Origin of the sequence: Chryseobacterium sp. T20 (genome assembly GCF_047345655.1) — a bacterium.
In the GTDB taxonomy this organism is placed as follows: domain Bacteria; phylum Bacteroidota; class Bacteroidia; order Flavobacteriales; family Weeksellaceae; genus Chryseobacterium.
Genome location: NZ_JBLFDU010000019.1, coordinates 1 through 57,671, shown reverse-complemented (window position 1 = coordinate 57,671; position 57,671 = coordinate 1). Strand labels below are relative to the sequence as shown.

The window sequence follows — 57,671 nt, the reverse complement described above, 5'->3', positions numbered from 1 at the left end:
TATGGTATAAAAATTAAAGGATGTTATGCTAAATAGTAGTATATACCGATTATAATTTAATTTTGAACTTTATATCATATTTTAGTGATAATAATTTTCGTTTGTAAAAATATTTATATATTAGCACCCTAATTTTATCGGAAAAAAAAGCGTAAGCTGTCAAATTTGGATGAGAGAAACTGCGAACTTCTAAAAAAACCAAAAATATTGACAGACTTACGCCTGTGTCTCAAAATATGGGCATGGGCTAGGTCGTCTATTTTGGTTTTGGGTTCTTCGCAGTACCTTCTCTAGCAATAGCACCTTGTTCCATGCCTTTTGTATTTACCCAAGAATACTTGAGTGCAAAGCCGTAATAATTTAGATTATGATACGACAGGTTTTGACGTTTTGACAGTTTAGTTTCGCTTTTAAATCATTGATAATAAATAGCTGGCCTGAGAATTTAATTCAAATTTCCGTGAAAATACGGAAGCCAGACTATTAAAAATAAAATATATTGCGAAGCCAAAATTAACCTTGAAAAACACACCTGTGAGATGAGACAAATATTATTATTTAGCTTGTTTTTATGCTATCATTACATATATGGACAGATTCCAAATCTGCCGCAAAGACCAGGTGTTTCCAATCTTTACAGTGTACCTGAAAGTCTGAATAATCAACCCAGCCATAGACCAAACTCTCCAAATATTAATGCGACTTCAAATTATTATAAAAAGGTTACACCCCGAGATGATCAGGATGAGATCAATAAAGAGGTAGATCGTCAAATGGCAATGATCAGGGAAGAATCGTATGTGAAAAATTATATGCTTACTTCTTTATCCGATAGAAAAGGAACGGATTTCTATTACAGGGCTTTTGATAACTTAATGAAGTTCGACCCTGAAAGCTACTCCATTACAGACGCTGTTTTTCTGGTTGAAAATGCATACAACAACAATGACCGTAATTTTCAGTCAGCATATCAAACGCAGATTCAGAAAGCTACTAACATGATCAGGCAACAGATGAAAAGGAGTGCAATAGATGATTCTGATAATGTGGCCAAGAATCTTGCAATATTCAAATACTTTGCGCAGGATACAAAGCAGAATGGAAAAGTTATCCATAAGGCAATCAAATATGACTTTGAAGACTATATGGGTGCCAAGGATTACAGTAAGATGTTTGTTTCCAAATTGATGAAAACAAATACTGGGCAGTGTCATTCCATGCCACTTTTGTATTTGATGTTAGCAGAACAGATTGGTGCAGAGGCCTTTCTTGTTGTGTCACCCAATCATTCTTATATACGCTTTAAAGATGGGGACGGCGAAGTTCTTAGTGTTGAGCTTACCAATGGAATGTTTTCTGCAAACTCTTTTGTGTTGAATTCCGGATATATTAAAGCTGAAGCTCTAAAGAACAAGCTTTATATGCAGAACCTATCAAAGAGAGAAGTCCTCTCACAGACTTATGTTGACCTTGCCAGTGGATATATCCATAAGTTTGGCTATGATGAGTTTGTTGCAAAAGTTTTAGGAAAAGCACTGGAGCTCAATCCAAATAATATAAATGCGACATTATGGAAAAGCAACACCGATCAGATGCGTTTTATGCAGGCCTGTAACCGCGTTAATATTGACCCTGAAAATAAGGAACAGTTGCAAAAGATCAGGAATTATCCTCTGCTGGAAAACCAATTTCTGGAAATAAAGACTGGATTTGATTACATAGACCAGTCAGGTTTTGCCCAAATGCCTGCGGAACAATATGAACAATGGCTGGGTTCTCTAAAAACGACGGAGAATAAGCAAAAGAGTGAGGAGATTGCAGAACGTTTGAGGATATTGAATGCACAAAAACAAAGGGAAGCTGCAAAAAATATAAAACCTATCGTCCCTAAGAAGGAAAGTCCAAAAGTATATGCAATTCCAAAGGAATTTTTATAACCAGATAATTCAAAATACAACTACAATAATGAGAAAGATTTTATTTTTTGTTTTACTGTTTTTTATTGGCTTTAGCCAGGGACAGGTAAAACAAAACAAAAAGATAAGCAACAAAAAGGAATGGGTAAATCCTGTCAGACTGACAAAGGAAGAACGTTCTCGTCCCTACATGGATGAGGTTTTAAAGACCAGGGATAGCTTAAGCCCTACGGAAGCTGAGAGGAGGCGAAAAAACATTGAGGCGGGAAACCCATTCAAAAAGTACGGGTACTATCCGAAAGTAGCCACGTTAAGCAAAGGAAAGTATCTGGAATTCCACGATCAGGATAGCATAGTCACAATCGGATCGGTAAGGTTTAATGTGAAAAAAGGTGAAATCGTTAATTTTATTGAAGTAGACCTTGATGATCCGGACGCACAACCGATCGGAGATACACACGGCAGGTGGATCAGTCCAGATCCTTTAAGTGAGGAATTTCCAAGTTGGAGTCCCTATAGCATGTCGTTCAATAACCCTGTAAGATTTAAAGATCCCACAGGTTTAGCACCAGAAGACGCTACCGAATGTTGTTGGTGGTTTCGTCTAATGCCATTATTTGAAGAATCTTCAATAAAACCAAACTTAATTGAAACAGTTACGAAGACTGGTGAAGTCGGAACCAAGCAAAGTGAAGCCGTAACAAAAGCTCAGCAAGAACATTTCAATTTTGGTAGATATGTTGAAGAAAAACAGCTTGCCGAAATGGGAAAAGAGAAAAATACCAAAACCTATGAATACACCGATCCTAAGACTGGAAAGACAGGAAAAACTATTCCAGACGCAATGACAGAAGAAGGAGGAACAGTGGAAATAAAGCACGTTGCCAAACAATCTTTTACCAAACAGCTTAGGGGTCAGCAGGAAATTTCAAAAGCAAGTGGGCAGGAAGCAATTTTGAAAATTAATGAATCTGCAAAATTAAGCGAACCCCTTAAAAATTCCGGCATTAATATTCAACGATATACGCCTCCGGCAAAGCCTAAAATTGATAACCTTAGAGTTACACCTGCTCCGGCCCCAAAACTAATTCCTGTGCCAAAACCTAAAGATCCTTGTGCTGGTGTACCAGGTTGCACATAATTCCAATTTTATTATATTTAAAGATGACAAATGTTCAAATATTGCTTAGCGCTATTAAGGAGCAAGCAGAAAAATTTTTATCAGAAAGCGGAGAATTTGCCCCTTATGCTACCTATGTCAGAGCAAATGGTGACCTAGCTTATATCTCTGCTTATTCGGAATCAACTGATTCAAAAGAAATGTATGATATTTTGTTGGCTGGAGCATATGATGATTTAAAAGATGGGGATGTTCGGGTTTATGCTATTGCTCAGGACGGAAGATATCAAGGTAAGGATGTATTGGTTGTGGATTTAATACTTTCACCTGAAAGCAGATTTCAGCAAATATATCCCTATACTATCGATGGTAAAAAAGTGAAATTTGGGGAAATGATCTAAATTCAGATTTATGACGGACAATCCATATTTAAAATTTAAAAATGATGACCTGAAGGAATCTAAAGCTTTAGCCGAAGCATTAAATATTTCTGAAAGCGATTTTTTAAAAATTCAAGATTGGTTTGACCAATTACTTCTGTATCATCAAGAATTAACTAATGATAGGGAAGACCAATTGAAAGCAGAAAAGGATTTGGAGATTAACTTCCAGGAACTGATCTCATCAGAAATTGAAAAGAATAGCTATAAGTACATCCTGCCAAAACTGTTGCATTATAATAATGAATTTCATGGAGCTTTTTTAAGGTCTTTATACGTCGCCAGATTGGGAGCTTTGCTCGGAAATATTATCCCAAGTTTTGTGAAGGACAAGATGATTACTTATTCACCGGAAGATTATTTTCATATTACGGTTTATCTTAAGCATAACTATTTTGTTTCACCGAATAGCAACTTTTTGGAAGACATTATAAAAATTGAACAATCCCGAAGTATTTTCAGAAAAGCTACTGTGGAAGTTAAGCTATCAACTTCGAAAAATATATTGGATATTCTAAATCAGAAAACTTTTCACCATGATGTAATCTGTTTTAAAAAGATTTTAAAATTAGTAACAGCAAACGACACTGGATTAATGGATTATCTGAAAAATTATAAAGTGGAAAATAACCAATGCTGTTATAAAATTATTAGTGACGTTCTGAATTTTGCAATATCAGCAGATCTATGGAAAGACTTTGAAATTAAAGTTCAGCTAATTCATTTCTTTGATACATCGAGAGGTGCCAAAACTACATCGAGTTGGTTAACAAAGTTAGATGAACTAAGCATGAGAATCGGTAGTTCCAAACTTTTACAACTTGCTAAGACAGTTTTGAAAAATGAAAATTGTATAAATCATAAGTTTGAATATGGGGTACAATGGAGCGATGATACTGCAAAAAGATTTTTGAAATCTGCGCAATGGATAAAAGATAGTTTAAAATAAATAATTCTCAAAAATTGATATTGTTAGGTTTTCAAAATAACATTGACAATACCACTATTATTAATGGCTAAAAGAGTAAAAACAGAGATTGGAGATATATTCTCAGTGACATTGGACAATGGAAATAAAAAATATTTTCAATACGTTGCTAATGACCTTAACCAATTAAACAGCGATGTCATTAGATCATTTAAAAGAGAATATCCAGCTGATGAAATTCCTGTTTTTTCCGAACTGTTAGCGGGTGATATTGACTTTCATGCGCATACTATGATCAACATCGGAGTAAAACAAGATTTATTTAAACAGGGAGGAAAAAGCATTGTTTATCCAGCTTTAAAAGATGTATTATTCCGCGACACAAATGATTATGGTAAAAAAGTTGGAGAAGAACCAATAAAAGTTTCCGTTAATTGGTTTGTATGGAAAATTAATGATGAGAGTTTCACAAAAGTAGGTAAACTGGAAGGCGAAAATCGAAACGCGGAAATAGGAGTTGTCATACCCCCTTTCGCAATAGTTGATAGAATAAAGACTGGCCATTATAATTTTATTTATCCGGGTTTTGAATAAAAAACGGTGTAATATGAATAAAGTTACGAGTGCTCTTATAATTCTTACAATTCTTACCCTGTAATAAGAAAAGTGATAAACCAAATGTTGATTCATCTAAAGTTGTAGATTATAATGTTATTGTAACGGCAAAATCTGATAATGAGGTTGCTATCAAAGAATTATATGCTAAAGCAGTGAATGATCTGTATAAAAATGGGATTGTGAAAGATTCCAAGCACAAATTGGAATTTTACTTTTATTTGAATCTAGTGGACTAAAAATTAAAATGCAGATAGTCATGAAATTAGTTGAAATTATTAAAGCGCTCAGAAGAAATACAATTAATGATTTACTCGGTGAAGAATTCAGCGATATAGATTATGAGAAAATAATCCTATATGGAGAGTTCTCGGTGGGAGTTGATACAATATACAGGTTCTTCAAGTCAAAAAGGGGAATGGGAAATATAGTTAAAGATGGTGAAATGACCTACGAACGCCTTTGTTCACTTAAAGATTTAGGCTTTTTGATAGATTATTACCTTTCTCAGTATGATCGAAAGCCAGATGACATACTTGCAATAGATATCATCGATCATTTAGATGATCCAAATTTTTAAATCTGCTCTTTTTTGGGTATCAAAATTATGAAACACTTTTATATCTTTTTATTTTTCTTGGTTGCCGGTTTTGTCAAGTCACAGGAAAATCGATTTTATAATGAAGCATATCTGACTATTGATAATATGCTGAACGATAAACAGAAATATAGTTTTAAGACTGCTGTACTGAGTGTAGAAAATGCATATTATCAGGGAAAGCTAGATACGGTTGAAGTTGACAGAAAAATTAAATTTATGGGCAACTTTTGTAAGACAATCGTTCGCAATCGTGATCTTACCTATAATGAAAGAGATAAGGAGACCGTTAGTAAATATGCAGCAATCTTTTCAGTTATCTGTGAGGAGACACCTATTTTAATCAACCAAGATACTGTTCGTTATAAACCATTCTCTTATGATTTTCAAGACGTTTTCGGGCACAAAGATCTGACAAGTCTTTTTGTTTCAAAACTGGTTACTACGCAGAAAGGAAACTGTAATTCGTTACCTTACTTATATAAAATTCTTGCAGAGGAATTAGGTGTTGAAGCGAATCTTGCATTGGCTCCGAACCATATTTATATTAAACACAATATAAAATCCATCGGTTGGTATAATACAGAGTTAACAAGTGGCATCTTTCCACAGGATGCCTGGTTGATGGCTTCGGGATTTATCCATTTAAATGCTATTGAAAATGGAGTTTATATGAAAGCACTTGACAATCGCGAGAGCCTTGGGTTATGTCTTGTTGATCTGGCAAATGCCTATAAGCGTTCTTTTCCGGATAATGACGGAACCTTTGCAATCAAGTGTGCTGAAAGGGCTCTGCAGATCAGTCCTAATTTAGTAACAGCGTTAATTTTACGGGCTGAAACCCACAAAGAACAATATCAGAAAGTGGAACGTTCTGATCCGAAATCAAAAGAGCTTCTGGCCTCATTAAATAAAGAATACAATCATATCCATAAGATAGGGTATAGAAATATGCCGGAAGGGATGTATTTGGAGTGGCTCGTTTCTTTGAAAACGGAAAGAAAAAAATACGAGGATATTAGGTTGAAAAATTAAATTTTTGTGTGATTGATGGTTTGTGAAAAAGTTAGCTAAAACATTGTTTTTAGCTAACTTTGTTTTTAAGTTCACGAACTTCCTGCATCAACTTTATGAGCATCGATTTTATGTCCTCATTTGCAAAATCAATTATTTCCAGTTCTTTACTGGAGAAACTGCCAGCATATTGCCAGGCTTCCCAAAGATCACTAAATGGAATATCATAACTATCATAAAATGTATTGTCCGCTCCGACGGTGATAGAATTATCATTTATCTTTTCAATACGTTTGAAAGTAAATCCTGATCTAGTTATTAGTACATGGGTTTTACCAATTTTAATATCCTTAATGTTTTCTATGTATTTTCCTACAACGTATGTTCCATCCTTATAAGGTGGCATCGAATCACCTTCTACGGGAAATGCCCTGTATTTTCCGTTATGGAGAAAGGGTAGGGACATTGTTTGTAAATTCTCTATATATTCAGGATCGGCATAGCCTGATAAGTATCCCATTGATGCTTTATAAGGTATTATTTCTATTTTGTTCTCCCCAACTGAATCCGTTTTTATAGGAAGCAAGATCCTATTATCAGGGAGATTTAACATCTCCTGCAGTTTATATTTTCTTAAATCGACAGTGAGCAATAAATCTGTGCTGATATGGTAATATCTGGAAATCGCCAATAAAACATCTAACGGGGGTGAAGCCTTTGCTGTCTCATATTTTGCATAAGATACCCTTGTCAAAACCAGTCTATCCGCGATCTGCTGTTGCGAAATTTCAGGAATTTGCTGTAGTCTTAAATACCTTATGTTATCCGCTAAAATTGAGAGTGTTGACATTTTGTGAATATTTTTCACAACAAATGTACTGTAATTTGTGAATAATCTTATCAACTTTGCTAAATAATTTAGTAAAAAATGGAACGGTCGATTGTACATTTGGATCTGGATACGTTTTTCGTGTCCTGTGAGAGATTGGTTAATTCCGGTTTAAACGGAATTCCACTGATCATTGGTGGTGGGGACAGGGGTGTAGTTTCTTCATGTAGCTATGAGGCTCGAACTTTTGGTGTAAGATCAGCAATGCCCATGAAAATGGCGCTCCGCCTTTGCCCACAGGCGAAGGTTGTCAAAGGGGATATGGAACTATATTCCAGAATGTCCCATACGGTTACCGAGGTTATAGAGGAAAGTGCGCCTGTGATGGAAAAAGCTTCCATCGATGAATTCTACCTCGATCTGACAGGGATGGATAAATTTTTTGGGGCTTACAAGTGGACAAATGAGCTTGGAGCAAAGATCGAAAAGGAAACAGGTTTACCGATAAGTTATGCGTTATCGACTAACAAAACTGTGAGCAAAATAGGAACTGGCGAATCAAAGCCTCACGGACACCGTGAAATACCATCTTTAGGTGTACAGTCTTTCCTAAATCCGCTCTCAATAAAAAAAATGCCGATGGTGGGCAATGCCACTTTTCAATTGTTTTCGAGGGTCGGAATTAGAACCATAGGCACACTTTCGGAAATGCCTGTGGAAATCCTGCAGCAGATGATTGGCAAAAATGGTACAGACTTATGGAAGAAAGCAAACGGTATTGATGAAACTCCTGTCATTCCATATTCTGAGAGGAAATCCATTTCCAAAGAAAGGACATTTAGCAGCGATACAATGGATACCTATGAGGTAAAAGGTCTGATATCAGGAATGGCGGAGCAGCTTGCCCATCAGCTCAGGCAAGAGAAATGGCTGACCTCAACCGTGGTGATCAAGATCAGATACTCAAACTTTGACACCGAATCCAAGCAATGCAGGGTGAGTTATACATCCTCTGACCACACCTTAGCGAGAGTTGCACTGGAACTATTTGATAAGATTTACACAAGACGTATGCGGCTCCGTTTGGTTGGTTTGCGATTTACGGACCTTGTTCACGGGAGTTATCAGATGAATCTTTTTGAAGATAATGCGGAGCTTATCAGCTTATACCAGGCGATGGATAATATCAAGAACCGTTTTGGTAAAGATGCGGTTGGACGGGCTGTTGGGTTCAATTTTTCACGTTAGCATGTACAAGTATGTTTTTAAATTGTCACTCATATCATAGTCTTCGTTATGGCACGTTATCCATAGACGACCTTATTTCTCAGGCTTTAGCACTGGGGGTAAAGGAACTTGTTCTTACAGATATAAATACGGTGACCGGAGTTTATGAATTTAAAAAGAAATGCGAAGAAAATAATATCCGCCCGATTGTTGGTGTTGAGGTGCGCAACGGAAGTGAATTATACTATATAGCCATTGCAAAAGAGTTTAGTGGGCTTGCAGAAGTAAACAAAATGCTGACTTCGTACAATTGCGATAAGATTGAGTTACCATTGCAACCGGAATTAGCCTACAACTTTATCCTATATCCACTGAGTAATATTCCGGACAACCTCCAAGAAAATGAATATATAGGAATCTACGAGGATAAACTCAATCTTTTGATAAGACCGGAATATAACAAACTGTTATATAAAATGGTTATTCTTTGTCCCATTACTTTCAGCACAAAAAAAGAATATAACCTACATCGGATTTTACGCGCCATTGATAACAATACCTTGCTTTCCAAGCTTGCAGAAAAAGAAGTGTGCAGGAAATCAGAATATTTTCGTTCTGTGGATTCAATACGTAGAATTTACAGTCACTATCCCGAAATTATTGAGAATACGCAAAAAGTACTTTCAAAATGCAGCTTTGAATTTGCGTTTTCCACACCCAGAAATAGAAAACATTATACAGGTACAAAGGCCGATGACCTTAAACTTCTGACCCGTTTAGCTTATGCAGGATTGGAAAGACGGTACGGTAGAAATCACGAGGGAGCAACTAAGCGAATCGAAAAGGAACTAAAGGTAATTGATGAACTAAACTTTAGTGGGTACTTTCTTATCACTTGGGATATCATCCGATATAGCAACAGTATGGGCTTTATGCATGTTGGGCGTGGGAGCGGAGCGAACTCTATTGTTGCGTACTGCTTGGGAATTACCGATATATGCCCGATAGAGCTGGATCTGTATTTTGAACGATTTCTGAATCTTAACCGGAAAAGTCCGCCTGACTTTGACATTGACTGGAGCTGGCAGGAGCGTGATATCATCCTTGATTATATTTTTAACCGTTATGGTAAGGAGTACGTTGCTTTTTGCGGAACCAATGTCGAATTCAAATACCGTTCGATCATCCGTGAAGTTGGTAAAGCATTTGGGCTTCCAAAAGAAGAGCTTGACGAACTGAGTAAAAATCCCGAAAGAGTTTTTCGGGATGATATTGTGAAGCAGGTACAGAAGTATGGTAAGCTGCTGGAGAAATTCCCAAACCAGCGGAGTATGCATTCCTGCGGGATTATTATTTCCGAGGAACCACTCACAAACTTTACGGCTCTTGAAATGCCCCCAAAGGGCTTTCCTATCGTACAGTGGGATATGCATGTTGCCGAGGAGATCGGATTTGAAAAATTTGACATTTTATCGCAAAGGGGGCTAGGTACTATCAACGATACAGTCAGGCTTTTAGAGGAAAAGAGGGGAATTAAGGTAAATATTAAGGATACCACTATTTCCAAAGATGAAGTAAAATGTAATGAATATCTAAGCCATGGGCGGACAATAGGTTGTTTCTATATCGAATCGCCTGCTATGCGTGGATTGCTCAGAAGGTTAAAGTGTGATAACTATAAAGTATTGGTAGCCGCCTCTTCCATTATTCGTCCTGGTGTTGCCCAATCGGGAATGATGCACGAGTATATTTTTAGACATAACAATCCTGACAAGTTTGAGTATTTCCATCCTGTCTTTGAGAAGCAGCTAGGAGATACTTACGGCATCATGGTATACCAGGAAGACGTGATCAAGATTGCGCTTCATTATGGCGGGGTGTCTGCTGCCGATGGCGATATACTGAGAAGAGCTATGAGCGGAAAAGGTAGGTCTTTAAGTGCACTTCAAAAAGTTAAGGACGATTTTTTTGCATCTTGCAGAAAACAAGGGCATCCAGAGGAACTGAGCCGGGAAATTTATAGACAGATAGAATCTTTTGCAGGGTATTCATTCTGTAAGGCTCACTCAGCTTCTTATGCAGTAGAGAGTTATCAATCGCTGTACCTGAAAGTTTATTATCCATTGGAGTTTATGGTTTCGGCGATAAATAATATGGGCGGTTTCTATAGGACAGAGGTCTATGTACACGAGGCAAGGATGTCAGGGGGTGTTATATTGAATCCATGTGTCAATAAAAGCGAGTACGAAACAACGATTTATGGAGAGGAAATATATCTGGGACTGATGCTGCTTGAAAAAGTTGAATCGAAACTTGCTCAGCTGATACCAAAGGAAAGAAAGGCAAATGGGGAGTATAGGTCAATGGAAGATTTTATCAAGAGAGTTCCAATTGGTATTGAGACTTTGCAGACGTTGATCTTTATTGGAGCATTCCGTTTTTCAGGTGTTCCAAAGAATGAACTATTGCTCAAAGCGCGCATTCTACTGGGGGATTTTAAACCAGAGAAAAGATTTCAGACTCTTTTTGAAGAACCGATCAAGGAATACAAATTTCCGGAGTTAAAAAGAAATGTGTTTGAGGATGCTTTCGATGAAATCGAGATTTTAAGTTTTCCGGTATCCTGTACACCTTTCGATCTACTTCAGACGAAGTACAGGGGAACTGTTATGGCCAAAGATCTTACAGAACATCACAAAAAGCAGGTGAAGATGCTTGCCTACTTGATTTCAAGGAAACATGTTCCTACAAAAAAGGGAACAATGTACTTTGGTACCTGGATAGATGTTCAGGGAAACTATTTTGATACAGCTCATTTTGCTGACTGCCTTGAAAAATATCCATTTCAGGGTGGGGGATGCTATCTTCTATTGGGGATTGTTAAAGTTGATTTCCATTTTCCGACAATTACGATCACCAAAATGGCCAAGATGCCATTTATACCTGACCCCCGGTATTCCCATGATGAAGAGAAGAAATATGAAGCGCAACAGCGGATTCGGGAAGATGTAAGTATGACTTTCAGGGCCCCTTATCCGCAGGAGCATGAAATAGGACTTCCCCGAAAACGTTTTTAGATTCTTTTGAAGAAATTTTAAACAAATTGTTCCGGGGATCGGTTATTTAGAAAAACAGATAGGAAATGGAAAATCACAAAATTGTAGAAGTCTTAAATGATTTAATAGAGATCAACAACGATAGAGCTGAAGGCTTTGAAAAAGCTATCAGGGATATTAATGCCGAAAACATAGATCTTAAAGCTGCCTTTGAAAAATTCGCCTCACAAAGCCGAAGCAATATTACAGAGCTTGCCGGACTTGTGGGAAGCAAGGGTGAAGTTCCAGAAGACGGGAATACGGTCCTTGGAACATTACATCGCGCTTGGATCGATATAAAGGCAACTTTTGGCGGTAGTGACCGTCACAGTATTCTGGAAGAATGTGAACGTGGGGAAGATGCGATTAAAAAGGCATACAAAGACGCACTGCAGGAAAATGAGCTCGGAGAAGATGTCCGTGAAGTTTTATTAAAACAACAGGATGGTATCCAAGCGAGCCATGATGCGGTCAAAGCTCTCAGAGATTTGAGCAAATAAAAATAAGGATTAGATTGTATAGAAAATGGTTGAAAAGCTGTGTTGATTTATTAACACAGCTTTTTTTTTTTAGGAGATTATACAGAAAATAATTGTATGTATTAGAGATTCAGGCCCAAATGATGATGTAAGCGGATTAAAAGGACTTTTTAGGGATATGTAAGTACTATCTGCATTATATTTCTTACTTTTATTATTTAGAATAATTCTTAATAACTTAATTTAAGGAAGTGATATGCCCAAAGTAACCCCAGAACTTTTTGAAGTTCTACACGATAGCAGAGCTGAAAATACATTGGCTAGGCTGTATAAAGAAGCTCTCAAGCAGGGCTGGTCTATGGTTTTTCATTTCATGCCCAAAGCATTTAAGTTCTTTGGCAGGGGTATAGACTGGAAGACGGAAAATGAAAGCTTTTATGAGGATAAATATATACCGATATTACCGTATCAAGGTACCTTTATCTATATGCAGGCGAGGGCACTAAATGCGCAAAATATCCTGGAATTTGGAACATCTTTTGGAATTTCTACGATTTATCTTGCAAAAGCCGCGAAGGACAACGGAGGTAGAGTTATTTCAACGGAGTACTTACCCCATAAGGTTAAAATTGCCCGGCAAAACCTCATTGAAGCAGGTGTCCATGAGCATGTAGAGATTTTGGAAGGGGATGCGATGCAGACTTTAAAGGATCTGTATGTGGAATGGGATTTTGTTCTTCTTGATGGATGGCCGGACATGGTATATGCGGTATTCAAGCTGATCGAGCCGAAATTGAAAAAGGGCGCCGTGATCCTTGTGGATGATGTTCAGGGATTTCAACCTTCCATGAAAGACTATTTTGAGTATGTACGTAATCCTGCAAATGGATATCTTTCTACAACCGTATATCCAAAAAAAGCGATGGAATTTACGATTAAGCTTTAAATTTCGTATATTGGTTAAGAGTTAACTAACCATCTTAATAGTATATTGTAGACTAGTCGTGAGATTAGTCTATTTTTTTCACTTTGTCTGTCAGTCCGAGACATAATGAGACTGGATGCAAGGCACTCTATCTTTCAGGAAATGGTTTGTGGAAAAGGAAGATGTTAGCATGACCTTTCGGGTATCTTAAACGTAGGAGATTGAGGTTGGTCTTCCCGGAAAAAGGATGTTAAGGTATTGATAAAGAAAAATGATTTTAATGCCATTACGGAAACCCGTAGGCTGATCTAAAATTAATGCTTAAATTTGCACCTGAAAATTGAGAACCTTCGCTCAGGTCGTTCAATGGTCAATAATTATTTGTCAACATACAAAATATAGTATATTTCAAATACACGTATGAGGCCACTTATGGTTTTAATACGTTTCATGGTTATTAGTTTTTAAACGCATCTTTTAAAGGTGCGTTTTTTTATGGAGCTAATCACATAAAAAACTCCCATTTCTTGGGAGTTTTTAAGATTATGACCTAGCTAATATTTGAAGATGCCCGATGACACATTACTTTCGCGTTGTCTGTTTTTTTTCAATATTCTTTTCAATGACACTGGGGTCCATATAATCTAAATGGATACTATGCCTAAGATAATAGCTCCATCGCCAAAAACACAATGGATTAATCTTGTACAATCTGTAAAGCCTCTGGTTTTCTTTGGCTGGAGATGTCTCTTTAATCCAATATTCAAAACCAAAAGTTGAGAATCCGGGGCTTTTAAAACCAAAATCTGTGGTTATCCTGTATGAGCCATCAAGATTGGAGTATCTGAAATACCCCTCATCTAACCAGCGATGAATATCCTTTCCAATAAAAGGCACATTGGGAAGTAGGATCATAATGCCTAGCACTATAATAATTGTTTTCCTCATCATTCTAATTGTTTTCCTCTTCATAGCTTTTAGTTCAGTTGCGGGCGATTTGCATTATCTGAGTTTTAGAAGTCCATTGAGCTCATTTATTGCATGATATTACTTTTACTGGTTTTTATTAGAAAAAGTCAGAAGTCCTGCCATTTATTCGATGGTTTAAAGGGAACTCTGTTCGGCTTTATTTTTTCCCAGTCGCGGTATTCAAAATTTTTGCTTACGGTTAAATAATAACGCCAACGCCAAAAACAAAACGGGTTAATTCTATACAACCTAAAAATTTCCATATTGGCCATTTGCGGTCTCGTAGCCTCGATGAATCCAAATGTTACCCACTTGCTCATCCAAGGGTGAAAAACCTCCATGTACTCTATACCGGTAAAAGAAGCGTTTGCATTAGCATACCGAAAATGGTCACCGTCAATGGCCTTCAGTATCTCCGTACCTATAACCGGTGTATTGGGTATCACCAGAACAGATAGTACAATTCCTATAGTAAATTTTCTTTTCATATCCTTTATTGACAATTCGTGCTAGTTGGAGGATCAATCCGACCTAATGTGACATTTGGATTGCCCGCCTGTTTTAAATTTGCTAAATATGTGTATACGCCATCTGGTGTTAAAAATCCATTATTGTTTAACTGTCCATTACTTGGTAGGAGTAAATTAAAAACATCGGTAGCATAATGTGTACAGTTGTTATCATTGAGGTCATAGGGGACTTTTGATAGGGCAATAGACTGGCTTATGATTGCGTCGAATTGCGCCTTGGTGACAGACAAACTATATCTTGCATCACTTTTTCGCTTATAATCACTCGATTCTTCCCCCATTGCACTGGTAACTGGCAGCATGGTAGCCGCCGATGGACCAGATTGCGGGTAGAATCCATAAGAAAGCCTTTGAAGCTGAGTACCGTTTGATTTTTCAATTGTTAGAAAAGCGTGACCAGGTTTATCAGAATTAAGGTCTATTCTATGTGCATTTAAAGTCACCTTGTATTTTGTATTAGCATCATTTACCACATTGTTGAAACATTTCAATCGCTCCTGAATGTCAATAGTGGTTATAGGTGCAGCTACCACGAAAGATGTACTTGAAGTGCCTCCACTACCACCTCCATGATTACCACCGCCGCCTCCGCCGCCACCTCCGGTTGCTGTACCGCTGCACGTTGTATATAGATAAGTCCAATATTCGGTACCATCATCGTAGTACTGTACCAGATACCACTCGCTGCATACAACAGGTATATTTTTACTGGTGTCAGGTTTGCTGTTTTCTTTGTTTACGTTGGTATCGGCAACCTTAGTCTTCAATTGAAGGTTTACCATTTTCAGCCCACTTGAGTCAAGTGATTGGCTGTACAACAAGGTATCATTAAGATCATATACCATATAATATACTTTCCCAAGCTCGTCACCTCGATACACTTGTTTTTTAACGAAATTAGAAATAGCCTGTTCGGAAAATTCCGCCACGGTTCTTGTATCTGCGAAAAGGCTCACCTTATTGGCGCTGGCTACTTTATTTCCTTCAATGGTAAAAATCAGGTTTTGCTGCATGGAATATCCCCAACCTAGGATTGTGCCGTCCTGCACGGGAACCACGAGCATGGTACTTTTATTTCCGTTTATGAGCTGTGCTTTTTTCCAATCTAAGGGAAAAGGTTTCCCGTTATCCTCGTACCATTTTTTTGCTATCGAGGTTTGATCGTTCTGAGGATAATTTTCCATATCCCTTTCGCATGACTGTAGCAGCATAATTGCAAATACTGCACAAATTAGTTTTCTGAAAATTTTTGTTAACATGTTATCTGGTTTAAAGGTTAGTGTCGCTGTATTTCTTTGTCCAATGAATTATCGAAACTAAATTAAGCCTATAAAAACTTAAAACTTTTGACAAAAGGCAAAAAATCGATACAGATAGTAACGGGATCTTTATTAATTAGCAAGCTTTGAAAAAGCTATATCGCAGGAATATCTGTAAATAAAGATTTCTGAATAAAATTAAAATTCTCTAACTTTACTCAAGAGTTACCAATTGCCCTGTTATGACATCCCGAAATTTGATCGACGAAAGGGCACTGCTTTCCCAGTTTCAAAGCGGTGATAAACTGGCTTTTGATCGGATTTTCACAATGTTTCACTCTTCATTGGTATTTTTCGCAGATAGGTTACTTCTGAATATCGGAATGGAAATTTCCAAGGATATTGTACTAGATATATTTCTGAAGCTATATGACAGAAGGGAAGGATTTGAAACCATGTCAAATATCAAAGCTTTCCTTTATATTTCAGTACGAAACAGCTGTATCAAAACTATTGAAAAGCAGAAAGTAAATCAGAAGCGGTTTGATTTGTATACGAAGAATTTGGATGAGTTTGACAAAAATGTACTGGATAACATTGTTCAGACCGAAGTATATGAAGAGCTCTATCGAGCGATTGATCTGTTGCCTGAACCATATCGGCTTATCATGGGCAGGCTTGTCAGCGGCGATACGCCAAAAGAGATATCCGAAGAGCTCGGTATCCCTGTCAGTACAATAAATACCCAAAAATCAAGAGCGCTTACAATTTTAAAAAAATCCCTCTCAGGTGCTGGAATTGCACTTTTAATAATTTATTCATAATTTTTTAACTTTTTTGAGACAACAAATAGGCATTTCCGGTTTCTATTTAAAATGAAACCAATGGAAGAGCACAGAATCCTTGAGGAGTTAAAGATTGTTCCGCTTCTAACGAAGTTTGTCAGAGGGGAGGATCTGACCATCCTTGAAGAGAAAACGATTGAGATCTGGCTCAACGCGAGCAGTGCGAACCGTACTTTCTTTGAGCAATTACAAGATAAGGAGCACGTTGCTCGGGAACTTCTAAAAAGGGATGCTGCAGGTGCTACGACTTCCTCAGAACTTCTAAAATTACATGGTCGCTTAAAACAACGTCAATCCCGTTACAGACGGATCACTATCTGGACTGCGGCTGCTTCGATATTGTTGTTTTTTTCGCTTACCATACTTCTTTACAGATATTATCAGTCCAGAAATGTTAGTGATGAAAAAGTTGATGTGGCAATGGCTGACATTGATCCAGGAAAGGATCAGGCGACACTGACTTTTGACGATGGGAGAGTTATCGACCTTGATGGTAAAACAGTAAAAATTGATGCAGATGGTACTACCTACGTTGATGGGAAAACTGTTTCACAGGCTTCTGTGCAATATGCGACGCTCACGACACCCCGAAAAGGACAGTACAAAACGGTATTAGCGGATGGTACACAGGTCTGGTTGAATGCCGAATCAAAGTTAAAATATCCTACAAAGTTTACGGGAAAAGAAAGGTCAGTAGAGCTTCAGGGAGAGGGGTACTTTGAAGTAACGCACAAGCCAGATAAACCTTTCATTGTTATATCAGGAGATCAGAAATTGAAAGTCCTAGGGACAAAATTCAACATAAATTCTTATGACAATGAACCTGCAATCATTACTACTTTGGTAAGTGGAAGTGTTGTACTCACGAGTAAACAGGATGATAAACCAGTCCTATTGCAACCAGGGCAGCAAGGGAAGTTAACAGCACAATCATCCGTATTTACCATCAATAATGTGGATACCGAAGCGTTCACGGCCTGGACTGTGAGTGATTTTCAATTTGACGGTACTTCGTTGAAAGAGGTTTTTAGGCAGCTTGAACGCTGGTATGATATTGATGTGGACTTTAGCACTATTCCAGATACCAAAGTTGTCGGAACCATCAACAGGGAGAAAAAACTGTCAAGCGTGCTACATACACTTGAAAAAATTACAGATTTACAATTTAAAGTTACGGGAAGGAGGGTCCAGATCAAAAATTAAAGAATTATAGTTTCATATGTTGGCCCAAAAAAAGATGCCGGAGTGTTAGCGCACTCCGGCGATTGGGTCTATATCGAAGTTTTGAGCAACTAAAATACTATTTAACCCTATACAAATCTATGAAAAAACATGATTTTTCCAAGAAGGAAAATATCCCTCCGTCGATGGAGATGTTTTCCAATCGGAGAAAACTTCTGCGCACTGGCATAAAGAGTACGTTATTCTTTATGCTACTTGCCAGCAGTACTGCGATAAAGGCGCAACAGATCAATCTCTCATTGCAGAGAGCGCCGCTATCTACTGCAATGTCCGAAATTCGGAAATCGACAAAATATGATTTTGCGTACAATAAAGATCTGCTCAAAAAGGTCAAGCCGATCACTGTTAATTTAAGAGGAGCCTCAATAGAGGAAACTTTAAAAGCTCTTTTTGCCGATCAACCCGTGACATACGAGATTGCGGACGGCATTATCATTTTAAAGGAAAAAAAGGTTTCAGATTCAAAAAAAAAGGAAACAATAAAAGGCAGGATCGTCGATGAACATGGTAATCCGCTTGCAGGTGCTACGGTACAGGTAAAGGGAACCAACTTTGTCACAACTTCTGATGGTTCAGGTTTTTTTGAGATACCAGATGAATTTTCAGGATCGGAACTACTGATATCCTATTTGGGATATGGACGTATTGAGGTAGCTACTAAAAATGCAGGCAGCATTGTGCTGACAACAAATGACAACCGGATCGAAGAGGTGAGTGTTGTCGCCAGTGGGTATCAGTCCATTCCAAAGGAAAGAGCAACAGGTTCTTTTTCCAAAGTCGATAATGCGACCTTTAACCGTCAGGTTTCAACAGATGTTATCAGTAGACTAAAGGGTATAGCACCATCAATATTATTTGACGAGCGTTCAGGTTCTCCGAAGCTTACTATCAGGGGACAGGCTACTATATTTGGAAACGATCAACCGCTGATTGTTGTCGATAATTTTCCGTATGAAGGGGACATCAACAATATCAATCCGAACGATATTGAGGATATTGACATTTTGAAAGATGCTGCCGCAGCTTCCATTTGGGGCGTAAGGGCTGGTAATTGTGTGATCGTGATTAAAACTAAAAAAGGACGAGCAGACCAACCGATGAATATTGGTTTTACCTCAAATGTTACCATAGGACAGAAACCGGACCTTAATTATATTCCACAGATCAAACCGACGGACTTCATTGATATTGAAAAGATGCTTTTTGACAAGGGTTTTTACAATACCATTATCAGTAATACTGCTGACAATCGTCCATATTCACCAGTTGTAAGTATTTTGAATTATCAGAAAAACGGGCTAATAACGGAACAGCAGGCAAACACACAGATTGATGCCCTACGCAGTGGCGATCTGAGAAGAGACATGAGTAAATACCTGTACCAGCAGAGTGTTAAACAGCAGTATGCCTTAAATTTAAACGGCGGTACAAATAAATATACCTACTATTTTTCAGCAGGATTTGATAAAAATCAAAATTCAGAAAAGGGTAACGACTTTAGCCGTGTTAGCCTTAACAGTAATCAGGTTTTCCGACCAATTGAAAAATTGGAGCTTTCGGCAGGGCTTTCCTATAACCAAAATAATCAATCTACATCCAATGTGATTTCCATGCTTAGTAATATGGGACAGGAGCAGATGTACCCATACGCGAGGTTAGTGGATGATCAAGGAAATTCCGCAATTATTACAAAAGATTATAGTAATGTATTAAAGCAGAAGGCTCTTTCAGATGGCTTACTTAATTGGGATTTTATTCCTCTTGAAGAACTAAATTATCAAGACAATAAGTTCAAACAATCTGAAATGCGCCTAAATACTGCAATCAAGTACAATTTTCTTCCAATTTTATCTGCAGAAGTAAGATTCCAATATGAAAATCAACAAGGTAGAATAAGAAATTATTATGATCAGGATAGCTATTTTATGCGAGATCAGATTAATCAATATACAACATTTTCCAATGGTGTAATAAAACGTAATATACCTCTAGGGGGTAAGCTTGATAATACTAACAGTGAATTAAATTCTCTTAATGGTCGTTTCCAGCTGAATTTTGACCAAAGGTGGAATAAACATCAGGTAAATGCAATAGCGGGATTTGAGGTTAGGGAAACAAAAACCAATGGCCTCTCGAATAGTCTTTATGGTTTTGATCCAACGGTAGGTTCAAGCATCGCAGTGGATTATGTGAATGAATTTCCATTATATGGAACGAGCTTTACCAACCTTATTCCGCAAGGTAATGATTATTCAGAAACGCTAAATCGATTGCGATCTTATTATATCAATGCAGGTTATAATTATGACCTACGCTATGTTTTATCTGCAAGTGCAAGGATTGATCAATCTAATCTTTTTGGAGTAAGAACAAATCAAAAATCTGTACCGCTTTGGTCCGTTGGTGGAAAATGGAATATTAGCAAAGAAAAATTTTATGATGTAAAATGGCTTCCAAATTTAAGTTTAAGATCAACATTTGGTTATAGTGGTAACGTGGATAGATCTATAACAGCCTATACAACCGCAATGATTACATACAGTAGTTTTAATCGTCTTCCTGCGGCAACATTACTAAATCCTCCTAACAAAAATTTAAGATGGGAAAAAAACAGAATGTGGAATATTGGAATAGATTTCGGAACAAAAAATAATCGTTTTACTGGAAGTATCGAGTACTATAACCGAAAAGGTGACGATTTGATTGGCAACGGAGCAATCGATCCAACTACTGGTTTTTCATCTTATAGAGGAAATGTTGCAGATATGTCAGGAAATGGAATAGACGTCGAGCTTAATTCCAATAATATCAATGGGAAGCTTAAATGGAATACGACAGCTCTGTTTTCAATTGCCAAAAATAAAATCACAGCATATCAACGCCCAACCTCGTTAAGTAATTTTCTAAGCGATAACAGTGTTTATAGAAATCCCTCAACGTATTCACCTGTTGTTGGTAGACCTTTGTTCGGTATTTACTCATATCCTTGGGCAGGGCTAGATCCACAAACCGGACAAGGGCGGGGTTACATTGATGGTCTTGCATCTACTGATTATTCAAAAATTATACAACAATTAGCATTAGATCCAGAACAAAATTTGATATACAATGGTAATGCACTACCACCATATTTTGGAGCACTTAGAAACACTTTCAATTATAATGGTATTGAGTTATCATTTAATATTACTTATCGTTTTGGTTATTACTTTAAAAGGAATAGTATAATGTATTCTGCATTATATAGCTACTATGGTTCACATGGAGATTTTTATAATAGATGGCAAAAACCAGGAGACGAACTCCAGACAAATGTTCCTGCAATGATTTATCCAGCGAATGTCCTTGCAGATACATACTATAAAGATTCTGAGATTCTAGTTGAAAAAGGTGATCATATTAGATTACAAGATATTGTCATTTCATACACTTTAAATAACAATATTTTGCAAAAAATGCATTTGAAATCCCTACGATTAACTTTCATTGCTAATAATTTAGGGATAATTTGGAAAGCAAATACTATTGATTTAGATCCTGATTTTCCTTTTACAAAATTACCCAAAAATTTTACTATTGGCTTGAATGCAAATTTTTAAAAGACAAATGATGAAAAAAATATTTATTATTCTACCAATTATTACTTGTTTATTGGGAATCAGCTGTTCTGAGAAATGGTTAGAAGATAAGCAAGATATTAAATTGATTGTTCCTGCTACCCTCACTGATTTAGACCTGCTTCTAAATGCTGATTTATTTCAATATGATGGTAGAGGTGGGATAGAAACCTCCTGTGACGATTATGAATTTACAACTGAACAGTATAATCAAATTTCTTTTGGTTTTGATAGGGATTTTATCATATGGAAAAAAGAAAGAGATTATGAGAACTTGGATCTTGTTCAACAAAATGAGTGGAAATGTGCATACGGCCAAATTCAGGTTTGTAACGTGGTTCTGAAGCAATTAATTCCTATTAACAGAAATAGTTCTAATAAAATGGAGTATGATCGTATAAAGGGTACGGCTTTATATCATCGAGCGAAGCAATTTCTAAATATGGCTATGACTTTTAGTAAAAATTATGAACAAAGTACAGCTAATACTGACTTAGGAATACCAATTAAGCTCGATGATGATATTGATGAAAATGTCAAACGGGCAACAGTGGAGCAGACTTATCAACAGATTATTCAAGACTTACGACAATCTGCACAGAGTCTTCCTATGACACAACCTGATTACACAAAGGTCGCCAAATCAGGTGCTTTCGCACTTTTAGCAAGAGCGTACCTTTTTATGAACAATTTTAATGACGCTAAAAGTGCAGCTGATTCGTCGTTGAAATATAATTCCTTTGTTCAAGATTTCAATCAGATTACTAATACTTCTGCTAATCGACCTTTAAATATTCAGTCAAAAGAAATTCATGTTAGAGGTGTGATGGTTAAATCGTCAAGTAATCCTACCACCGGCCGTATTAATACGATGCTTTATAATCAATACACCAATGATGATTTACGGAAGGTACTTTTTTTCAGAAATGAAGCGGACGGAAAAGTCACATTCAAAGGTAGTTTTTTAAGTAGTCTTTTCACAGGAACGACTACTGGTGAGGTGCTTTTAATTCTTGCAGAGGCGAAGGCTAGACTAAATGACACCAAAGGATCGTTGGAAGCCCTCAATAAATTAGCAATTAACCGATATAAAAAAGATAACTTTGTTCCTTTTTCTGCTTCAAGTAATACAAATGCTTTAGATATTATTCTTAAAGAAAGAAGAAAAGAGCTGTTAGCAAGAGGGTTGAGATGGCAAGATTTGAAAAGGCTAAATATAGATCCAAAATACGCGGTAAACTTGACTAGAACTATTGGAACGGCAATATACACATTGCCTGCCAATGATCCCCGATATGTTTTGCCAATACCTCAATTCGTGATCAATTTTAATCATATCGAACAAAACCAATATTGAAAATGAAAAAACAAATTCTTCTAATAATATTGTCCTGTTTTTGTTTAAGTATACACTGTCAAAATAGGACAAAAATAACTGGTTTTCTCACTGACTATACTGGACAAAAAGCAGATGTTGAGTTAAACGTATTTTATCCGCGAGTAATTGGGCAAGGGCATAGAGTTGTTTACAATACTTCAAGTTCAAAAGGATATTTTGAATATGATTTGGATCTTGTTGAGCCCGTAGCAATAAGTGTTTCTCTGAATGGAAAAACTATGTTTTTTCCTGGAAGTTATTCTATTATTATCAATCCTGGAGATAGTATTCATATTGAAATTCCAGATGCGAAAAAATTAGGTATTATGGACCTTAAATTTTCAGGGAGAGGAAGTGAAAAAGTTATTTTTCAGAAAGCAATCGTTGCTGCAAAACTTGCACTGTACAAAAAAGATCCTGATTATAAAAACCAAACATTAGAGTATAAATTTAAAAGTACCGATCAAAAATTGAGTGCAATTGATTCTGTCTGGAAACATTATAAAGGAAATATTCAAAAAAGTGATAGAGACCTAATTAGAGCAGCAGAGTATGATCCAATATTAGACATGCTTATTTATTCATCAATGAATAGTAGTAGCGATTCTTTGAAACTTTTATTCAGTAGGTATGTGGTAAAAAGAAATAGGGTAAAACCGTTTTTAATTGATAATGTCATCCACTATAGCGGTCTAACCGTTCTGAGAGATTTTATTTTGCTTTGTGAATTTAATAATCCTATAAAACATGGTGGTGTTGGTATTAGAAAAGAAAACCCTGTGGAATATTGTAAATTAGTTATTAAACATTTAAGTAAATATCCGGCAGCAAAAGAATACTTACTTTCGGATCTTGCATTAAATGTTTTTAGCAATGAGCAGGATAGTGAAAATACAAGATCGATTTATCAATTGTATTCTGATAATGTAAATCAATCATCTCCTTTTTACGGTACTGTTATGGATAGCTACCAAATCGTTATGTCTCGATTAAAAAAGGGAATGCCTTTCTATCCTTTTGTTTTGGTGGATTCTACTGGGAGAAAAAATCAATTAAAAGATTTTAAAGGGAAAGTTGTTATTCTTGATTTCTGGTTTAACGGTTGTGGTGGTTGTAGGCAAATTGCTCCGATTATGGAAGAACTGGAAAAGGAATACAAGGATAAGAATATTAAATTTATTTCTGTCAGTATAGATAGTGATAAAGACATATGGTTGAAGGGGATAGGAAAATATTCCAGTAAAAGTTCTTTACAACTTTTTACGGAAGGTCTGGAGACAAAGCATCCGCTAGTTAAATTTCTAAATCCTAGAGGTTATCCGTTTTTGATAGCTATCGATCCGGAAGGGAAACTTATTGGTCCTCCACCAGATCCGCGTAGGGATGTTGCCACATTTAAAAGATTCATCAACGCAAACCTTTAAAATAAAAACTACCTTAGAAAAAGGTAGTTTTTATTTTGAGATCTTGTGCCAACAAGTATTTTCAATAAATTTCCTGATAGTTCCCCTGTTATTTTATTATACTCCTGACAACATATTTGACTACCTTCATCTATACAATAATGTTCTCCTGTAATTGGTCCACCTCCAGTGCTATCTGGATTTACATAAAATTCACCGTATTGGTGGATGACGTTTAGGCCAACCGTAGAAAATGATAAAACTGTCGCAATGGAATTTAAGATTTTTTATGTATTGTATAATTATAAACCTGTAAAGAACTATAGTTCTGTATAAAAATGATGAAACTGCCTGTTATGGCAGTTTCATTATTTTTCTAATTACGCGGACCTTTATGCATTTTGCTTGCATTTCCTGTAGGTAATCCGGTTGATGTGTCATACTCCTGTGAACATAAGATTTGTGTCTCATCCTGGCATGTATTTTCACCACTAACTTGTGGTCCTCGTGAACCGTCAGGATTCACGTAAAATTCTTGTAAAGCTAATTTTGCACTGCTACTTGCCGGCGCAAAAGAGAAAGCTGCGAAACTTCCGATTGCAATTGCTGCAACTCCTAATGTAATTCTTAGTGATTTCATGATGTTTGGTGCTTTTATAAATCAAAAAGCTAAACTTTGGTTAGTTTTTTGCCTACTCTTTGTTCAGGTTTTCGGCGTCTCCTGTTTGGTTATTAGTTTAGTTATAAGTGGTCTGAACACTATTGTGTGGGGCTCGCTTTAGCGAAAAAAAAGTGATCAGACCAATAATGTTAATTGCCACGGCAATGAAATTAAAATACAGTTGGTCGTTCCAATTCATTCCTTTGAACACTGCAATACATGAGCATGGGATGGTCGGTGCAAATTTTAAAATGTAAATTAAATAAGCAGTATAAAGGATCAGGACAGAAAGGGAAGTTAATAATCCCAATCTTCTCCAGTTCTTGTTTAATAGTAGTATGACAATCCCGAGGTGTACAGCCTGTAAAATATAAGGTAGGATAGCCCCTCCTGCAGATAGGAGGTAAGCACCTCTTATCTGTCTATTGAATGTGTCGAAATCAAAGATTTTACTGGCGAACGTGTACGCCCATACAAGAATGAGGATAAATATGATCAGTTCTGAAATGATGTTCTTAATTCTCATGATGTGGTTATTTGATGGTTGTCATAAATGCCATAACTGGTCGTATGCATTTTCGAGGATTTAAATCTATTTTCAAAATTTCTATTTCATCAAATTTAGAATGCATTTTGTCTGAAATGCAAGAACTTGTTGTCTCAGAATGCAAATGCACACTGTATTAGAAAAAATTCACACTTAATGTTTCCATTGATCTTTATCTTTTGGTGGTGGATCTTTGATCTCATTTCCGTCGGCGTCAAAACTTAAGTTTGACGTCGTTTGCAAAGTGTCATTCTCTGTTTTTAAATAGAGCTTTTGCTGATTTTCTTTTTCTGCCAGACTGTTTTCTTCTGGCACTATTTCCATTTCATCCTGTCTGCAAGATTGTAATGTGCAAAGGCTGAAAAGGATTATCGATATTGAGATAACCGTTGTTTTTTTCATTGTAAAATTTTTTAGATTATCTCGGCCGAGACGTGGTTGAATTCTGTGGTCCAAATTATCAGTCTTTGGGATAGGTTAAAACAACTTGTGGTCTCAGTTATCAAATGCACACCAATGAATTACCCACTGCAGCAGATGTAAATAATTGAAAAAAAGTCACCTAATATTTTTGAAAAAAAATGTGGTATTGGGGGCATTTTTGAAGTGTATTAGAAACCATTCACATGTATTAGAACGCAAATTCACACTTGCAATTTTGATGTTTAATTTCGTAATGCGTTGATATATAGTTTGCTAATTTGTAAAACGCTTTTTCACGTAGCGATGAATTTGACGTGTGTGGTATATGAGAAATTTTCTTAATTTTATAGTAATACTTAGCCATGAACCGCCCACAAATTCATTTTTTATCAATCATATTACTTTTTCTGTGCGAATTGCTGTTTGCCCAGCAAGAAAAGCTGAGCGATTTTTATCTCATCCAACGTCAATACGAGAACCTTCCGGAAAATGATGCAGCAGCACTTCCGCTGGTAGGAAAGCTTATCCAAAAGGCAAAATCGGAGAATGATCATACGCAGCTGTTTCTTGGTTATAAGGACGCCCGCTATTACTCGGCTGATCCGCAGATTAAACTGAAATATGCAGACAGTGCCATATATGTTGCAAAGGCAATTAGGAACGATAGTTTATTGAGCAGTGCGTACATGAGTAAAGGAGTGGTTTATTACTTTTATCTCAAAAAATATAAGCTCGCCCTAAATGAATATTTGAAAGCTTTTGAGAAGAATAAAAGCAATAAAGATCCATATTACAGAAACAAACTTAATTACCACATAGGAGTTGTTAAAAGCTATATAGGTTATTATAAGGAGGCTCTTAATAATTTTGAGGAGGGCAGAGCTTTTTTTGAGGGTGAGATCGAGAAGTATCAGCACCCAAATTTGATGTATGGGAATCAAAGAGGGTATTTGAATACGATCCATCAAATGATCGTATGTTACCGCAAACTGGATGATAATAAAAAGGCTGATTCGCTGATAGCGGTAGGGCTTGCAGGATCATCGAAAAATGCGGATTACAAGCAGGAACACAGTTATTTCCTCAAAGAAGAGGGCATTCGTGAATTCCGAAACAAGCATTATGGCAATGCGGTCAAAATGTTGAACAATTCTTTAGCAGCGCTTATCCAGGTCAATGACTTCGCGTGGTTGACAGTATCATACTCGTACCTTGGCAGAGCCAAGTGGGAGCAGGGAAATATCAGAGAAGCGATCAGGGATTTTGAAAAGATAGATTCAATTTTCGTAAAGCATAATTTTGTTCTGCCGGAAGTAAGACATATATATGTCGATCTGATAAATTATTATGCAGATAATAAAGACAGTGCAAAATCATTATACTATACCAGACAGCTTCTTAAAGTCGATAAAATTCTTGAAGAGGATTTCGTTTATCTGTCTTCAAAAATCCATCATGAGTATGATGCTGATAAACTTTTACAGGAGAAGGACAAATTACAGCGTATATCCTGGATTAGAGGAACTGTTTATGTGATTCTATTATTTATTTTTTCCTTTGGAGCGTTTTATCTGCTTTTAAGGCTGAGATCAAGAAAGACGGTTATTGGTCGGAATAGCATTTTAGGGATTAACCTCGCAGGTGGTACCTTAAATATGGAAGAGGAAGGAGCATTCAGGATGCGAACGTACAGGAAAACCGATATAGGAAATGGTATTGTTGAGGATGTTCTTCGGAAGCTGAGTGAATTTGAAGCAAATCACGAATATCTTAATGAGCATATCAAGCTCAAATCAATTGCCAAAAGTTTTGGTGTAAACCACAATTATCTATCCGAAATTATTCAGGCACATCGGGGCGCAAATTTTCATCTATATCTCTGCGAGTTGCGGATTTCCTACATTACTAAGAAACTTGACACCGATAAAGAATACCATAAGTATACCAGTGACACACTCTCAAAAATGTGTGGAATTTCATCAAGGACTAATTTTTCAAAAGTATTCCAGCAGATAAATGGTATGAGTTTTACACAATATCTACACAAAGTCAAATCTGAACTGGGTAGCGCTCCTATATCCGTAAATGAATAAAATTCGCAATTTACCTTACGGATTTCCGTAATTATCCTTATATTATATATAATATATTTAGCCTCTTATGAAAGATCAATGCACTATCACATGGACTGGTCGTGTTGTGAAGGAACCAATACCCCGTCATTTTGAACTTTTTGAATATGTAGGAACGGACGAATTAGGACAGCCGATCAAAGTTTACGTATATAGGGTTGAAAAAATTGAAAAGGATAAGGAGCAGCTTCAAAATAGACCTATATAAATAGCCTATTGCTGTCAATTAACTCCAATATTTTGGATTGAAATCATTGATAGATAGGGGATAGTAAAATTACGACACTTTTCAAAAAAGTGGGTAAATCATTTTGCCGTGATTTTTCAATATACTATATTGCAAAACCAAAATCACATTGATTTATGAAAAAGAATATATATTTATTTAGTATAGACGTGCAACCCTGCACATAGAATGGAGTTTCAATCCTATTGAAATTTGTACGAATTCATCTCAGTACAGTCACTTAATTCCTTTATCCCAAATAAGGAAAAAAATAGATCGGACGACGTAGCTGAACAAAAAGTCTCACCGCGCTCAGGGAGAATATCACCGTAATTATATAAATGAAAAAATAGATATGTATGTTTCAGAAAGACATGGATCATATAGATTCGCCAATAGGAGGAGGAGAAAGTAGCAGTTCAACTACTGTTTTTTCTTCACAGCCTGAGAATGCAGGGGCAAAGACTTTTTTTGATAAGCCAATGCAGGATAACGAAAGGTCACTTACTAAAGGGAAGCTATGGAAGAACCAGCCTACTTCAAAAATTTATAATGCTGGAGCGATTTCGGAAAATGAAGTAAATGGGTTGAACAGGCTGGTGAAGCTTGAAATCGTGGTTGAAGGCGCCACCATTCGATTCTTCAAGCATTTCAAGCTTGCACAGAGTGCAGTAAAGCACCATACCTTTGAATTGACCTTAGCACACGACACATTGGGCGATGCTGAAAACCATAATCTGGAAGAGGCTCAAAATTTCCTTGGAAAACGGATTACCGTTGTTTTCAGATATAAAGATGTAGAAGAAAGCCCTGAAAGAAATTTTGTAGGGGTTGTGACTGAGGTCGGTTTCAGTCAGGATCAGGGAAGTTTGGGTAATATAGTCCTTATTGGTGAAAGCCCGACAATTTTGTTGGACGCTGCACCGCATACCCAAAGTTTTGGGGGAAGTCAGGAAATTAGTCTCAATAGTATCGCACAGCAAGTTATAAACGAAGGACTTGATCCAAATAAGTTTGATTTCAGGGTTGATGCGAACTACGGGAACATAAGTTACAGTTCGCAATATGAGGAAACGCACTATAACTATTTGGGGCGGATGGCGGAGGCTTATGGAGAACAGTTCTTCTATGATGGAGAGGTATTGCATTTCGGAAAGCTTCCGCCAGCTGAAAACCCTGTAAAGTTAGTATACGGCAGGAATCTCAGTGATGTGAAAATAAGGATGAAAGCCCAGCATGTCAAGCCTTCTTTCTACGGTTACAATAGCCGTAAGAATGAGAAATTGACCGGAGGAGATCCAGCTATTAAACATACTTCAGATATCGCTCAGCGAGCCTATGAAATCTCTGCTAACACTTTTAAAACTCCTTCATTGCGTATAGCACCGATAAAGGCAAATTCATTTTTGGATGTTGAAGCTTCACAGAAGGGTACTGCTGGCAGCAAGGCTGCGGAGGTATTTGTTACTACCGGAATATCCACTGTACCGTTCCTCTATCCGGGTTGTATAGCGGACATTGAAATGCGAAAAGCAGAAACCAGCGAGACGTCATATTTTACCCGATTGTTATTAACGGAGGTCTTACATGAAGTTGATGCAAGGGGATACTATAGCGGGCGTTTTGAGGCTATAGCCGCGGATTCGGGTTATATCCCCCGACCAGAATTTATTGCCCCAAAAGCTGAACCGCAATTTGGAAAGGTGGTATCCAATACAGATCCATTAAACCAGGGAAGAGTTCAGGTTCAATTCGACTGGCAACAGGGGACGGATTGCTCCGAGTTTATCCGGGTCATGTCACCTGATGCAGGAAGCAGTGATGATGTGAAAACGAATAGGGGCTTTATGTCAGTTCCGGAGGTAGGAGATCAGGTGATGGTAAATTTCGTCTACCAGCATCCTGACCGACCTTTTGTGATGGGTGGTCTTTTTCACGGTGGCATTGGAGCTGGTGGAGGAACAGGAAACAATATTATGTCTTTTAGTGGAAGGAGTGGAACAGAACTAAAATATGATAATGGTGCAGGTTCAATAAATCTTAAAGACAAAGGTGGCGCAAATATGTATTTTGACGGGACGGGCAACGCGACTACTGATGCTAATTTAAATCATGTTGTCAATGCTGGCAGTACAAGTTCCATCAATGTAGGTGCAAAAGAAAACAGTCCTGCGACTTCGGTTTTTGAAATGGATGATGAGGGTAATATCAATTTTAAGGGAAAAAAGAGCCTAACAATTACTATCGGAAACAGTTCTCTGAAAATGAAAGAAGACGGTACAATCAGCTTGACCGGAAAGGACATCACTGTTACAGGAAGCAACAATCTGGCGATAAATGCTACGCCCTCTGAAAAGGGAGGTGGTTCAGGTACGATCGACATCACGGCCAAAGGAGGTGATATTACGATCAGCAATGACAAAAATATAAATGTGAAAGGTGGAATTGAAGTTAAATTGACCTAAAATGGAATATCTAAAAGACCAGGCGATTCTGGATTGTGACAAGGGCTTACTGACATCAACGTTGATTGTTACTTCCAATCCGAAGATCAAGCTCCGGGAGGGAAAGTTTGCAACTGATAAAGACAATGTTGCAGGATTGAATATCCCTCATTTTGGATTGTGCGCACTGAAAGGAATCTGCCGTTTAAATCTTGAACTTTCAGGTGTTCCATTGACTTGGATCAAGGCTGTACCAAAGATCAAAATATTGGATAAAAAACCATTATCAGACGTATCAAAATGTATATGTCCCTATGGTGGTATTATAAGCTGTAAGAACTCAGGACAACTATAAAAAAAAAATTATGGAGTTAGCAATAGCAGGTGGAGCAAGTGGTTTTTTTGCAAGCGCAACCACCGCAGGTACTTCGATGTCGTGGAATCCTATCGGATGGATAATTCTGGCAGTTGTTGCGATTGCTGCAATCTGGTATTTCTGGGACGATATATGTGATTTTTTCTCTGCTGTAGGCAATGCAGTAGCGGAAACAGCAAAAGTGATCTGGGAATTTGTTTCCAGTCCAGCTATACCTGCTCCGCCTCCAGCAATAGATGAGGATCTGCCAAAACCAGTACCTCCTCCAATAGACATACCCCTGGATAAACCCGTTACAGTTCCGATAGCACCGCCGATTGCAGTTCCACAGGTAAAGCCTCGAACAAGAAGGCGTGAGAAAGATATTTATAATGTTTATGACCTTCATGTGGGAACAGCCGGACTAATGCGTAATTACACGTTTGGAGCTGGGTTCGTAAATCAATTCATGATGAGTGGAGCAATCTGGAAATATGGATTAACTTCTTTTAAGTCGGTTTATGCAAGATATTTAGTAATTTTCCAATTATATCATGGTGATAAAGATGAATATATTTTAAATAATCTATCTTCAGGAAAATTATTACCTTATGAGTGGTATTTGCAGAATGTGAACTATGCTACAGCCAACGCTGAGGAAGTTTCTTTGATCGATGCATATACGGCAACGCATGGTAAGCTACCTCCTGGTAATACTTTTAGGGGTTAGTTTTTTACACAATTATAAAATTTGAATAATGAATGAGCAAGAAATAGAGAAGTTATTGCAGAAAATTAGCAATCAAAAAATGTTTGGTGAAACAGAAAAAGCAATCGCCAACTTACATATTTTAAATAATGAGTTCCCGAAAGAAAAGAAGTACTTAGCACTTTTAGCAAGTTCTTACCTTGATGCCGATTCCGTGGAAGTGGCGGAGGAATATTGCGCAAAGGCACTGGAAATAGATCCTAGTTATCCGGAGATATTTGAGCTCAAAGGTCTTATTGCAGAGAAGAGGGGCGATGATGAACTGGCCGAAAAATACTATAAGGAATCCATTTCAACGGGCAGTCCCTTTAAAATGGGGCATCTTAGGCTTGTATTATTATATTACAAACTGGAAAAATATGAAGATGCAATAAAGGAAGCTGAATATCTGCTTGCCAATTTTGATATAGGGAGGAATGAGTATTCGGCCGATGAGCAACGTCAAATTTTTGCCCAATGGCTATCGTTTGCGTATAATAGGCTCTATTCGTCCCTTATACGAATTGGTCAATATGAAAAGGCAGCTAATAAAATCAAAGAATTTATTGCTTTCAGAGCTAACTATGTAAATGATCCATATCAGTTCCTTACCGAAGATGAGATCCTGTTTAAACTGTACCATGCCTTAAACGATGAAGAAAAAATGAAGGAGATGGAAGAAAAGATGCTTAACCACTATATGCTTCCTGAAAGTATGATAGATTCGATGAAGAAAGATGCACAGCAGGGGTATTTGGAAAGTGCAAACCCCGAAAATTATGCCGTATAAACAGTAAATTATAGGATGGCCATCATCCGCCGTTAAATCATGTCCGATCTATTGAACGCAGTGGAATATAGATTTTCATTTCACAAAAAGAGTTCTTATAAAGGTAAATCGTTATTCAATATAGAATCCTCCGGTACATTCACATTAGAAAAAGTGGATGGTGATAAAGCAGAATCGAATTTTACCTTTACCAATCTTAGTTATAAAAGCAGCAACACGAACGATCCTTTATTGTTCAGTCCTGTCGAATGGAAGTATTCCCGCGATTTAGGGATTGCTGCAATTATCAATAAAAAGAATTTTAAACCCAAGTGGAACCGTTTTAGGGATAAACATCGTAATCCATCAAACAGAGTTCTATTGATGGTCATTGAAAAATTATATTTCAATTCACCATTAGGGATGGAACATGATACCTTTTCAAATGGTGTCTATTTACCTTTCTTTATAGATTCCAATGGCACTTATACTGAGGGCGAAAATTACAGGGGGCTGCAATATTTGTCAATGCCACTGGATATACCCTTGGATACTGTATTTGTCTGCAAAAAAGCGGATGAAAGGGAAATATTGCTCGAAGGCTGGGTTACGTTAAACGAACAGTTTCTTGATAACCTACTTCTTGATCAGGGGTTTAGGAGTAAAGTGAAGGATTACCATGTATCCAGAGACTTTTCCATAGATTCCAAAATAATTGTTATTAAAGATACCGTTGCTGACGTAGTTAAACAGATAAGTTTCAGTTTAACTGTTAAAGGTGAGCAGGATCTTTTGGAGGAAATTACTTATGAGGTCCACACAGATTTTGATAGCTATGAAGGAAATGTACACAAGATCTTCGAAGGGAAAAAATATACACTTGAAGAGTGGGAGGAATTTGAGCGTGACCGGAAAAGACCAGGAAGGAACTTTTCTTTATTAGACGGGGATTGATTTCACGAAAAATGATATGACATAATTTCTCTGTTTAATTATAAAATTCGATTTCTGAATTATTTAACTTATAAAGAATATAAAACGATAAAAAACATATCTGCGAAGCTAACTGGGATACTATGTATCCCACAAATAACCCGCAACGGCTGTCGAAGCGGGGATAGCGTAGAAGGTTACAGCCGTTGCAGCCGATTTTCGCGCCAAAAGCCGAAGGCTTTTGGCCGCCGGCAGTTTTTTCAACTGCCGACGGTAATGGGTTGTGATTTAAAATTTTTCAGATTGAGAAAAAATCCACGGTTTTCTGTCATACCGTCCTTTAGCAGGTTCCATAAAAGCGATGCCCCCAAGTGCGCAATGGTACTATTGATGAAAAGATCCTGTTTTTCAAGTGATTCCGCCAGTGAACAGCTCGGGGTATCATCTTGCTCTTCCGAGGTTTGCATAGCTGTACCATACTCCTCAATAATAGATGGTAGGTTTTCAAATGTTTTGAACTTCTTTGAGGTCGGCTGATCTATGTTTCCGATAGTTGAAAGTATGCCCTGTCCTGAAAATTTGGTGTTTCCGAGGTCTAGCCAATACTTTGCTTTGTCCCTGTGGTAACCATAATCTTTGGCTAACTTCTGCAATATCTTGTTTATTTCAGTTCTTGATGCAACCGTATCTGTACAGGATACGTAAATTGATGCGCTTGAATAGTCGGGTATTTGTCCATCGGCATTACGCTCGAATTTTCTTGTTTCCGCTTTCCAGTTTGTTCCAGCCCACCTATTAAGCCTATTGATGATAGCTTGCGATTTATAAAGATTCCGTTCCGATTCAGCAAACCGTTGCCGTCCTATATTGGAAGCTGTAATAATATCATCGTCCCACAGGTGTACGTCCAATCCTGGGTGGTCAAGTTCCATTAAGCTATGATTGATTTCCATGAGTGCGGTCATAAACTTGGAGCCTGTTCCGCCTGCACCGATAACATTTACACGGATGGGGTTTGTTGGACTTAACAGATAATTGTCCAAGAAGTGGATATTTTTCTTTGGCGTTCTCATAATAAAATGTCTTTAAGTTTTTGCGATGTTTTTACAAGCATTTCAGTAGGGAATAGTTTACCGTTATCAATCAGATTTTCCCACAGCATCACACAGTTTCCCTTAACAGGATTATGGTCAGACATAAGGTGTGAAAAGTAGCTATTGAAAAAGTAGTTTTCCCATAATTTCATCAGCTGGTCAATGGAACCAGTTTCAGCAGTTGAAATATCCACAGTCCCCATGCATACGGAGCCATCCGCATAGACGTTAAAATATGGTGCGTTGTAAAGCGGTGTATTGATTGTGGGCTTTCTCGATGTTGAAAGTGCAAAAACTTTCAGCGTTTCCCTGTCTGCAACCCATACCATTGGAGGAGTATGTGCTTTTCCCGACTTTATTCCAAGATGGCTACTAAAGTGCAGATCCCGAAACTGTGCTTTTGTGTACCAGACAATGGTAGCGGATTTAGCATCGAAAGATAGCAGGTTGCTGTTAAGGATGCCACTGGATTTTAAAAGGTTAAGATTTTCTTCATCCACCTGTAAAGCTGTCGCAAGTCTTTTGCCCTCGTTCACAGATAGGGGATGCGGATTGATGGGTATACCATTTTCCATGTCAAAATATTCGACATACGTTTCATTAAAGCCTGTCTTACACTGATAAAACACCAATGCGCAGGTAGGGTCAAAATAATTTGCGAAGCTGTTGGTTATATCTTCCATGAGTTCTATTTTTTAAAAGTTATGTTCCTGCCATAGCTGAATGAGCCTGTCAATATTGTCAAATACCTTTGTTTCAAAATCGAAATCATTATTTTCTATTTTTCTGTTATCAAAGGGAATAAACCGTGTCGGTTCGTCTATCTCCGAAAATTCCTGCAGGTCGCCATTTACAAAATCGCAAAGCGTGTGAAAAAGGCTTCCTTCGATTGAAGCGCAGAATGAAACGTAGTTGTCAAGGGTGACAGGGCGTTCGGATTCTTCGGTCATTTCCCTGTACCGTAATGGAAAATATTTCCGATCAATGCGGACATTTGGATAGGTGGTAAAGAGTTCATAAAATGAACTGGCTATCGAATGAACATCTTTTTCAAATTCAATTTTTGGTTTAAATCTTTGTAATAGCTTTTTAAAAGACTGTAGATTCGTAGGTTCTGTGATTAGTTCTTTTATATGATCTCCTATCAATTCTGCATCCTTGAACTCAGTTAAATATTCATCTGTATTTGAATCTTCCTCCTCATCGTCCAAATAGGAGTTTTCGAGCATATCGTACATGGAGTTCAGGTAGCAATCGTCATTTCTGTAATAGGGAACAGCGAGTACCTGATAGATATATGCGTAAACACAGACCAAAAGTTTACTTGCTTTTACGGTTTTTCTATTGTGCAGGATTGTGTAAAGTGGAATCACAGGGATATAATATAGCGTACAACCTGTGTTGTATCTGTCCTCTTTGGCAAAAAATGTACACTTTCCATCATTGACCAATCTAATTTCCCGCCAGTCCTCGGTGCTAAGTTTAAGCTGTGTTTTCAGGTGTTCCAGTGATTCCGAAATATTGTACGGGTAGGGCAGACCTGCACAGTCCAGTTTAGTTACATTCAGTTTTTTTGAGATATTGGAGAGAGATTTAAAAAACTCCCTCTCCAATTTTGAACTGTCGTAATTTTCGCCAATTTCAGGTTCCTGCAATCTTGCATGGAATTGCATTCCTAAAAAGGCATTGGTAACATCGTGTGCGGAGCGGACTGCCGTCTGTCCTTGCGAATTTCTCCTGCATCCTTCGGACGTTTCATCCAGTTCCCGAACCCGCACAACTGGCGGTGAAGTTGTGACTGGCTTACTGCTGTGGGCAGTTTTACCGTTTGCGGATATTTCTTTTGCATGATTCATGGGTTTTGAATTTTAATTAACCTTTAGTTCCGATAACTGTCTCAAAGCGGTATTCCACAATGTCGTCCACAATTGTAGGACGTGAAATTTTTGCTGTTGTCAGGGCAGGGTAGTTGTTTGAATAAAAATTCAGTACCGCCTGAAGATTCCATTTTGGCTCGGGATCATCGAGCCTGATTTCATGTTCTTTTTCTTTGAGGATAAAAACTCGCTGAAGTGTTGTTGCTACTAACATAATATTGCATTTTAGGGGTTATATTCTTCTTGGTCGATCTTTTCCTGCTCATTTACCTGCTCTGCTTTCTGCTCGGAAGCTGACCAGAGATCGGGAACAAATTGCTTTTCGTACTCATCCTGTTTCTTTCGGATGTCTTCTTTATGCTCGGGATAATCACCGACTTTCGGTAGTGCCGTCCATGCATCCTTGTACTTCCCAACTTTGGAAAGGGCATCAGCTTTCAGTAGTGCTTCGCTATACTTTCTGCCCTTAGCTTTTTCCTTATCTGATTTCTGTTTTTCCATCGCAGAGTTAGCCTGAGCCGTTTCCAGTCCCTTTAGAAAATTTTGCATATTAGAAATCAGTCCGTCTGCCATCTGAACGGGTTTTTTGATATGTTCAAAGAATCCAAAATCCAGTTCTTCGGGACTTCCTTTCAGATTAAAAGGAGGAATGACATTTTTTGCCTTATCTGCGCAACCATCATTCTCGATCAAGATAGATACGAGTATCCTGTTTTCTGTTGCTTTTGTAATAGATAGCGTCAATTTGCTGTTGATGTCCATCTGTGCAATCTGTCTGAAAAAATTAGCTGTTTCCATAGTAGTTCATTGCTTTGTCGCTTACGCACTCAGTGATATATGATTCTGAAAAGCCCTGTTCCCGTAGGTAGTCTTCGTAGGCTTTCATTTCCCTTTTAAATTCCGCTGTACCTTCCTCTCCTGTGAGAAAAAGTTTATTTGCGGTTCCATTTTTCAGAGCCTTGGTAATGTCCCTGTATAGTTCCTTGATGTGTCTTCGCTGATCTGAAAGTTTACGGACTTCCATTGCGAACATTTGGTATCGTGAAAGAATATCTAAGAAAATGAACGCTTCCACTACATTCTGATTTTTATAGTTCTCTACAAACCTGTTATAGAGCCAGTCTGCGAACTTATATTTTGCCAGTATATCCATTTTTAAATATTTATGAGTTTGTTACTTAATTTTAGTTCTGTTTCAATTTGGTTCTTCACTATCTTGGTTATTTAGGGTTTCTGCGTAGCTTGTATAACGCTCGGTCAGATCTTCACCCTTATAAAATCGGTCAGCACGATAGTTGTAATTTTCCTCGTACATTCTGATGTCTTTTGTTATAAGATTTATGTAATATCTATACATGGCATTGACTCTTCTTTCATCCATTGTACAGTGCTTTTTGAGAAAGTCCATTTCCTCGCTGTGGTTATTGAAATTTAGAAGCGGGGTGAATACTTCCTCCACGATATTGCCCTGTTCGGGTGCGCTCGTACTATCGGCAACACAGATAATCTGCTGTCCGTTGGATAAGGTGATATGTAAGTTTGAACGAGTCATTTTTTTAATTTTTAGCGGTTAAAATTTCCTGTATCAATGTGATGTCAAAATCGACTGTTCTGAATTTGATATCTTCAAATGCTTCATAATTTGCCATTCCAGAGGGATGAACTATCAGCGAATCGCTTTTAATGCAGTCAAAGTGCCTGCATAATTGCTCGATTTCCTCCGCTTTGGCATCTAAAAAAGCCAGTTCTTTTTCACCGAGCCACTGCTCGTAGAATGGTACTTTTGCTGTCCTGCACAGCAGGAAGGAAATACCGTGTTCTTTTCGTGTGATATAACCCGAATAGTATTCTACATTTAGGATTTCGAGCAGGTCTGTTGTTTCAAGCGACTTTTTTAGCCAGTCCCCCCAAAGGGGGATAATGGCAACTTCATAGTTGTTTCTACCTTCTTCGCTAAATGCCTTGATGAGCATGACATCAGTCATTTTATCTGATTTTTTCATGACTAAGGATTTAAGTTTATGTCTACGATTTTTCTGTTACCGAACAGCATATAAATGGCATATTTAAATTCTAGGCTACATTCTTTCTGCTCGGTATAATTTATGGTTGCGTGCATGGAGAAAAGGGCATCGTAGCCGTCAAACAATTGATCTCTGAACGTCTTCTTATTTCTGTACAGCCTTGTACCGTTTTTAAGGTATCTGCGCTCAAAATTGGCGATGTAGTCAAACCATATACTGACATCAATATCTTTTTCAGTCCAATTTTCTTCAATCTCGGTTCTATGGTTGTGCCACAGTTCCGCTTCCTTCTTGATAAATTCGGTCAGTGGTTTGAGTTCTTCGGGAAACAGTCTTGCGAGCAGATAGGCTCTGTCAAGGTTGTTCATGTGATGTAAGGTTTTCATATAGTTTTAATTTGAGGTTTCGTTCTTTCTAAAATCAATGGTTACTACCTTGTCGTCACCGAAATAGAGTTCTATTGCCAGTCTCAGCATTGTGGGTGTCACTTGGGAACCTGCAAATCTTATCATACAGTGAATCCCGAAAACGCTGTTATCCTGATAGAAAAAATGGTCGGCAAAAATCCTCGGATTGCGGTATAGCAGTACACCGAATTTTTCTATTGTCTGTTCAGCATTCTGCACAAGGCTATACCAATAATCGGCAGTTACAATGCAGTTTGGTGGCCATGCTTTTCTAATATCCTGCTCTTTCTCACGTAAGTGCGCTATTTCGGTTTTAATAAAGTCGGTCAACGTTCCGAGCTGATCGGGAAAGAGCCTTGCAACGGCAAATGCCCTTTCGGTATTGTTCATTTCTTGTAATGATTTCATGATATTTTGATTTTAAAAAGGTGGCAGTTCTATACAAGCCTGCCACCTTTTGGCTGTGCTTAATTCAGTTGGAAAATGTCTGTTCCGATTTTCTCGAAAGATGTGCATAGGTCGAATGCTTTCTGTGATTTCAGTTGTGCAGTACCTCCGAGAACGATGCTCTGTAACTTCGATTCATTGTCCTTGTAGTTCCGTACATTCTGAAAGTAGCCTGTTACGGCATTGTAAGCCCCGAACAGTGTGCCTTTCGTTGTTTCCAGTTGCTGTGTATCGTTCATCATAGCGTATGCAAAGGCATCATCAACGGTATTTTTGAACATGGTCGATAGTTCGTCCTCAGCTCCTTTTTTAAGTAGGTTATAGGCTTCTGTATTGGGGCATAAAGCAAGCTGTATCAGTTTTTTAACTTCGCTGTCCTTGATTTTGATGGTTGCCCAATGGTTAAAAATGCCGTCCATCTGCGTGGTCATGGTGTTTGCCAGTCCCATGACTTTATGTGCATCACTCAGACGTTGTTTTGCCCCTGCGGTATGTTTTATGCGTACCACGTTGCTCATATTGCGGAGTGATGCGTTCAGGGTGTTTTGGCAAACGATTCTGATAGGTGTAAAGGCTGCTGTAATGCTTCCGCTTCCGTCATGGCTTGTGGTCAGGAAGATGTATTTTTCAATCACATCATCCGATTGGCCTATACGGATATAATTTGGAAGTTTGGCGGTAATGAATATGCGTTCGCCCTGTCCGAGTGCCCCTGCAGTCTCGTACAGAATACCGCTTCCACCACCTACGATAGAATCAAAAAACGTAAAGGCGTCTTTATTTTGCACAATGTGGTAATCTCTACCCACAACGCCGAGAACGGTATTGTTATCTGTGCGGATATTGGCAAAATAGTTAGGTACTTCGATTTCAGTGTCCTGAATGACGATACCGTCCGAAATCTGTACGATTCCTGATCCTTTGGTGAACAAAAGGCTTTTTTCTACTTCGTAGTCCAATCCTGCGTGCCTGATTGCTTCGGCACTTGTCGGGTAATCCTGTACGATCTGCCCCAGACCGTGCCAAGCCTTTTCTTTTACACTGAAAAATGAATATCTACCTGTTCTATTGTTGAAATTTAAATTATGTGCCATGATTTCTATTTTTTAAATGGGTTTAATGTTTTGGGTTTTGTACTGTCCTACCTAGAATGGGAGGTCGTCTTTCTCGTCCTCTTTTGCAGTGTTGGCAGGTTCCTCTTTTTTACTAGCTTGTACGGAATCTTTTTCCGATGCTGTTCCCCAAGCGGGTTTTATATTGGAGGTTGTGAAGTTCAGCCCCGCTTTCGGGTTGCCGTCCTTACCATTCCACGCCCTTGCGCTGATCTGTCCCGTCAGTTCGACATATAGCCCCTGTTTGAGCCATGAGACAGGCTTTACACTTCGCCAGTAGGCACATTCAATAAATGCGGTGTTGCCCACCCATTCCCCCTGTTTGTTTTTGTAGCCGTCATTTACCGCTACCCTGAAGTTTACCACTTCCTTACCTGATGTTGTTTTGCTGACGGTTGCATCTTGTGTCAGCCTTCCTGAAATGTTCATAACTTTTGTTTTTAAGTTGTTGTACAATCTTGTTACGTTTGCTCCCTTTCCAGTCCTGCTGAGGCTCGGCCCCAAATCATTTTTTCAAAAGAAAAAACAGGAAAAAAAAGAAAGTCAATCCGTACATAGGGGAATTACGGTAAGGCAAAAGGAAACGGAATAAAGGATGGGTGAGTGCGACGGCATGTGTTTATGCCGTAGTCTTTTGCGGGCTGAGGGTTGGCTGCCCGATGTACTTTTGAATATCTTTTTCGACTGTTCTTTTGATAAAACTGATTCCCCCAATCTTAACTCTTTAAAAGATTTATGGGGTTAAAGGCATTGTTATTTCATAGGGAATTGCGAGATGATTGTGGAGGTATGGTGTAGGCAGCTTGCGATTTGCTATGCGAGGGGAGCAAAAAGCTCTTTTACGGAGTGGTGAAGCGGCTGAGTAAATGTGCTTTGCTTTTGAATTGGAAAGAATAGAACTATTAAAAAAATAGGGATATAAAAGAAACATAATCTTGCGTGAGTGATAGAAGCGACATCCTTTTGCCTGGGCAAAAGATATAGCGGATAGCGCGGTCCTCCGGTCATTTTTGAAAATGAGTGAAGGGCACGCCCAATTTTAGTTGTATCGATTTATAGTTTATTTTAAAACTTTGCTGATAACTTCATTATGGTATGCATGATTTTAAGTATACTGAATAATCCGGACGTCTTTTGTGCAATTTTTTACTTGCCGTAATATTTAATATATTAACATGCCAAACTTTAATTATGATGTTTTATAATACTGCCAATTCAATTGTTGCCCCTACACAGATACAGTACACAGTTTTCAGTGGAGGAGGTGCAAATGAGTACAATGATTTCCTTAGCGTTGCACTGAAAATTTTAAGGGAATTTCCTAAAGATCTTTTGCAATTAGCAGATCCAGCAGGATTCTATAACTGGTGTTTTCAGACAGGGCGTAATCAGGGAATAAATTTATACCTGCTTGAACCGGGATTGTTTACTGCTGAACGGGTAGTGAACAGTACTTTTTTCAATGAGTATTCAGGATTTTTTAATATAGATCCGGTGAAGGTATTTTTAATCGATAGCAATATCCCCAACCATAAGGAGATTGCGCAGCTTGTTAGTGATATGACCTTTGGTTATTATATGATGATCAATGATCCAGGAGAAGAAAATGCTGCCTTTTATGATGAAAATAATTTCTTTGCGGATGCGCATGGTCTAATAAAGCTTATCGAAAGGGATTTAGAACAGATTAATATCGTACTGCAGAAAGATTACAGTTTTCAAATCGACAGTTTTAATTTTCAGACCAACCCAAAGGCCGATGAGCTGAATCCTTTCCATCCGACCATGTACAGCCATTCCAATTATTTTCTTCTTAATCAGATCTTAGCAAACGATTGGGCAAAGAAACATCAATGGCCTAAAAAGGAAGAGATGCCAATGTTCAATAAAAAGAGGGCGACCATTCAGTTGGGACAGGCGGCTGTTATTGATGGATTGTCTCAAGTTGTGCGTATCTTGGAACCTGCGGCACTTATAGAACCCCTTTACCCGCCGATTGTTATTATTGCACCATTTCATTTTCCGCGATTCAAAAAGTTTCGAGCAAAACCATTTGAAACCAGGAGGCAAAAGGCTTTATTTAAGGTTTCACAGACCGAACAGAATCTTGATTATACATTTGAAGTTGAGGAAGAAACGCAAAAGATCTTGGGACATGAGCTGATCGGGCAGGCGTTCAGTTTTCTGACAAATAGATTAAATATGCTCGATTACGCAGGTTACCTTCACGGGCAGCTAACGTATTCACCAATTTTCAGAATGCCTATTGTGGGAAAATCGCTCAATATGGATCTATCGCATTTTGAAAATGCTTTTACAACCAGAAAACATGCCATAAAAAAAATTGAAACAATAGGGGAATTGATGCGGAAAAAGATGGTCGTTCCAGAATTAAAACAATATTTGGAAGAAAGAAATGGACAGATTGTTTTTATATCCGATCTACCAATGGAGTGGTTACGTTTGGATAGATATCCCATTTGCCTGACCCATGATGTTTGTCGGATACCGGAATTTAATTTTAGTAGCCTTGTCAATAACTATGTACACAACCAGCGATTGACATTTGCGATAGGATCAGATATTTTGGAACATACATTAATTATTCATTGTGCCAGTGAAGAAGATGAGGATATGCACCACTACTTTGGCCGAATTGCAGCTATGCAAAAGGACCTAGGGTTTAAAAGCGTTTTCTGCAAAACCGTTGATGAAATCGAAAATGCGGTGAAGACATTAAAACCTCATTTTTTAATATTTGATTGCCACGGTGATTTTGATGATAAAGATCTGTCAAGCTTCCTTATAGTCGATGACAAAAACAACGTAAGGCTAACGGGAGAAGAGATTATCGCGCGGGGTATTAGCGCTCCTTTGGTATTTATTTCTGCCTGCAGTACAATGCCAAATTATGGCTACGTGAAATTCTTATCAGATGCTTTTATGCAGGCTGGCGCATTTGCTGTTACAGCTACCTTTATGCCAATTATGATGCATGACGCTGCAGTACTTATTTTACGAATTTTAAGCAACCTCAAACAACAGGAAAATAAGGTGATTTTTTCCAATTGGCTGGCTTTTATATCCCATACCCTGCGAAGCACACTTATTTTTGAAACAGTAAGGAAAACCAGGGCAAAATATAATCTTGATAAGGAAATAGCTGATGATAAAGTTGCTGATATACTTTTAAGGCTGATGGTTTTTGATACGCGCGAATCTGCACTGGATGAACTGAGTGAATATTTGCAGGGAATTATTCCTGAAGCTGATGTAGCTTTTGAAAATTTAAATCATGAATGGCTATCATATACAACCCTAGGCCGAGCAGATCTCATTAAATTTAAGCTTTGGCATGATAAGCATGTACAGATTAACGAAGCTGTTGAGCAGTAATATTTCCGCACATAATAAGTTTTATAAAAAGAAGTAAATTGTGATAAAATAATTATCATGGAAGTATTTTATAATATCAGTATTAATGTCAGCATCAGCAACGTTGAAGCTGGGTTATTATATAAATATTTAAAAATGCATCCAGTGGAAAAAAAGTATGTGGGCGAGGGACATTTCGCATTTTTCTTTGATGAGTTTGAACAAAACAAGGAATTTGAGTTCATGCTGAACACGGCAGTTATTGATTCCTGCGTAACAGTTCTGGAGGACCAGGATCTGGGTGATCCGTTGGAAAATTTACTAAGGAGGGACCTTCTGGAAAAAATTTATAAGTGGTCAGATATAATTGATAATGAACAAAAAGCTATTGATGAGCTGGAAAATGATTTTTATCTGAATTGCACTGAAGAATTTTATAAGGCGGATATCGGTTTTAGTTTTGAAAATTATTTAAAACTCCAAAAGCAGGCTAGTCATGTTCAAATTTTAATTAAACAAAAGGCATCTCTGTTAGAGAAGGTTATGCGCTTCTTTAAGCTGTAAATATTTGCAGGGTTTCAGCCTAGAACCAAATTCTTAAAAGGCACCCACATTATAGGTTATCTGACTGAATTTCTTAAGGCAGTTCAAAAATAATTACGGTTTTGAATAGGGTTATCCTATTCAAAGAAATATTAAGTAAAGTCGGAAACTTTTACATATTCGAAGAGAATTACAAACAGTTCAATGTGTAATTTTCTCATACTATACAATCCGTAAAAACCCCATAAATAAATAGTGGAATCACTTATTTGTTGACTTTTGATATTTTATACCTTTCCGCCACAAAACCTAATAACCAAAATGCAAAATTTCCAAAATGTAGCAAGGTGGCGATATAGCCTTTTATCACTGAATTTTCCGTCATATTTTCCGTCATATTTACTGTTTATCAAGGGATTTATTAAAATTAAATTTCCCTTAAAATTCACTTTTAGACTTTGTAAAGTGAGATTTTAAAGATTTATCACACGCATACCAGGCCCCTTTATGTCAGTTCCACAAAAATAGGAACGCGCCCTCCCGGGCGTCTATATAAATTACACTACTAACTAATAATATTTTGAATCTATGAAAAGAAAATTTTTACCCTTATTATCATTATCGATAGGGTTTTTCGGATTTTCTCAGACATCCGAAGTTTACTTTAAGTATGATGAGGCTGGTAACCAGCGTTACCGCGGTCCAGACCTAAATGCTAAGCAGTCATCCCCCGACTCTAGCGAGACAGAAGCCAAAACAGCTTCTCTAACTCAAACAGCAATTTTGGATGAAAAGGAATTCTGGAAGCAGATACGCATTTATCCTGTGCCAGTAAAAGATTTTTTAAGTATTGACTGGTCTGAAAAGGTTGACGGTTTAATTGAATCAGTCTCCCTGTATCAACATAGCACAGTTCATTGGAAATTTCAACAACAGAATATTCCCTCGCTAAACAGGCAACTCAAAATTAATATGACCGGCTATGACTGGGGTGTATATGTTTTGCGCTTTACTTTAAAGGACGGAAGAATATTCAGCCGAAACATTACTAAAAGATAATCGATATGAGAAAATATTATCAAAAAAAAATAGAATTATTTTCATCGGTTCTGTTATCTTTTATTTCCACGCTGTGCTTTTCACAGACGCCACCTAAATTTCATGATACAAAAGGAAATATTGAAGTTAACAAATCCGGTCAGCTCCAATATACTCTAAATATTGATCTGCCACCTGGCGTAAAAGAGGTTGCACCCAATATCAGTCTGGTTTATTCCAGTGGAGGACAAAATGGGTTAGCAGGATATAACTGGAATATTTTGGGGCTAAGTTCAATTTCAAGAACAGGCAAAAACCTTGAAAAAGACGGTATTACCAAAGGAGTTCAACTGGATTATACTGACTATTACAGCTTTAATGGCCAGCGATTGATCCTGAAGTCTGGTGAATATGGTAAAGATGGAGCTCAGTATGTTTCAGAAAAGTATTCCAATGTTAAGATTAAGTCTATCGGATCTGTTTCTGGCGTTAGCTGGCAAGGACCTGAGTTCTGGGAAGTCACATTTGATGATGGCTCCCAGGCGTGGTACGGAGCAATAGCGACGGGTAACAGTTCTGGCAGAAGTCCAATTGATTATAATATTGTAAAATCTAAGGATACCAACGGAAATATCATCTCATATAATTATGTTTTGGACGGGAATGTTTCTCTTATCAGCAGTATTTTATGGGGCGGAAACGAGAATGCGGGTACGCAGCCGAAGAATAAAATAGATTTTGTTTTTGGAGCCCGGGTGAAACCTGAAACGGCATTCATACGAGGTGTTGCTTTTACGCAGACGAAGCTGCTTCAATCCATTGTTGTCTCTACCAATAACAAGCAATATAAAAAATATAATGTTTCCTATAAAAAAGACGCTCAGGGGACAAACTACTCGTATTTGGACAAAATAACTGTATTAAACAGTAAAGATGAAGAGGCAAATCCAGTAATATTTGAATATGATTCATCTCCAAATTGGACTAATGAAAGTTGGCTATCACTTAATGCCACCACTACCACATCCTTAAGACCGAACAAAGATACCGATGTTGTCGGAGACTTTGACGGTGACGGTAAACTTGATATGTTAAGATATTTTTCCGTTACAAACGGGAGAATACCACAACCTGGAGTGTATCTATTCAGGGACTTTTATTCGAAAACTTACGAAAGTGAAAGTCCACAGTTTATAAACAGTTCTTTACAGAGTTTGAAAGATTTCATCCCCTCGAATTTTAAAAAGTCGAATATTATCAAAAACCGTCAGGGAATAATCGGGTTCAAAAAAGTGAACAATCCATCAACTTCAAAAAAAGATCTTCAACTTTCTTTTTACAGCTTGTCGGACACCGGAAACACTTTGGTACTTGATTTTAGTAAGACTGTTCCAAACATTGATACTTTTAGTGACGATCCCAACGAATTTGAACCGCCCGGTAATTTAATACATACAATATTGGGATTGGATAATTTTGATTTTAATGGAGATGGATTGAATGAGCTAGTTCTACAGATGAATTTTAATTATTGTACAGCTGGCACGATTGATCCGAACCCCACATTTCCTAATGACGGTACTCTTAAGCCACCGGGTACAATTTGTGAAAACCTTAAAAAATATGTGTTAATAGATCCGGACGAATCCATACAAAATGATGACTGGCATTACACAATCGACCTATATCCGGATACAAATGAGGATGTGTTCAAAACCTATAGATCGGGAGATTTTAATGGAGATGGTATTTTTGATTTTTTAAAGTTAGATCAGAATAAGAAGCCGCTATTGATCACTTTTCAGAAAAATCAAGATGGAAAGTACGAGTCCAGTATAAATTATTTTAATCCGACAGGTAACGAAATTATAGAAGGTGCCTGGGATTATAGTACCATTGGTGATTTTAACGGAGATGGTTTAAGTGATATTATGCTTCCACAGTCAGGTACTTCAAATCAGTGGAACAAGTATACATCGAAGGGAATAGGTTTTGAGAAAGAAGTTGTCACCTTCTTGGAGCCCCGTGGTAGAAATCTATGGAGCAACGGTCAAAATTTTGAAATTAAGAATCCAAGAACTTTTGTTTCCTATGATATAAATAATGATGGTAAAGCTGAGGTGTTGGCGCTTGAGTCCATCAGGGGATATTATTATGCAAGTGTTCAGGATAACAATCAAAATGCGAAGTATGGCACAATGACTGAAATCAGAACTACTTTTTGGTCGCCAACTGGTGGAGAGTATACAACAGATGGCTATTATGAGCATTTTACACAATACAGGGTTGATTCATATAGCTTGTACCTTAACAGTGGTAATATTGATGCTGAATTTGCAGTAAACTACCGAGATATGATCGGCTTACCTGTAAACCAGTGGGCAGGTGCTATGTTAAGAAAAATGGTTATGGTGTCTGCCGTAACTTCTGGCAGTGCTATCGGTGATCAGCAACGTCTTGTTTCACATCCATATTATGACATTGCAAGAGCGGGTCGAATTAAAAATATTACACAGGGTGGAATTACCACAAATGTTACTTATAAGCAATTAGACAAAGAAGTAAATCCCGGACTGTACGATGCTGTTCAAACAGAAAGTTATCCTTATGTTGAAATTAATCAGTCTACGGGAATGTTTGTGGTGTCACAGCTCCGTCAAAGTACCACAACGGACAAAGTTTTAAAACAGGATTTCAGATATAGAGGGTTAACGTCCAATATCCTTGGTAGAGGCATGATCGGTTTCAGGAGGACTGCAAGTTCATCCTGGTATGCAGACGGGTTAGAAAACACAAAGATCTGGTCAGGATTAGAAATAGATCCGGTAAACGAAGGGGTGCCTGTAAAAGAATGGTCTATAAGAACCAACATTGAGACGAATATTTTCCCGGCAGATATTTCAGAAAATAACAGCCAGTTATTAAGTTTTAAGTCCACTACATATCAAACGGATAAAATTCTGAACGGGCAGGTGATATCAAGTGTCGCAGATGCTGATAAGGCAAAGGTTGTTACAGCAATTCTTCCAAAAACAATAAAAGCCAAAGATTTTCTTACAAATACTCTTGCAGAAAATTCCAATACATATGGAACTTATTACCTTCCTGCACAGACAATTTCTAAGATCAATACTTCTTTTGCAATAAAAACCACACAATACGAATATGACCATAATCCAGCCGGAATTGGAAATGCTTACTACATCGGACGTCTAAAGTCAAAAACAGAATCTGTTCAGGCATATTCAGACACGAAAAATGACAAAGAGGAGTATACCTATGAAAATAACCGTATAAAAACATTAAAAAAGTGGAACTGGGATAATACTGCTTATACACTGGACACTTTCACATATGATGACTTTGGTAATATAAAACAGAAAGTTTCAACTAACAGTATAGATTCACAAACCATAACATCAGGTTATGTATATGATGCAACAGGTCGATTTTTAGAAAAACAGATAGATAATTTAGGTTTAGAAACCATTAGTACGTTTGGGGATTGGGGGCAACAGTTAACAAATAAAGATCCTTTTAATAATCTCATTACAAATAGTTATGACGATTGGGGCAAACTGTTAACATCCACAAAATCTCTTGGCGGCACGACAAGTTATCTTTATGAAAAAGATGGTAATTCCAATGTCACTGTTACTCAGAATGATGCCGACGGCAACATAGTTAAAAAGCTTACGAATAAGTTGGGCCAATTATACAAGAGAACAACCAAGTCTTATGGGCAGGGACAATATGTATCGCAAGAAATACAGTATGATGCCCTTGGACGTAAAATAAAGGAATCAGAGCCTTATTTTGAGGGTCAGAGTGCCGATAAGTGGAATACAATTGTTTATGATGATTCAGTTTATCCTGCCAAGGCAACCTCCACGGCCTTTACTGGTAAGCAGTTAGAAACTATCGTCTCTGGCCTTACAACTACGGTTAAAGAAACAAACCTATCGGATAACGGTAGGATAACCATTAAAACCGCTGATGCGTTAGGTAATATAATTTCTTCCACTGATAAGGGCGGTACGATTCAATATTTGTACAATGCTGCGGGGCAACAGATACAGGCGAAATTTGGAGAAAATGTTGTTTTAACCAAATATGATACGTGGGGCAGAAAGTCAGAATTTAATGACCCTTCAAATGGCGTATACAAATACGAGTATGACGGATTTGGCAGAATCAGAAAAACAATCAGTCCTAAAGGAGAAAAAGAAAACATATATAACAATCTGGGGCAGGTTATTACTCAGAAAGAATTTTCCACAATTGACTCGGGCCAAACTACCAACAAGACCATAACGCTCTCTTATGGCACAAAAGGTTTATTATCCTCGAAATCAGGTGTTGTCAAAGGACAGAGTTTTAGCACGACTATAACTTATGACACATATGGTAGGATGATTTCGACGGTCGAGAACAGCTTTGGAAAAACCTATTCTCAAAAAGGTCTGATTTATGACGATAAGGGAAGAATAAGTTCATATGAAAAGGAGGTTCAATCATCTGGACTTACCACAAAAGTAACCATTGAAAATATTTATAGCCCCTGGAACGGAGCACTATCCCAAATAAAGGATAAAATTTCCGGAAAGATTTTATGGGAACTAAAAGAGGTCAATGCGAAGGGGCAGGCAAAAAAATCAAGTTTAGGAGCTACTGAAATAAACAATGATTATGATGCTAATGGTTACCTATCAAATATAAATCATTCTTCTGCGGCTAAACCTGGCATCCTGCAGATATCTTATTCATTTGATGCTATAAAAAATGAATTAAAAACAAGAACAACCGGAGGAGATTTTAGCATTACGGAATTTTTTGATTACGATGACAATAATCGATTAGTGAACTGGACAGATCCCGTAACGGGAATCAAGCCAATGGCAAATCGTAATGTATTTGACGTGAAGGGAAGAATACTACAAAATGATCAGATCGGAACCGTGAAGTTCGAAAATCCGTCAAAGATTTATCAACCATCGGGTATGACTTTAAATTCAAATGGAGTGCAGAATTATAATGGTGATTTGATTCAGACGGTTATATATAATGAAAACAATGACCCAGTTCAGATCAACGGAGAGAAAGACAGAGTATCGTTTGATTATGGATTGGGAAATATGAGGCAGCGTGTAGACATCATTAAACTTAAAAATCCTGTAGGTGGAGGAGATCCGCCGATTAGCGAATTTAAAACTTCCGATTATGTTGCGCCAGTATGGCAAAATATAGAAGCAAAGTTCTATAGTGAGGACAACAGCTTCGAGGTTATCAGAAATCAGAATACCGATCAGGAAAAACATATAATATACATCGAAGGAACTCCTTACGAATCAAATGTTATTTATTTAAAGGATTTTGGACAAACTGCTGGTGGATATAAATTCCTGCACAAGGACTATTTAGGAAGCATCCTGGCGATCAGTGATGAAGCGGGTAATAAATTGGAACAACGGCATTTTGACGCCTGGGGCAATTTTACGCACCTTAAGATCGGAAGTAGTCCCATAGTTACGGATAAAAACAGTATCATAGCAGCAGTGTTGCTGATTGATCGGGGTTATACAGGCCATGAGCATTTCATGAATGTTGGTATAGTCCATATGAATGGAAGGTTATACGATCCATTGTTAAGAAGATTTCTGAATGCTGACGAGAATATCCAAGATCCATCAAATACGCAGAATTATAATAAATATGGTTATGTGTTAAATAACCCAATGATGTACAGCGATCCCAATGGAGAGATATGGTTCTTCATTGCTGGCGCCTTGATCGGTGGATATTTAAATGGCGTTGCAGCTAACCACGGTAACTGGAATCCGATAAAATGGGACTGGCAGAACACATGGGGAGCAGTAGTAGGCGGAGCTGTTGGCGGCGCGGCTATTTCAGGCGCATTTGGAAATATTGCCATAAATCCAGGAGCTATTAAAACTGTACTTCCCGGCATTGTTTCCGGAGGGTTAAGTTCTGCCTTTACGGGATCTAATTTCTTAAGTGGAATTGCCAGTGGTATTTCATACTCGGCAAACCTCTTCAACAATAAGATTACTTCTACTGATGCTGTTAGCATTGGATATAAGTATATTGTTTCTCCTGAAGAAAACAGTTCTGGTGGAGGTTGGGAAGATTTAACAAAAAGTATATTGCTAAATTATGTTAAAACTAATTTTTGCGTATCTTGCTCATACGGAAAATTGCAACAAAAAGCAGGTAAAATGTTTGAAAGTGCTTTTAATTCAATTATGGGTCTAGATCTAGCTTCATTTAACTATACTGGAAATGACGTTAAAATAGCGGGGTTATACAAAGGTAGACCTAGAAATACTGTGCCGGATGGAGTATTTGATCTGGTAAGGGATGAGATAAAATATAGAACAAACGATCTGAGGGTCGGCCCTTTCAATATCAGGATTCCAATTCCAAATGGGCTTAATACGTTGCGATTTTATGGTGTACAATATGCAGAAGTTAAGGCGATGGATGGTACTTTATACACCAGTTCAAATCAGGGTCAATTAGAAGCTATGATCACATCTATGCATATGAATCGTGGGGTGAGCACATACGGAGGTCAGTTTATGATCGGAACGACCTCAGATACCGTTATATCGCCGAACATTTATACTCTGGGGGCAAGCTTTGGGAAAAGTGCCATTACTATCCTACATATGACCAGTCAATATAGAATGATTTCCGGGGAGATGCAGGTAAGGTTTATCCAAGGATGGATGAGTAGTCCGACCAGTTCTACTTACCTAAAATAATTTAACCATGAAAAATTTAATATTTACTATCTTAATCTTAAAATGTACTACCATGATAGGACAAAACAAAGTAACTCTATTAACTCGAGAGGAGGAAGCTAAGTATGATCTTAGCAAATTGAAGTTTTATAAAATGTCATCATATAATGAAAGTATCGCATATTTTATTGATCAAGATAATTTACTAGTACAACCCAACGTTCCTGCTGCGGAGCATTCCATTATTCTTAGTACCTCTGATTTTGATGGAAATAATTTTCCATTGCTTTCGGAAAATGACACACCATACTATAGATTAAAAGACGTCATGAATGAGGAAGGTTTTACCAAGGAAAATATGATGAAAGTTCTGCAAGAATTAGATTTCAGTTATAAAAAAGATTCGTTTTATGACGACGCAGAGCGGTTTGTCAAGGGGCTTTCTAAAGATGATAAAATGAAGTTTTTTGGGCCGGCACTATATTTTATCGGCGAAGATTTACATAGGCTTTGTCCTAATGCAGAGTGGCAATTTAATACGATATATTATTTTAAGCCCTTTGCTGAAGCAGGTCTTCATTATGAAAAACGTAATTTTTCATTTTATGATCTAAACCTGTTATTGGAGGACAAACTAATCAGGAGTAAGAAGGTATCCTTTAAGCAGATCTATCAGAAGGTTGAAAAAAAGTTTATGAAGGAGAAAGAACTGTGGTGGGATTTTGGAAATGTCAAAGGTGATTGAGAGTTTAAACTTGATCAGCAAAGAATTCTAAAGGAAGTGCAAGAGATAAAGATTTATAACGATGACAGAACAGCATTTTAAAATCGTCGAAGCAAATTATGATCTGACTGATTTTGAGGCAATTAGGAGAGAATTGCAGAATTTTGAATTTTTTAAGCAAAACCTAAAAACGCATAAGACCTGCACAAAGCATAAGGAGAAAAACGAATTTAGAGTTATGGCTGATGATAATAAGAAATTCTTGATACAGTTTGACAACGAAGATAATGCTTTGGAATTTTTGGATTCTACGGAACGATATGATTATGGAATATTGGAAACTGACTCGCAGGAGGAGCTGGAAAAAATCACTGCTAAAAATATCAATGAAAAATCTGCCGAATTTCTGGCACGTTTTAACAAAACATTTGAATTGCAGGTGGATTATGATCCAGATGAATCTGACTTTTCCACAATTAATGAAAAGGTGAGAAAAACGGTCTGGAACAAGGAAAGTCGTTTTCTGCTCAATTTTTATATGATGGAGGTTACAAAACGTAAATTTAACTTTCCTAATTGGAGTTTTGAGAAGGTTAATACTTTCAATCCCTTTTACGTTCCTCTGTATGTCGGAAGAGACGGCAAACCGCAAAGTTATTATCGTCTTTTAGAACCAAAGACAAGAAAGCATTTTGATTTCAAAATGTATTTGGGACTAAATATTTAATGACAAAAGCAGGATTTCCTGCTTTTGTTTTTTTGGATATAATTAGGAAGCAAAAGAGTGTTGTAGAACATTTTGCTTCCTTTTTTATTATTTATACTTCGTAAGTTAGTTCAGGCACACCTTCATACACAAAAGCTTTTGTTGGCGTTCCGGTGGTCTTAAATTCCTTCTCGATCGTATAGGCTTCCATCTCGTTTGAATTGATCTGATAAGTTGCGAGTTCAGTGATCTGTTCTTCGGTTAGATCTGACATCATCCATTCCCAGGCAAGTTCATCAGGAAGCATCGTAGGCATACGGTTTTTTGAGTTGTGGATCTGCTTCATCAGCGAGTTCGCTTCCGTAGTTACAAGCGCAACTGTGTCAACTGTTTCACCTGTATCCTTATCAGTCCAGTTCTGCCAGATCGCAGCGATAAAAAAATATTCTTTATTTATTAATCCGATATGATATGGATATTTATCCGCTGTTTTTAGGGGCTGGTTTGTTTTCTTATTTAGACGGTAAATATGTCGCCATTCATAAAATTCGCTGGATAAAATTAAACATCGTCTTTCAAGCGCTGCCTTGCGGAACATTTTCTCACGCCCTGTATTTTCATCTTTCAAAAGAAGCTCCTCACCTTTGGCATTTAAGGTGGTGTAAGCTTGATGCCATTTTCCTGCGCCGTCCTTATAGCCAAAACGCATTTTTTTTACATCGTCTCTATTTTTGATATAAGATGGTATAAAACCCCATTCCATCTGTACGATATCAAAATTGCATTTGTCCTCCGTGGGTCTAAGTACCGCAATATTTCCGTAATTAAAACCTTCATGTATTTCCTGATCCAGGAAGTCATAATTGATAACGGCTTTTTCAAGATCCATTAACCTGATGAATTCCTCCCGTGATACGCGTTGTCCATTATAATAACACATAGCTCTATTCTTTTAAGTGTTTACTAATTTCTTGGCCGTAAAACTCAGCTTCCTTTTGTCGTCCCTGTGGAATGCTCGTCCATATTTCGCCATTCCAGGTCTTTGCCCTTGAAATAACCAACGGGCTACGGCTGTCATTAAAGACCAGCCGAAAAACTTGCTGATCATGAACCGTATGCTCAATTACAGCAATTTTCACGCCCTGGACTTCAATTTCAAATTTATTATTTTCAAATAGGCTTCCCATTTGAGTATTTATTTGTGCTGTAATAAATTTAACGATTCTAATTCATATGTAACGATTATCATTTTTGATGAGGATAAGTATTTAGTTTTTTCGAGGGGAGGGGATGATTCCATTTATGAATTTTTAGAAAATTTTATTATTTGTGAATGAGCTTGATAGGAATGCATAGGTCGATTAAGGAACGTCAGAACCATGTATGTAATGAGGATCTCAAGGCATAAATAATTTGCAGCTGAACATAAACTCATGTGCAGTTGAAAAATGATATGCCAAATGAAAAAGAAGACTTCAAATAAAAAAATGAAAACAATGAATAGCGAAATGCTAAAAATTTCAACGTTCATTGAATTGGAAGAAACCCCAATTGAGGATTTTATGGCAACTTTACGGAAGTCCGGTATAGAAGCAACAGAATCGGAGGCTATCGAAATGCTTGAATTTTTGGAACTTCTTGTCAGAATTACCATTAAAGAATTTTTCCTCCCCCAATAATTTTTTGTAATTTTGTTATATCGTTACTTGATGTAATTTATTATTAATCAGATTGTTGTAGCGATGATTGTAATCAATTGTATAATACTAAATTAAATTCCTAATGAATGAAAATGTAGCTATAAAGGTTGCTGACCTTTATATAAGGATACCTGAAATGGATGATTCCAATAGCGAGCTTTCGTATCAGAATCAGTTGGACCGACTAAAGAATTATTGTGTGGAAAAAGTATTGCAGATTGACAGAATTTTAGTTGATCGCGGATCAGCACGTAATTTTGAAAGATCCCAATGGAGCAATTATCTGACTTGGATTGAAAGTGAACGCAGTTCTAAAAGTGAATCGCGATTTCTTCTTTTTACGAGTTGGGATCGTTTTAGCCGAAATAGTGCGCAGGCTTATAAGATGGTCGATCATCTTGAAAATTTTAGGGTTTTTCCCAAATCATTAGCAGACCAGGAACCAATTAATATGTATCGTGCCATGGTTCTGGGTTGTTTCGCTGAGCCGTCGATACAGTCTGAAAATTAGTGAGGTGATTAAACATTGTTGGATTAAAAAATACTTTATATGTATAATAAAAATAGTTTGATAAGGGTAGCGGACCTGTACATAAGAGTTTCAACTGACGAACAGGCTGAACGAGGGTACTCTCAACGTGATCAGGCCGAGAGGTTGAGGGAATACTGTGGGCGTTTGGGGCTCACGATTGGCCAGACGATCTTTGAGGATCACTCCGCAAAAAATTTTGAACGACCAGAGTGGTCTAAATATTTTGAAAGTCTTAGGAAAACAAAAAAAGAAGCTAGAGAACAAAGATTGTTATTGTTTACAAAATGGGATCGTTTTAGCAGGAATACCGGGGATGCTTATCAAATGATCAAAGAGCTTGGTAGACTATCAGTAGAACCGCAAGCTATTGAACAGCCCTTAGATTTACGTGTTCCAGAGAATAGGATAGTTTTGGGTGTATATTTATCTACACCTGAGGTCGAAAATCTCCGACGGGCAATTAATGTGTTTAATGGAATGCGAAGGGCAAGAAAGGAGGGCAGAATAATGGGTTTGCCGCCTTATGGATATATTAATCGATGTACCGAAGATGGTACAAAATACATTGGTGTAAAGCATCCAGAGGCTGAAAATATGATATGGGCCTTTAATGAAATTGTAAAGGGGAAATTACCTTCTGAACATGTTCGGTTACTAATGAATAAGCGCGAAGGGAAGAATCTTACCCGAAATGCATTTATGGTGGCTGTAAGAAATCCTGTGTATGTTGGAAAGGTATTTATTCCCGAACATGAAAATGAGCAAGCACACTTTGTTAAAGGTAAGCATGTGCCTTTAATTGATGAGGAACTATTTTACCGTGTGCAGGAAATATTGGATGGAAAGAGCCGAAGATCTAATGCAGAGGTTTCCAAAAATAAGGTACTCAATAATGAAAGTTTCCCGCTTCGAGGAGTGCTGATCTGTCCAAGATGTGGAAGTCATCTAACAGCAAGTAGATCGAAAGGAAATACAAAATATTATAGCTATTATCATTGTAATTCTAAATGTGGATTTCGGCACAATTCTGAAATTATCAATAATAGTTTTATTGATGAATTGAAACAATTTGACATAAAAATAGGTATCAAGGACGAATTGTGTAGGATGTTGTTGAAAAACTATAAAAGATATTGTGGATCAATTGATGATGAGCGCAAAGAAATTGTAGATGAGATAGAAAAGTTAAATCTAAAGCAGGCCAAGGCGCGTGATTTGTTTTTGACGGACAGACTTGATGAGGAAGACTATTCTGAGGTAAAAGTTGAATGTCGTAAAAAGCTGGAAGAGCTTGAAGAAACTCTTAAATCCTTAACTAGGGCATCCAAGGATAATGATATCCCAGGTAAGTTAAAAAAGGCACTGGATGCTATTTCAGGGATCTCCGAAAGATATGTGAATAGTGATATTGAAGATAAGCGAAAAATAGCGAGTTCGATTTATCATGGTAAATTAGAGTTTGATGGCAGGAATTTTCGAACTCCAATCTCAAATTCATTTTTACAGCTTATAAGCCTTACTAAGAGCGGTTTAGAGAATAAAAAAAAAGGTCTTCAAGATTTGAAAAATCTTAAAGACCAAGAGGTGAGCGCGAAAGGATTCGAACCTTTGACCGTCTGCTTAGAAGGCAGATGCTCTATCCAGCTGAGCTACGCACCCTA

At 37.6% G+C, this 57,671-nt stretch carries 50 protein-coding genes, 1 tRNA gene and 1 pseudogene; 31 read left to right on the top strand and 21 right to left on the bottom strand.

Features of this window, described 5'->3' with window-relative positions:
• The first annotated feature begins 539 nt into the window (after positions 1-539).
• From ACMA47_RS24510 to ACMA47_RS24480, 7 genes are all read left to right on the top strand, one after another.
• The gene (locus ACMA47_RS24510) at positions 540-1,937 is read left to right on the top strand and encodes a hypothetical protein (RefSeq protein WP_413931902.1); all 1,398 of its coding nucleotides are present in this window, start codon (positions 540-542) and stop codon (positions 1,935-1,937) included.
• 28 nt (positions 1,938-1,965) lie between these two features.
• The gene (locus ACMA47_RS24505) at positions 1,966-3,057 is read left to right on the top strand and encodes a putative toxin (RefSeq protein WP_413931901.1); all 1,092 of its coding nucleotides are present in this window, start codon (positions 1,966-1,968) and stop codon (positions 3,055-3,057) included.
• A gap of 23 nt (positions 3,058-3,080) precedes the next feature.
• Positions 3,081-3,437, top strand: coding sequence for a hypothetical protein (locus ACMA47_RS24500; RefSeq protein ID WP_413931900.1), 357 nt, complete (start codon positions 3,081-3,083; stop codon positions 3,435-3,437).
• A 10-nt stretch (positions 3,438-3,447) separates the two neighbouring features.
• Positions 3,448-4,425: a hypothetical protein gene (locus ACMA47_RS24495; protein ID WP_413931899.1), complete on the top strand. Its 978-nt coding sequence runs from the start codon at positions 3,448-3,450 to the stop codon at positions 4,423-4,425.
• Between the two features lie 63 nt (positions 4,426-4,488).
• Positions 4,489-4,998 (top strand): hypothetical protein, encoded by a 510-nt coding sequence (locus ACMA47_RS24490; RefSeq protein ID WP_413931898.1) that lies wholly within the window; start codon positions 4,489-4,491, stop codon positions 4,996-4,998.
• Between the two features lie 280 nt (positions 4,999-5,278).
• Positions 5,279-5,599, top strand: coding sequence for a hypothetical protein (locus ACMA47_RS24485; RefSeq protein ID WP_413931897.1), 321 nt, complete (start codon positions 5,279-5,281; stop codon positions 5,597-5,599).
• Positions 5,600-5,626: 27 nt separating this feature from the next.
• A complete protein-coding gene (locus ACMA47_RS24480; protein WP_214588921.1) occupies positions 5,627-6,652 on the top strand; it encodes a tetratricopeptide repeat protein in 1,026 nt (341 codons plus the stop codon).
• A 49-nt stretch (positions 6,653-6,701) separates the two neighbouring features.
• Here ACMA47_RS24480 and ACMA47_RS24475 read toward each other — a convergent pair whose 3' ends face one another.
• On the bottom strand, positions 6,702-7,481 hold the full coding sequence (locus ACMA47_RS24475) for an XRE family transcriptional regulator (protein WP_413931896.1): 780 nt from the start codon (positions 7,479-7,481) through the stop codon (positions 6,702-6,704).
• Between the two features lie 78 nt (positions 7,482-7,559).
• On the opposite strand from ACMA47_RS24475, the gene dinB reads away from it, so the two are divergent.
• The 4 genes from dinB to ACMA47_RS24455 all read left to right on the top strand — a co-directional run bounded on the left by dinB (position 7,560) and on the right by ACMA47_RS24455 (position 13,207).
• Positions 7,560-8,708, top strand: coding sequence for a DNA polymerase IV (dinB, locus tag ACMA47_RS24470; protein WP_214588923.1), 1,149 nt, complete (start codon positions 7,560-7,562; stop codon positions 8,706-8,708).
• 11 nt (positions 8,709-8,719) lie between these two features.
• Positions 8,720-11,764, top strand: a complete 3,045-nt coding sequence (locus ACMA47_RS24465; RefSeq protein ID WP_413931895.1) for a DNA polymerase III subunit alpha — start codon at positions 8,720-8,722, stop codon at positions 11,762-11,764.
• A gap of 65 nt (positions 11,765-11,829) precedes the next feature.
• Positions 11,830-12,282, top strand: a complete 453-nt coding sequence (locus ACMA47_RS24460; RefSeq protein ID WP_002981425.1) for a PA2169 family four-helix-bundle protein — start codon at positions 11,830-11,832, stop codon at positions 12,280-12,282.
• 235 nt (positions 12,283-12,517) lie between these two features.
• Positions 12,518-13,207, top strand: coding sequence for an O-methyltransferase (locus tag ACMA47_RS24455; protein ID WP_413931894.1), 690 nt, complete (start codon positions 12,518-12,520; stop codon positions 13,205-13,207).
• A gap of 561 nt (positions 13,208-13,768) precedes the next feature.
• Here ACMA47_RS24455 and ACMA47_RS24450 read toward each other — a convergent pair.
• Positions 13,769-14,137, bottom strand: a complete 369-nt coding sequence (locus ACMA47_RS24450; protein ID WP_312992994.1) for a hypothetical protein — start codon at positions 14,135-14,137, stop codon at positions 13,769-13,771.
• Between the two features lie 511 nt (positions 14,138-14,648).
• Positions 14,649-15,944, bottom strand: a complete 1,296-nt coding sequence (locus tag ACMA47_RS24445) for a hypothetical protein (RefSeq protein ID WP_413931893.1) — start codon at positions 15,942-15,944, stop codon at positions 14,649-14,651.
• A 242-nt stretch (positions 15,945-16,186) separates the two neighbouring features.
• Between ACMA47_RS24445 and ACMA47_RS24440 the strand changes: the two genes are divergently transcribed.
• The 5 genes from ACMA47_RS24440 to ACMA47_RS24420 all read left to right on the top strand — a co-directional run bounded on the left by ACMA47_RS24440 (position 16,187) and on the right by ACMA47_RS24420 (position 24,450).
• Entirely contained in the window at positions 16,187-16,768 is a 582-nt protein-coding gene (locus ACMA47_RS24440; protein WP_413931892.1) for an RNA polymerase sigma factor, read from the top strand.
• A 441-nt stretch (positions 16,769-17,209) separates the two neighbouring features.
• Complete coding sequence (locus ACMA47_RS24435; RefSeq protein WP_413931891.1) at positions 17,210-17,992, top strand: FecR family protein; 783 nt, start codon at positions 17,210-17,212, stop codon at positions 17,990-17,992.
• A 119-nt stretch (positions 17,993-18,111) separates the two neighbouring features.
• On the top strand, positions 18,112-21,630 hold the full coding sequence (locus ACMA47_RS24430; RefSeq protein ID WP_413931890.1) for a SusC/RagA family TonB-linked outer membrane protein: 3,519 nt from the start codon (positions 18,112-18,114) through the stop codon (positions 21,628-21,630).
• Between the two features lie 7 nt (positions 21,631-21,637).
• On the top strand, positions 21,638-23,005 hold the full coding sequence (locus ACMA47_RS24425) for a RagB/SusD family nutrient uptake outer membrane protein (RefSeq protein ID WP_413931889.1): 1,368 nt from the start codon (positions 21,638-21,640) through the stop codon (positions 23,003-23,005).
• Between the two features lie 2 nt (positions 23,006-23,007).
• A complete protein-coding gene (locus ACMA47_RS24420) occupies positions 23,008-24,450 on the top strand; it encodes a TlpA family protein disulfide reductase (RefSeq protein ID WP_413931888.1) in 1,443 nt (480 codons plus the stop codon).
• A gap of 355 nt (positions 24,451-24,805) precedes the next feature.
• Here ACMA47_RS24420 and ACMA47_RS24415 read toward each other — a convergent pair whose 3' ends face one another.
• The 3 genes from ACMA47_RS24415 to ACMA47_RS24405 all read right to left on the bottom strand — a co-directional run bounded on the left by ACMA47_RS24415 (position 24,806) and on the right by ACMA47_RS24405 (position 26,039).
• Positions 24,806-25,069, bottom strand: a complete 264-nt coding sequence (locus tag ACMA47_RS24415) for a hypothetical protein (RefSeq protein WP_413931887.1) — start codon at positions 25,067-25,069, stop codon at positions 24,806-24,808.
• 97 nt (positions 25,070-25,166) lie between these two features.
• A complete protein-coding gene (locus tag ACMA47_RS24410; protein WP_413931886.1) occupies positions 25,167-25,616 on the bottom strand; it encodes a MauE/DoxX family redox-associated membrane protein in 450 nt (149 codons plus the stop codon).
• A 174-nt stretch (positions 25,617-25,790) separates the two neighbouring features.
• A complete protein-coding gene (locus tag ACMA47_RS24405) occupies positions 25,791-26,039 on the bottom strand; it encodes a hypothetical protein (protein ID WP_240582264.1) in 249 nt (82 codons plus the stop codon).
• A gap of 383 nt (positions 26,040-26,422) precedes the next feature.
• On the opposite strand from ACMA47_RS24405, the gene ACMA47_RS24400 reads away from it, so the two are divergent.
• The 6 genes from ACMA47_RS24400 (at position 26,423) to ACMA47_RS24375 (ending at position 33,688) form a co-directional block, all read left to right on the top strand.
• Entirely contained in the window at positions 26,423-28,153 is a 1,731-nt protein-coding gene (locus tag ACMA47_RS24400) for a helix-turn-helix domain-containing protein (RefSeq protein ID WP_413931885.1), read from the top strand.
• A 624-nt stretch (positions 28,154-28,777) separates the two neighbouring features.
• Complete coding sequence (locus tag ACMA47_RS24395; RefSeq protein ID WP_413931884.1) at positions 28,778-30,883, top strand: type VI secretion system Vgr family protein; 2,106 nt, start codon at positions 28,778-28,780, stop codon at positions 30,881-30,883.
• Between the two features lies 1 nt (position 30,884).
• Positions 30,885-31,217 (top strand): DUF4280 domain-containing protein, encoded by a 333-nt coding sequence (locus ACMA47_RS24390; protein ID WP_214588939.1) that lies wholly within the window; start codon positions 30,885-30,887, stop codon positions 31,215-31,217.
• Positions 31,218-31,227: 10 nt separating this feature from the next.
• Positions 31,228-31,947: a hypothetical protein gene (locus ACMA47_RS24385; protein ID WP_413931883.1), complete on the top strand. Its 720-nt coding sequence runs from the start codon at positions 31,228-31,230 to the stop codon at positions 31,945-31,947.
• A 28-nt stretch (positions 31,948-31,975) separates the two neighbouring features.
• A complete protein-coding gene (locus ACMA47_RS24380) occupies positions 31,976-32,755 on the top strand; it encodes a tetratricopeptide repeat protein (RefSeq protein WP_413931882.1) in 780 nt (259 codons plus the stop codon).
• 39 nt (positions 32,756-32,794) lie between these two features.
• The gene (locus ACMA47_RS24375; protein WP_240582260.1) at positions 32,795-33,688 is read left to right on the top strand and encodes a hypothetical protein; all 894 of its coding nucleotides are present in this window, start codon (positions 32,795-32,797) and stop codon (positions 33,686-33,688) included.
• Between the two features lie 239 nt (positions 33,689-33,927).
• Here ACMA47_RS24375 and ACMA47_RS24370 read toward each other — a convergent pair whose 3' ends face one another.
• From ACMA47_RS24370 to ACMA47_RS24315, 12 genes are read right to left on the bottom strand one after another with little or no spacing between them, the layout of a single operon-like run.
• On the bottom strand, positions 33,928-34,740 hold the full coding sequence (locus ACMA47_RS24370; RefSeq protein ID WP_413931881.1) for a PRTRC system ThiF family protein: 813 nt from the start codon (positions 34,738-34,740) through the stop codon (positions 33,928-33,930).
• Positions 34,737-35,444 (bottom strand): prokaryotic E2 ligase family D protein, encoded by a 708-nt coding sequence (locus ACMA47_RS24365; RefSeq protein WP_240582258.1) that lies wholly within the window; start codon positions 35,442-35,444, stop codon positions 34,737-34,739. The genes ACMA47_RS24370 and ACMA47_RS24365 overlap by 4 nt, the downstream gene beginning before the upstream one ends.
• Positions 35,445-35,456: 12 nt before the next feature.
• The gene (locus tag ACMA47_RS24360) at positions 35,457-36,617 is read right to left on the bottom strand and encodes a hypothetical protein (RefSeq protein WP_413931880.1); all 1,161 of its coding nucleotides are present in this window, start codon (positions 36,615-36,617) and stop codon (positions 35,457-35,459) included.
• 16 nt (positions 36,618-36,633) lie between these two features.
• Positions 36,634-36,852, bottom strand: a complete 219-nt coding sequence (locus ACMA47_RS24355; RefSeq protein WP_002981373.1) for a PRTRC system protein C — start codon at positions 36,850-36,852, stop codon at positions 36,634-36,636.
• Between the two features lie 11 nt (positions 36,853-36,863).
• Positions 36,864-37,436 (bottom strand): PRTRC system protein E, encoded by a 573-nt coding sequence (locus tag ACMA47_RS24350; protein ID WP_413931879.1) that lies wholly within the window; start codon positions 37,434-37,436, stop codon positions 36,864-36,866.
• Positions 37,423-37,791, bottom strand: coding sequence for a hypothetical protein (locus ACMA47_RS24345; RefSeq protein WP_413931878.1), 369 nt, complete (start codon positions 37,789-37,791; stop codon positions 37,423-37,425). Before ACMA47_RS24345 ends, ACMA47_RS24350 begins: the two co-directional genes overlap by 14 nt.
• A gap of 42 nt (positions 37,792-37,833) precedes the next feature.
• Positions 37,834-38,190, bottom strand: coding sequence for a penicillin-binding protein (locus ACMA47_RS24340; protein ID WP_413931877.1), 357 nt, complete (start codon positions 38,188-38,190; stop codon positions 37,834-37,836).
• A 4-nt stretch (positions 38,191-38,194) separates the two neighbouring features.
• The gene (locus ACMA47_RS24335; protein ID WP_413931876.1) at positions 38,195-38,641 is read right to left on the bottom strand and encodes a hypothetical protein; all 447 of its coding nucleotides are present in this window, start codon (positions 38,639-38,641) and stop codon (positions 38,195-38,197) included.
• A 2-nt stretch (positions 38,642-38,643) separates the two neighbouring features.
• Positions 38,644-39,048: a hypothetical protein gene (locus ACMA47_RS24330; protein ID WP_413931875.1), complete on the bottom strand. Its 405-nt coding sequence runs from the start codon at positions 39,046-39,048 to the stop codon at positions 38,644-38,646.
• Positions 39,049-39,054: 6 nt separating this feature from the next.
• On the bottom strand, positions 39,055-39,477 hold the full coding sequence (locus ACMA47_RS24325; RefSeq protein WP_413931874.1) for a hypothetical protein: 423 nt from the start codon (positions 39,475-39,477) through the stop codon (positions 39,055-39,057).
• 59 nt (positions 39,478-39,536) lie between these two features.
• A complete protein-coding gene (locus ACMA47_RS24320; protein WP_413931873.1) occupies positions 39,537-40,610 on the bottom strand; it encodes a DUF932 domain-containing protein in 1,074 nt (357 codons plus the stop codon).
• Positions 40,611-40,661: 51 nt separating this feature from the next.
• Positions 40,662-41,057, bottom strand: a complete 396-nt coding sequence (locus ACMA47_RS24315) for a single-stranded DNA-binding protein (protein WP_413931872.1) — start codon at positions 41,055-41,057, stop codon at positions 40,662-40,664.
• Positions 41,058-41,819: 762 nt separating this feature from the next.
• Here ACMA47_RS24315 and ACMA47_RS24310 point away from each other — a divergent pair.
• The 6 genes from ACMA47_RS24310 (at position 41,820) to ACMA47_RS24285 (ending at position 53,799) form a co-directional block, all read left to right on the top strand.
• Positions 41,820-44,024 carry a CHAT domain-containing protein gene (locus ACMA47_RS24310; RefSeq protein WP_413931871.1) on the top strand — a complete coding sequence of 735 codons (2,205 nt, stop codon included), beginning with the start codon at positions 41,820-41,822 and terminating at the stop codon, positions 44,022-44,024.
• A 57-nt stretch (positions 44,025-44,081) separates the two neighbouring features.
• Positions 44,082-44,567: a hypothetical protein gene (locus ACMA47_RS24305; RefSeq protein ID WP_413931870.1), complete on the top strand. Its 486-nt coding sequence runs from the start codon at positions 44,082-44,084 to the stop codon at positions 44,565-44,567.
• 567 nt (positions 44,568-45,134) lie between these two features.
• Positions 45,135-45,605 (top strand): hypothetical protein, encoded by a 471-nt coding sequence (locus ACMA47_RS24300; protein ID WP_413931869.1) that lies wholly within the window; start codon positions 45,135-45,137, stop codon positions 45,603-45,605.
• Positions 45,606-45,610: 5 nt separating this feature from the next.
• Positions 45,611-52,369: an RHS repeat-associated core domain-containing protein gene (locus ACMA47_RS24295; protein WP_413931868.1), complete on the top strand. Its 6,759-nt coding sequence runs from the start codon at positions 45,611-45,613 to the stop codon at positions 52,367-52,369.
• A 52-nt stretch (positions 52,370-52,421) separates the two neighbouring features.
• Positions 52,422-53,093 carry a hypothetical protein gene (locus ACMA47_RS24290; RefSeq protein WP_413931867.1) on the top strand — a complete coding sequence of 224 codons (672 nt, stop codon included), beginning with the start codon at positions 52,422-52,424 and terminating at the stop codon, positions 53,091-53,093.
• A 61-nt stretch (positions 53,094-53,154) separates the two neighbouring features.
• On the top strand, positions 53,155-53,799 hold the full coding sequence (locus ACMA47_RS24285) for a hypothetical protein (protein WP_413931866.1): 645 nt from the start codon (positions 53,155-53,157) through the stop codon (positions 53,797-53,799).
• 91 nt (positions 53,800-53,890) lie between these two features.
• Here the strand turns inward: ACMA47_RS24285 and ACMA47_RS24280 are convergent, their stop codons facing one another.
• Both ACMA47_RS24280 and ACMA47_RS24275 read right to left on the bottom strand, forming a co-directional pair.
• Entirely contained in the window at positions 53,891-54,667 is a 777-nt protein-coding gene (locus tag ACMA47_RS24280; protein ID WP_413931865.1) for an SOS response-associated peptidase, read from the bottom strand.
• 55 nt (positions 54,668-54,722) lie between these two features.
• Entirely contained in the window at positions 54,723-54,965 is a 243-nt protein-coding gene (locus tag ACMA47_RS24275) for a hypothetical protein (RefSeq protein ID WP_413931864.1), read from the bottom strand.
• A gap of 273 nt (positions 54,966-55,238) precedes the next feature.
• On the opposite strand from ACMA47_RS24275, the gene ACMA47_RS24270 reads away from it, so the two are divergent.
• The 3 genes and pseudogenes from ACMA47_RS24270 to ACMA47_RS24260 all read left to right on the top strand — a co-directional run.
• The gene (locus ACMA47_RS24270) at positions 55,239-55,457 is read left to right on the top strand and encodes a hypothetical protein (protein WP_413931863.1); all 219 of its coding nucleotides are present in this window, start codon (positions 55,239-55,241) and stop codon (positions 55,455-55,457) included.
• Positions 55,458-55,560: 103 nt separating this feature from the next.
• Complete coding sequence (locus ACMA47_RS24265) at positions 55,561-55,989, top strand: recombinase family protein (RefSeq protein WP_413931862.1); 429 nt, start codon at positions 55,561-55,563, stop codon at positions 55,987-55,989.
• Positions 55,990-56,028: 39 nt separating this feature from the next.
• Positions 56,029-57,006 (top strand): annotated as a pseudogene (locus tag ACMA47_RS24260) (recombinase family protein); the annotation flags it as partial.
• A gap of 589 nt (positions 57,007-57,595) precedes the next feature.
• Here the strand turns inward: ACMA47_RS24260 and ACMA47_RS24255 are convergent.
• A tRNA-Arg gene (locus ACMA47_RS24255) sits at positions 57,596-57,669 on the bottom strand.
• Positions 57,670-57,671: the final 2 nt, after the last annotated feature.

Coding starts and splice junctions, on each gene's coding strand:
- ACMA47_RS24315 (WP_413931872.1), bottom strand. CDS start 41,057: ATGAACATTTCAGGAAGGCTGACACAAGATGCAACCGTCAGCAAAACA.
- ACMA47_RS24425 (WP_413931889.1), top strand. CDS start 21,638: ATGATGAAAAAAATATTTATTATTCTACCAATTATTACTTGTTTATTG.
- ACMA47_RS24330 (WP_413931875.1), bottom strand. CDS start 39,048: ATGAAAACCTTACATCACATGAACAACCTTGACAGAGCCTATCTGCTC.
- ACMA47_RS24510 (WP_413931902.1), top strand. CDS start 540: ATGAGACAAATATTATTATTTAGCTTGTTTTTATGCTATCATTACATA.
- ACMA47_RS24490 (WP_413931898.1), top strand. CDS start 4,489: ATGGCTAAAAGAGTAAAAACAGAGATTGGAGATATATTCTCAGTGACA.
- ACMA47_RS24295 (WP_413931868.1), top strand. CDS start 45,611: ATGAGAAAATATTATCAAAAAAAAATAGAATTATTTTCATCGGTTCTG.
- ACMA47_RS24445 (WP_413931893.1), bottom strand. CDS start 15,944: ATGTTAACAAAAATTTTCAGAAAACTAATTTGTGCAGTATTTGCAATT.
- ACMA47_RS24430 (WP_413931890.1), top strand. CDS start 18,112: ATGAAAAAACATGATTTTTCCAAGAAGGAAAATATCCCTCCGTCGATG.
- ACMA47_RS24465 (WP_413931895.1), top strand. CDS start 8,720: ATGTTTTTAAATTGTCACTCATATCATAGTCTTCGTTATGGCACGTTA.
- ACMA47_RS24415 (WP_413931887.1), bottom strand. CDS start 25,069: ATGAAATCACTAAGAATTACATTAGGAGTTGCAGCAATTGCAATCGGA.
- ACMA47_RS24380 (WP_413931882.1), top strand. CDS start 31,976: ATGAATGAGCAAGAAATAGAGAAGTTATTGCAGAAAATTAGCAATCAA.
- ACMA47_RS24320 (WP_413931873.1), bottom strand. CDS start 40,610: ATGGCACATAATTTAAATTTCAACAATAGAACAGGTAGATATTCATTT.
- ACMA47_RS24360 (WP_413931880.1), bottom strand. CDS start 36,617: ATGAATCATGCAAAAGAAATATCCGCAAACGGTAAAACTGCCCACAGC.
- ACMA47_RS24340 (WP_413931877.1), bottom strand. CDS start 38,190: ATGACTCGTTCAAACTTACATATCACCTTATCCAACGGACAGCAGATT.
- ACMA47_RS24345 (WP_413931878.1), bottom strand. CDS start 37,791: ATGGATATACTGGCAAAATATAAGTTCGCAGACTGGCTCTATAACAGG.
- ACMA47_RS24455 (WP_413931894.1), top strand. CDS start 12,518: ATGCCCAAAGTAACCCCAGAACTTTTTGAAGTTCTACACGATAGCAGA.
- ACMA47_RS24365 (WP_240582258.1), bottom strand. CDS start 35,444: ATGGAAGATATAACCAACAGCTTCGCAAATTATTTTGACCCTACCTGC.
- ACMA47_RS24370 (WP_413931881.1), bottom strand. CDS start 34,740: ATGAGAACGCCAAAGAAAAATATCCACTTCTTGGACAATTATCTGTTA.
- ACMA47_RS24435 (WP_413931891.1), top strand. CDS start 17,210: ATGGCTGACATTGATCCAGGAAAGGATCAGGCGACACTGACTTTTGAC.
- ACMA47_RS24350 (WP_413931879.1), bottom strand. CDS start 37,436: ATGGAAACAGCTAATTTTTTCAGACAGATTGCACAGATGGACATCAAC.
- ACMA47_RS24300 (WP_413931869.1), top strand. CDS start 45,135: ATGAAAAGAAAATTTTTACCCTTATTATCATTATCGATAGGGTTTTTC.
- ACMA47_RS24280 (WP_413931865.1), bottom strand. CDS start 54,667: ATGGATCTTGAAAAAGCCGTTATCAATTATGACTTCCTGGATCAGGAA.
- ACMA47_RS24390 (WP_214588939.1), top strand. CDS start 30,885: ATGGAATATCTAAAAGACCAGGCGATTCTGGATTGTGACAAGGGCTTA.
- ACMA47_RS24440 (WP_413931892.1), top strand. CDS start 16,187: ATGACATCCCGAAATTTGATCGACGAAAGGGCACTGCTTTCCCAGTTT.
- ACMA47_RS24495 (WP_413931899.1), top strand. CDS start 3,448: ATGACGGACAATCCATATTTAAAATTTAAAAATGATGACCTGAAGGAA.
- ACMA47_RS24325 (WP_413931874.1), bottom strand. CDS start 39,477: ATGAAATCATTACAAGAAATGAACAATACCGAAAGGGCATTTGCCGTT.
- ACMA47_RS24335 (WP_413931876.1), bottom strand. CDS start 38,641: ATGAAAAAATCAGATAAAATGACTGATGTCATGCTCATCAAGGCATTT.
- ACMA47_RS24410 (WP_413931886.1), bottom strand. CDS start 25,616: ATGAGAATTAAGAACATCATTTCAGAACTGATCATATTTATCCTCATT.
- ACMA47_RS24305 (WP_413931870.1), top strand. CDS start 44,082: ATGGAAGTATTTTATAATATCAGTATTAATGTCAGCATCAGCAACGTT.
- ACMA47_RS24475 (WP_413931896.1), bottom strand. CDS start 7,481: ATGTCAACACTCTCAATTTTAGCGGATAACATAAGGTATTTAAGACTA.
- dinB (WP_214588923.1), top strand. CDS start 7,560: ATGGAACGGTCGATTGTACATTTGGATCTGGATACGTTTTTCGTGTCC.
- ACMA47_RS24395 (WP_413931884.1), top strand. CDS start 28,778: ATGTTTCAGAAAGACATGGATCATATAGATTCGCCAATAGGAGGAGGA.
- ACMA47_RS24500 (WP_413931900.1), top strand. CDS start 3,081: ATGACAAATGTTCAAATATTGCTTAGCGCTATTAAGGAGCAAGCAGAA.
- ACMA47_RS24480 (WP_214588921.1), top strand. CDS start 5,627: ATGAAACACTTTTATATCTTTTTATTTTTCTTGGTTGCCGGTTTTGTC.
- ACMA47_RS24355 (WP_002981373.1), bottom strand. CDS start 36,852: ATGTTAGTAGCAACAACACTTCAGCGAGTTTTTATCCTCAAAGAAAAA.
- ACMA47_RS24460 (WP_002981425.1), top strand. CDS start 11,830: ATGGAAAATCACAAAATTGTAGAAGTCTTAAATGATTTAATAGAGATC.
- ACMA47_RS24450 (WP_312992994.1), bottom strand. CDS start 14,137: ATGATGAGGAAAACAATTATTATAGTGCTAGGCATTATGATCCTACTT.
- ACMA47_RS24270 (WP_413931863.1), top strand. CDS start 55,239: ATGAAAAAGAAGACTTCAAATAAAAAAATGAAAACAATGAATAGCGAA.
- ACMA47_RS24400 (WP_413931885.1), top strand. CDS start 26,423: ATGAACCGCCCACAAATTCATTTTTTATCAATCATATTACTTTTTCTG.
- ACMA47_RS24310 (WP_413931871.1), top strand. CDS start 41,820: ATGATGTTTTATAATACTGCCAATTCAATTGTTGCCCCTACACAGATA.
- ACMA47_RS24405 (WP_240582264.1), bottom strand. CDS start 26,039: ATGAAAAAAACAACGGTTATCTCAATATCGATAATCCTTTTCAGCCTT.
- ACMA47_RS24375 (WP_240582260.1), top strand. CDS start 32,795: ATGTCCGATCTATTGAACGCAGTGGAATATAGATTTTCATTTCACAAA.
- ACMA47_RS24285 (WP_413931866.1), top strand. CDS start 53,155: ATGACAGAACAGCATTTTAAAATCGTCGAAGCAAATTATGATCTGACT.
- ACMA47_RS24485 (WP_413931897.1), top strand. CDS start 5,279: ATGAAATTAGTTGAAATTATTAAAGCGCTCAGAAGAAATACAATTAAT.
- ACMA47_RS24505 (WP_413931901.1), top strand. CDS start 1,966: ATGAGAAAGATTTTATTTTTTGTTTTACTGTTTTTTATTGGCTTTAGC.
- ACMA47_RS24385 (WP_413931883.1), top strand. CDS start 31,228: ATGGAGTTAGCAATAGCAGGTGGAGCAAGTGGTTTTTTTGCAAGCGCA.
- ACMA47_RS24265 (WP_413931862.1), top strand. CDS start 55,561: ATGAATGAAAATGTAGCTATAAAGGTTGCTGACCTTTATATAAGGATA.
- ACMA47_RS24290 (WP_413931867.1), top strand. CDS start 52,422: ATGATAGGACAAAACAAAGTAACTCTATTAACTCGAGAGGAGGAAGCT.
- ACMA47_RS24275 (WP_413931864.1), bottom strand. CDS start 54,965: ATGGGAAGCCTATTTGAAAATAATAAATTTGAAATTGAAGTCCAGGGC.
- ACMA47_RS24420 (WP_413931888.1), top strand. CDS start 23,008: ATGAAAAAACAAATTCTTCTAATAATATTGTCCTGTTTTTGTTTAAGT.